The organism is Novosphingobium sp. (assembly GCF_027486195.1).
GTDB lineage: Bacteria > Pseudomonadota > Alphaproteobacteria > Sphingomonadales > Sphingomonadaceae > Novosphingobium.
Genome location: NZ_JAIXPP010000011.1, coordinates 57,672 through 111,914, shown reverse-complemented (window position 1 = coordinate 111,914; position 54,243 = coordinate 57,672). Strand labels below are relative to the sequence as shown.

Sequence of the window (54,243 nt, the reverse complement as noted above, 5' to 3'; positions counted from 1 at the left end):
GGCATGTCCACTTGCGCGATGGCGCGCTGCTGGCGGGCGTTGCCCCGCACACCGCGCGGCAGTTCGCCCGCGCCATCGTGATGCCCAACCTCTCGCCGCCCATGACCGATGTGGCGGGCGTTTCGGCTTATCGGGACCGGATCATGGCCGCGCTGCCGGCGGGCACGGATTTTACCCCGCTGATGACGCTCTATCTCACCGACCATACCGACCCGGACGAAGTCGAGCGCGGCCACAGCGCGGGCGTGTTCGTGGCCGCCAAGCTCTATCCGGCGCATGCGACCACGGGTTCGGCGCATGGCGTGACCGACGTGGCGAACATCATGCCCGTGCTGGCGCGGATGGAAAAGATCGGCATGCCGCTGCTGATCCACGGCGAGGTTACGGACCATCATGTCGATATCTTCGACCGCGAGGCGGTGTTCATCGAGCGGACGCTGATCCCGCTGGTGAAGGCGCTGCCCGGCCTTCGCGTGGTGTTCGAGCATGTGACGACGAGCGAGGCGGTGCAGTTCGTCGAGAGCGCGGGGGCAAACCTCGCTGCGACGATTACCCCGCAGCACCTCCACATAAACCGCAACGCCATGCTGGTGGGCGGCATTCGCCCGCACGCTTATTGCCTGCCGGTGGCGAAGCGCGAGCATCACCGGCTGGCGCTGCGCAAGGCGGCAACCTCCGGCAGCCCGCAGTTCTTCCTCGGCACCGACAGCGCGCCGCATGCCAAGCACCTCAAGGAAGCGGCCTGCGGCTGCGCGGGCATCTTCAACGCGCCCTACGCGCTCGAAAGCTACATCAAGGTGTTCGAGGAAGAAGGCGCGCTCGACAAGTTCGAGGGCTTTGCCAGCGAAAACGGACCGCACTTTTACCGCCTGCCGCTGAACGAAGGCACGGTGACGCTGGAGCGTGCGCCCGTGACCGTCCCGGACGAGATCGATGTGGGCGAGACGATGGTCGTGCCCTTTCACGCTGGAGAGACGCTAGGCTGGCGCTTTCGTGTGTGAATTGAGCCGCGCCTGATGGATCATGTCCCAGGTGAACAGGCCGAGCGCGATCCAGATCAGGATGAAGCACCCCGCGCGTGAGCTATCGAGCGGCTCGCCATAGAGGAAATGCCCCAGCAGGAAGCCGATGCTTGGCGTGATGAACTGCGCAAAGCCCATGGCCGAGAGCGTCAGCCGCCGCGCGGCATAGCCGAACAGCAGCAGCGGAATTGCCGTGAACAGGCCGCCGATCATGAGGAGGACGGCCATCTCCCAACTCGCGGTCATGCTCGACCCGCCGCCGGCCCCGCTGCCAGTCCAGGCGTACCAGCCGACGACAGCGAGCGCGGGGAGCAGGCTCACGCCGGTCTCGATCGTCACCGCTTCGACTGCGCCGGCAGGGACGATCTTGCGGACAAGGCCATAGAGCGCATAGCTCACCCCCAGCGCCAGGGAGACGGTGAGCATATCCAGTTCACCGAAGGCGAGGAGGCCGATGCCGGTGGCGGCGATCACCACTGCGGCCCATTGCACCCGGCTCAACCGCTCATGCAGGAAAACCGTGCCGATGAGCACGTTGATCAGCGGCATGATGTAGTAGCCGAGGCTGGTCGCAAGAACGTGGCCGGTGACGACCGCGATGAAGAAGATCAGCGAATTGGTCGCGGTGAGCGCCGCGCTGGTGGCGAGCCTGAGCACCACCGTCCGGTTGCGCAGCGAGGCGAGGAGCGAGGGACCTTGCCGTTGCAGCGCGATGATCGCGAGGCAGATGGGCATGCTGCACACGATCCGCCAAGCCAGCAGTTCTGGTGCGGGCACTTCGCCCAGCAGCTTGAAGTAGATCGGCATGACGCCCCAGAAGGTGTAGGTCGCAATCGCGGCGACAGCACCGTTGTTGCGGGAGGATGAGGTGGTCATGGCGCGCGCCATGGCAGGCCCGGCGCGCACGACCAAGCATCAAAATGGCATGACCTGAACAGGCACTGGTGACGCGGAGTTAACCATGGCCGGTGCATGAGACGCGTGGATGCGCCTTCGTCACACCTTGCCCGCGATCCTCATCGCCGCGCTGGCCGCCTGTTCGGCCGACGCACCGCGCACGCGCGGCGGCGAGGAAGGCCCCGCGCACGATCCGGTAATGACTGCAGCGATCGAGGGCCAGCTGATGGTCGATCCCGATCTTTCGCAGGCCAACAGCCGCAATCTGGCGATCATTCCGGCTGGCCCTGCCGATCCGGCCCTGCCGCTGCCCGATCCGAAAAGCTAGGTGTCTCTGAGCCCCACGCCAATCGTCGCGCGCGGCTGTTCCATTTCGGCGGACGAGACCGGATAGGCGCACGAATCGGCCATGTAGTAGCCGCCCGGTCGGTTGTTGCCGGAAAGGCCGGTGCCCCCGAAAGGTGCGGCGGCGTTTTCGCCGATGGTCGGGCGGTTCCAGTTGACCACGCCGGCGCGGATGTTGGCCCAGAAGCGGTTGTAATCCTGCGGCGATCCCCCGACCAGCGAGGCGACGAGGCCGAAGCGCGTGTTGTTCGCCTCGGCAATCGCTTCGTCGAAATCATCCACGCCGATGACCTGCAGCAGCGGGCCGAACAGCTCGACATCAGGCCGTTCGTCGATCTTGGTCACGTCGATGATCGCAGGGCTGACGAAAGGCATATCCTCGCGCAGGCGGGCCATGTGCTTGATCGCGCGGCCGCCGTTGGAAAGGAGATAGACAAAGCTTTCGGTGAGGCCATCGGCGGCGGCGTTATCGATCACCGGGCCCATGAAGGGCGTGGGCGTATCGAACGGTGCGCCGACGATCAGGCGTTCGGTGAGGCGGCGGACTTCGGTGACCACCGCGTCGTACATGGTCGATTTGACGATCAGCCGCCGCGCGGAGGAACAACGCTGACCCGCGCTGGTGAAGGCCGATTGCACCACGATCGCGGCGGCATCGACGATCTTGGGCGTGTCCCACACCACGATCGGATTGTTGCCGCCCAGTTCGAGCGCGACGACCTTGCCCGGATTGGACGCGAGCTTGCGATTGATCGAGACCCCGGCATGGGCGGAGCCGGTGAACAGCACGCCGTCCACCCCGTCGTGCATCGCCAGCGCCTGCCCTTGCTCTGGCCCGCCGAACAGCACCTGCACCACGGCGGCGGATATGCCGGCGCGGTGGAAGCAGCGGGTGAGCATATCACCGGTGGCGGGGGCCTTCTCCGACGGTTTGAACACCACGACATTGCCGGCAATCAGCGCGGGGATGATCTGCGCGGCGGGAAGCAGCGCGGGCATGTTGTAGGGGCTGATCACCGCGACCACGCCATGCGGCTTGTGCCGCACGGCGGACGTGCCATTCAGCGCGCCATCGAGTTTTCGCTGCGACGTGCGCTCGGCATAAGCGCGCACCGAGACTTCGACCTTGTCTACCACGCCATCAACTTCGCCGCGCGCTTCCCACAGCGGCTTGCCGGTTTCGCGGGCGATCAGATCGGCGAGCTTGTCCGATTCCTTGCGCACTTCGTTGGCGAAGCGGCGCAGCAGTTCGATGCGGGTGGAAAGCGGCTGCGCGGCCCAGAGCGGCCAGGCACGGCGCGCGCGTGCGATCACGTCATCGACGTCGCCGATCCGGCCACGCCACAGTTCCGAACCGGTCGCGGGTTCGAACGAGACGAGTTCGCCGGTGGACACGGGTGCGCGGGGCCTTCCTCTGCCTTGCCTCTGGAGCGGCTTGGAGCCGCTTGCGTGTGCGGCCTATGGCATGGGAGTGGTAACCAAACAAGAAACCCCGCCGCGGGAAATCAGGGATGCCCCTTGTGCCCGGCGGGAGCTGGCGGCGCGCCGTGCGCCTCGCCCATGCGGCGCAAGGCGGCGATCTTGGCTTCGAGCAAGGACCAGTCGTCGCTTTCGGCAATCGGTGCCCAGATTGCCTCGACCTCGTCGATCAGCATGGATTGCGGGGCGGGATCGTCCCAATAGGGATGGGTGTCGGCGCCGGGTTCGTAAGCGGCGAGGGCTTCGCCGAGCGCACCACCGGCCTCTCCCCGGCCGGCCCCACTCCGATTGGCCCGATGGCGGAAGAAGAATGCATCCGGCCCTTCGCCGCTTTCGCTCATCGCCTGTTCGCACAGGCTGATCAGCGCGGTATCCTCCTCGATCCCGCGCGGCACGAGGCCGAGCCGCCAGCACCAGCGGCGGGCCATGGCGGCGCGGTAGTGATCCTCGAAGGTATTGAGCGCGGCAATCAGCGGCGGGGCTTCCTCCAGCGTGCGCAGCGCGACCGCGAGCTGGCCGCAGTTCCAGTGGATCGCCTGCACCTGCCGCCCGAAGGCATAGAGCCCGCTGCTGTCGAAATAGGCGGCGGTAAAGGCGGGGTCCCAGCGGGGCAGCCAGCGCCACGGGCCGTAGTCGAAGCTCTCACCCGTCACGTTCATGTTGTCGGTGTTGAGCACGCCGTGAACAAAGCCGGCGACGATGTAGCTCGCGGCCATATCGGCCATGCGTTCGACAACCTGATGCAGCAGGCGTGCAGCCGGGCTCGCGCCTTCCGGCCCGCTCGGTCCGGGGAAATTGCCGAGGCAATAGCCGACGAGCGCGGCCATATTGTCCGCCTCGCCCAGCGCGGCCAGCCGCTGGAACGTGCCCATGCGGATGTGGCCGTGGCTGAGCCGCACCATCACCGCCGAGCGCGTGGGGGAGGGCTCGTCGCCCCGCCACAGCGCTTCGCCGGTTTCGATCACCGAGAAGGTGCGGCTGGTGTTCACGCCAAGCGCGCCGAGCATCTCGGTCGCGAGGATTTCGCGCATCGCGCCCTTCAGGGTGAGGCGGCCGTCGCCCTGCCGGCTCCACGGCGTCTGGCCCGAACCCTTGGTGCCGAGGTCCATCAGGCGGCCCTGCCCATCGAGCATCTGCGCATAGAGGAAGCCGCGCCCGTCGCCGAGATCGGGATTGTACACCTGGAACTGGTGGCCGTGATACCGCAGCGCGAGCGGGTGGGGGAGGTTGCCCTCCAGCGGGGTGAAGCGGCCCATGTGGCTGATCCATTCCGCGTCGGTCAGCCCGGCAAGGCCAACTTCGGCCGCCGCGCGCTGGTTGCGGAAGCGCAGCCTGGTTTCGGGAAAGTCTGCCGGGGCGACGGGATCGCCGATCCATGCGGCGAGATCCAGAATGCGGGGAGCCGATTGATAAGGGCTTGGGCGGTAGATCGCGTCTTGCGGGCTTTGCTGCATCGCGCGATAGTGGGGGTGAAGCGGGCGGCGTGCAAGCGCGCCCCTTTTGTTTATGTGCGGGGCTCAGGCAGTAGAGACAATGGCAGAGGCGCTGAAAGCCGGCGAAAAGCGCTGGGAAGATCGCAGCTGGTCAAGCAGCGACGGCCTCCGGCTGCATTTCCGCGATTATCCGGGCAACACGGATCGCCCCCCTGTGCTGTGCCTGCCGGGGCTGACCCGCAATGCCCGCGATTTCGAGGCGCTGGCCGAGCGTCTGGCCGGGGAATGGCGCGTGATCTGCCCGGACATGCGCGGGCGCGGCGACAGCGATTATGCGCGCGATCCGATGACCTACACTCCGGCGCATTATGTCGCCGATGTCGAGGCGCTGCTGGCGGCGGAAGGGATCGAGCGCTTCATTGCCATCGGCACGTCGCTGGGCGGGCTGATGACGATGCTGCTCTGCGCCGCCAATCCGGGGCGCATCGCGGCGGCGGTGATCAACGACGTTGGCCCGGAGATCGAACCCGCCGGCCTTGCACGCATCCGCGAATATGTCGGGCAGGGGCGCAGCTACGAGACCTGGGTTCATGCCGCGCGGGCGCTGCAGGAAGCCAATCGCGACATCTATCCCGCGTGGGAACTGCCCGACTGGCTGCGCCTCGCCAAGCGCTGCATGGTGATCGGCACCGGCGGTCGCATCGTGTTCGATTACGACATGAACATCTCCGAGGCGTTCGAAGCGGAGCAAGGGCCAGCCCCCGCGCCCGAGACGATGTGGGCGCTCTACGATGCGCTGGCGACGCGCCCGCTGCTGGTGCTGCGGGGCGCGCATTCGGATATTCTCTCCGCCGATGTTGCCGCGCGGATGGCTGCGCGGGCGCCTGCGGCCGAACTCGTCACTATCGCCGGCGTGGGCCATGCGCCGACGCTGGACGAGGACGAATCCATAGCTGCGATCGCGCGGCTGCTGGCGCGTGCAGGGTGATCGGCAGAGTGATCGGCAGGGCATGAGCAAACCGGCGCCCGGCAAGCGGCTCCACTTTCTCCACCTGCATTCGACCTTCGACGCGGGGGGCAAGGAGCGGCGCAGCACCAGCCTGATCAACTGGTTCGGCAAGGCGGTCGATCACAGCATCGTCTCCGCCCAGCCGGGGGCGCTGGGCGCGCGGGCGCAGCTCGATCCGGGGCTTCCGGTGCATTTCCCGTTTGGCTTTCCGCCGCTGCAAGGCCGCTTCGGTGTGCGCCGGTTGCAGACGCTGGCGCGCGCGATGCAGGGCTTCGACCTGATCCTCACCTACAACTGGGGCGCGATGGATGCGGCGATGGCACATGCGATGTTTGCGCCCACGCTGGGCCTCGCCCCGCTGATCCATCACGAAGACGGGTTCAACGCCGACGAGGCGCAGAAGCTCAAGCCCTCGCGCAACTGGTATCGCCGCGTCGCGCTGGCCCGGGCAAGCGCGCTGATCGTGCCTTCGCGCCAGCTTGAGCGCGTGGCGCTCGAGGTGTGGCACCAGCCCGCCGCGCGGGTACACCGCATCGGCAACGGCATACCGGTCAAGGACTACGACCCCGCCAAGGCAAAGCGCGTGCGCCCCGATGCCCTGCCCCGTGTGGTCAAGCGACCGGGGGAGAAATGGCTGGGGACGCTTGCCGGCCTGCGCCCGGTCAAGGCGCTGCCCCGGCTGGTGCGCGCCTTCCGTGCGCTGCCGGAGGAATGGCAGCTGGTGATCGTGGGCGAGGGGCCCGAGCGCGAGGCGATCATGGCCGAAGCGCTGCGGCTCGAGATCGGGCACCGCGTCCATCTGCCGGGCTTCGTGGTGAAACCGGCCGAGGCGACCGCACTGTTCGATCTTTTCGCGCTGTCTTCCGACAGCGAGCAGTTCCCGCTTTCGGTGGTCGAGGCAATGGCGGCTGGCCTTGCCGTGGCAAGCCCGGCGGTGGGCGATGTGGCGGATATCGTTTCGGCGCATAACGCACCCTTCATCACTGCGCCGGGCGACGAGGCCGCGCTGGCGGCGGCACTGGCGCAGCTGGCTCAGGACGAGACGCTGCGCCGCCGGGTGGGCGCCGCCAACCAGCTGCGCGCGCACGAGCAGTTCGACGAGGGCGTGATGGCACGCCGGCACGCGGCCCTCTATGCCGCCGCTCTGGGGCTGCCATCATTTCCGTAAAGCTGCCGGACAGTATCCCCATGGCAAACCGGCCATGTCAAAGCGGTTGAATTGGCAGGCCCCCCTGCTAAACAGCCGCATTCGTTAACCCAACGACCTGAAAGCGCAGTCTTGGCTCTCACTCCGAACACTCCATCTGCCCCCTCCCCCGCGAACAGCAAGGACGCTGCCGCACAGGAAACCTTCCTGCGTGAGGTCGATGATGCACTGCGCGAGGATCAGCTGTTCACTTTGCTGCGCACGCGCGGGCGGCCGATCATGGCGCTGGTCGTCGGCGGCCTCATCGGGCTCGGCGGCTGGTTGTGGTATACCGAGCATGCCGCAAGCGTGCGGGACAAGCAGAGCGAGGCTTTCGTGACCGCGCTCGACGCGCTGGAGGCCAGCCGCAACCAGACCGCAAAGCAGGGCATGGATCCGCTCGCCAAGACCGGCACCCCGGGTTACCGCGCGGCGGTGCAGATCACCGATGCCGGGATTGCCGAGCAGGCCGGCAAGGCCGATGACGCTGCCAAGATGTTTGCGGCAGTTTCTGCCGATGGCTCGCTGCCGGGCCCCTACCGCGATCTCGCCACGGTGCGCGAGGTGGCGACCAATTTCGACAAGCTGCCGCCGCAGACCGTGATCGACCGGCTGAAGCCGCTCGCGGTGCCGGGCAAGCCGTGGTTCGGCAGCGCCGGTGAACTTGTCGCGCTCGCCTACCTCAAGCAGAACAAGACCGAGGCGGCGGGCGCGCTGCTGGCCTCGATCGCCAAGGACAAGGCCGTGCCCGATACGCTGCGCCGGCGCACCCGGCAGCTTGCCGGGCAACTCGGCGTGGATGCCGTGGACAATCCGGCCGCCGCCGCGAATGGCGGTCAGGGACAATAATGGATTTTCGGGATGGGATTTGAGGACATGACCGCAGCACGTCGCAGCCGACCTTTGGCGATCCGACGCTATGCCGTTTCCGCGGCAGTGGTGCTCGCGCTGGCGCTCAGCGGCTGCGGGATCACCAAGGGCAAGACCAAGTCGACGCCGACCGTGGGCGTGCGCATCCCGATCCTTTCGAAGATCGAGGCCGGCACCAAGGTCGATGAGGGCATGTCGGTCCTCGATGTGGTGCTGCCGGTGGCCGAACCCAATCCCGATTGGGCGCAGGCAGGCGGCACGGCGTCCAAGTCCTACGGCCACCTCGCGCTGGCGCAGCAGCCGCGCAAGCTGTGGGTTACCCGCATCGCCGGATCGAGCCCCAAGCAGCGCCTCGCGGCAGCGCCGGTGATTGGCGGCGGCAAGCTCTATGTGATGGACACCGAAGGCATGGTCCGCGCCTTCGATGCGGCCAGCGGGCACGAGGAGTGGAAGACGGAATTCCGCCTGCCCTCAGCAAACGCCTCGGTGTTCGGCGGCGGCGCGGCCTACAACGATGGCAAGGTCTTCATCACCACCGGGCTCGGCGAAGTCGCGGCGATCGAGGCGGCGAGCGGCAAGGTGCTGTGGCGCGTGAAGCCCGCAGGTCCGCTGCGCGGCAGCCCGACGATCGCGTTCGGCGGCGTCTATGTGATGACGCAGGACAACCAGATCGTCGCGCTAAACGTGGCGGACGGCACGCAGCTGTGGAGCGAATCCGGCTCGGTCGCGCAGACCGGCGTGTTTGGCGTGGCAGCGGCAGCGGCCGGGCAGGGCACGATCGTCGCGGGCTACAGCTCGGGTGAACTCGTCGCCTACCGCTACGAAAACGGGCGCCAGCTGTGGTCCGACGCCCTTGCGCGCACCAGCATCGCGACTTCGGTTTCGACGCTGACCGACATCGACGCCGATCCGATCATCGAGAGCGGCCGCGTCTATGCGCTCGGCCAGGGCGGGCGCATGGCCGCCTACGAACTCGTGACCGGCCAGCGCGTGTGGGAACTCAACCTCGCCGGCATTTCAACCCCGGCGGTGGCGGGCGACTGGATCTTCACGCTGACCGACGAAGACAAGCTCCTGTGCATCGCCAAGGCGACCGGCAAGGTGCGCTGGATCGCGCAGATGAAGGCCTATCGCAGCGTCAAGAAGAAGAAGGGCCCGATCTTCTTCACCGGCCCTGTGCTTGCGGGCGACCGGCTGTGGATGGCCAACTCGGAAGGCGAATTGCTTGCCGCTTCGGTCACGGATGGGGCGGTCAAGCGCTACGCCAAGCTCGGCGCGCCGGTCACGCTGGCACCGGTTGTCGCGGGCGGGGTGCTCTACGTCCTTGATGACAGCGGGCACATCACCGCGTTCCGTTGATCGGAGGCATTCTCAGTTCTTGCCGGCGCATAAACGATTTTCTCATAGGTCCTCGTTAACACCGGGGCCATGAACGCTCCTGCATCCAGGCCTGCCAGCGATGTCTCGGCGGGAGTCGGCCTGTCCGGTCTGGTCGGCCTTGCGCTGTGGGTCCTGCTGTGTCGCAACTGGGCCGGCATTGCCGAGGCGCTGGCCCTGCCGGGGCCGCATGAACCGCTCGCCGGGCCCAGTGCGGCACTGGCGGCGATGATGTTCTCCGGCCTGCCGATGGTCGCATGGTCGCTCCTGGTGGATAAAGTGCACCTGCGCGCATCCACCGGCATCGACTGGGCCAATCCGCGCCCCTTGCGCGATGTGGTCGATATCTCGATCACCAAGGTGGCAGGCCTGTGGGCGACATGGTCGCTGCTGGGCTTCGTCTATTGCCTGTGCCGCTGGTACTGGCGCGGCCAGTATCTGTTCGCGATGGACGTGATCTCGGGCCTCGCCCCGCTGCTGTTCATCGGCACGATCCCCTATGTGCTCTGGCTCGACCGCGTGCTGGTCAATCCGCGCGATGCCTCATGGCATTTCGGCGCGATGCTGATCGGGCGCGAGACCTATGACCGCGCCGAAGTGGCGCATCATTGGCGCGCCTGGGCGGTGAAGGGCTTCTTCTGCGCCTTCATGTTCTCGATCATCCCCGGCGGCTTCGGCAACGTCGTGCAGATGAACTACGCTGCGGTGCTCGGCGATCCGCTTGCGCTGGGCAATGCGCTGATCGAGACGATGTTCCTGGTCGACGTGCAGATCGCCATGGTCGGCTATCTCCTCACGATGAAACCGCTCGATGCGCAGATCCGCAGCGCCAACCCCTACCTCGGCGGCTGGGTCGCGGCGCTGATCTGCTATCCGCCGTTCATCCTGATGGGCGGCGGCGGCGTGCTCGATTATCGCACCAACGGCGCGGAATGGACCTTCTGGCTGCAGGGCATGCCCGCGCTCGAATGGATCTGGGTGGTGGCCATGGTCGTGCTGACGGGCATCTACGCCTGGGCCACGGTCGCTTTCGGCCTGCGCTTTTCCAACCTTACTTATCGCGGCGTGCTGACGAACGGGCCCTATGCCTTCACCCGGCACCCGGCCTATCTGTCGAAGAACGCGTTCTGGTGGATTTCGACGCTGCCGTTCCTCACCACCACGCATTCGATGGTCGATGCGATCCGCAACACCGTGATCCTCGGTCTCGTCAGCGCGGTCTACTTCTGGCGCGCGAAGACCGAAGAAGCGCACCTGCTCGCCGAAGACGCCAAGTACCGCGAATACCATGCCTGGATGGCCGAACATGGGCTGGTCACAGGCAGGCTGAACCGCATCGGGCGGCTGCTGATGCGCGGCCGCCCTCGGGTGGAACCGCCGGTAATCGGGGCGGTGCATCCGGCCGAGTGAGCATGATGCTCTCTGCCCTCAAGGGGAGAGGGCTAATGCCTAGATCGCCACGCCCTCATCCGTCTCGTAAAGCCGGATCACGCGGTCGTGGAAGCCAAGCCCGGCGCGCGCCGCAACCCATTCGGCCATGTGCGCCGACTTGGCATGCGCCATCAGCGCATCGCGGTCAGTCCAGCGCTCGGCCACATGGAACAGCGCCGGATCATCGATATCCTGCGCATAGCCGTACTGGATGCAGCCCTGTTCCGCGCGCGTCGCCTCGGCCACCTTGCGCGCCAGCGGCAGCAGCGCCTCGAAATGCTCTTGCGCCACCCGGAACGTGCCCATCACGACGATCATCGCGTTACAGGCATCGCGTTACAGGTCCTCGCCTTCGTCGGTGTCGTAGAGCTTGATATGCCGCTCCTTCATCGTCAGGCCCGAGAGCACCGCGATCCATTCGGCCACATGCGGGGTCTTGAGATGCGCGCCCAGCGCCTCGCGGCTCGTCCAGCGCTCGGTGATGTGGAAGATCTCGGGATCGGTGATGTCACGCGAATAGTCGTACTGCAGGCAGCCCTCTTCCGCTTGCGTCGCGGCGACGACCTTGCGCGCTGCTGGCAGGGCAGCTTCGATGGCGTCCGCATCAATGCGCAGCTTGCCCATCACGATGATCATTGTCTCTCTCCCGCTGATGTTCTGGTCCTAGAAGCTCTTCGCCTCGTAGATCGGATCGACCTTGCCGCCCCAGGCCCCATGGTAGAGCTCCAGCAGACGCTCCGCCGGGGTCTTGCCCGTGCTCACGATCTCGTCGAGCGGGTGGAGATAGCCGGTCTCGTTGTCGCCCGCATCGTTGAGCTTGCCGCGTGCAGCCAGCCCGCCGCGCGCGATGGCGAGCACTTCTGCCGCAATATCGCGCAGCTTGCCGCCACCGGGAAGGGGCGCATCAAGACCCAACTTGGGCACGCTGGCGCGCAGCTTTTCGCGCCCGTCCATGTCCCAGTCCTTGACGAGATCCCAAGCCGCATCGAGCGCGGTCTGGTCATAGAGCAGGCCGACCCACAGCGCCGGAAGCGCGCAGATGCGGCTCCACGGCCCGCCATCGGCGCCGCGCATTTCGAGGAAGCTCTTGAGGCGCACTTCGGGAAATGCGGTGGAAAGGTGGTCGATCCAGTCCGAACGCGTCGGCTTCTCGTCGGGCAGCGCGGGCAGCTTGCCTTCAAGGAAATCACGGAACGACTGGCCGGCGGCATCGATATAGCGCCCGTTCCGGAACACGAAGTACATCGGCACATCAAGCATGTAGTCGACATAGCGCTCGTAACCGAAGCCCTCGTCGAACACGAACGAGAGCATGCCGGTGCGCGCCGGATCGGTGTCGGTCCAGATGTGGCTGCGATAGGAAAGGAACCCGTTGGGCTTGCCTTCGAGGAACGGCGAATTGGCGAACAGCGCGGTCGCCAGCGGCTGCAGCGCCAGCGAAACGCGGAACTTCTGCACCATGTCCGCCTCGCTCGAATAATCGAGGTTGGTCTGGATCGTACAGGTGCGCAGCATCATGTCGAGGCCCATGGTGCCCACGCGCGGCATGTGCCGCAGCATGATGTCATAGCGGCCCTTGGGCATGATCGGCAGCTCTTCGCGCGTCTTGTCGGGCCAGAGCCCCACGCCGAGGTAGGCAAGGCCGAGTTTGTCGCCGATGGTCTTGACCTGCGCGAGGTGGCGGCCGGTCTCGGCGCAAGTCTGGTGCAGGTTTTCGAGCGGCGCGCCGGAAAGCTCGAGCTGGCCCGCAGGCTCCAGGCTCACTGCGCCGTCCGGCCCGCCCATCGCGATCACGTTGGGGCCGGTGTCGCTGTCTTCCTCGATGGTCGTCCAGCCATAGTCCTGCAGCGCGAGCAGCAGATCGCGGATCCCGCCCGGCTCGCTGTAGGACGGCGCGGCGTGGTCCTTCGTGCGATAGACGAACTTCTCGTGCTCGGTGCCGATCCGCCAGGCATCACGCGGCTTTTCGCCCTTGGCCATCGGTTCGACGAGCTGGTCGCGGCTCTCGATGATGGGATCGTTGCGATTCGAAACTTGTCTCGTGCTCATCCGCGTTTCGTTAGTGCGCCGCGAGGGCGCGCGCCAGCCGAAAACATGGATCGGTCCATGCCGTGATACGCGTCAGCCCCAATCCCCGCGCGTTCCCATCCACAGCGCGGTTCCACCGATCGCCGCAGTCTCGGCGCGAAGGATCCGGGGGCCGAGCGTGATCGCCACGGCAGCGGGGTGGGCGCGGATCGCAGCACGCTCGGTATCGTCGAAGCCGCCTTCGGGGCCGACGAGGAGCGCGGCAGGTCCGTCATGCCCGGCGAAAGCGGCGGCAGCCGGCACGCCGCCTTCCTCATCGGCAAAGTAGAGCCGCCGCCCCTCCGGCCAATCCCGCAGCAGTGCCTCCAGCTTCACCGGCTCCGCCAGTGCGGGGAGCGCCGTGCGCGCGCATTGCTCGGCTGCTTCGGTAACGATGGTGCGCGCCCGCTCCGGATTGAGCTTGTCCGCCACGCAGCGCCGCGTCAGCACCGGACGGATCGCGCCCACGCCCAGCTCGGTCGCCTTCTCCAGCACGAGATCGAACCGATCCTTCTTGATCAGCGCCGCGCAAAGCCAGAAATCAGGCACGGCCTCGCGCTCGCGCAGCCGGCGCACCACGGTGAGCGTCACATCACGCTTGCCGGTGGCACTCACCTCGGCGAGCCACTCGCCGGTCTGATCGTCACACAGCACGACCGCATCGCCCGCGGCCACCCGCATCACTTTGGCAAGGTAGTGGGCCTGCCCGCCTTCGATGGGAACGGATGCGCCCTCGGCCAGCGGGCCGGGGACAAACAGGCGGGGCGCGGACTTCGGGGGCCATGCGGGGGTTGCAACCATGTCTCGGGCTCTAGCCGATTGCGGGCGCGGGGGCTATGCAGCGGACATGACCGCCGCACCGGAAATCGTCCCTGACACCCAGTATCGCGGCGTGCTCACCGTGCTCCCGCCCATCTTGCGCGATCTTGCGCTGCTCGCGCGGTTCGATCGGCCGATCGGCTGGTGGCTGCTGTTCTGGCCTTGTGCCTGGGGGCTGTTCCTCGCGGGCGGTACGGGCCGCTGGGGCATGATCTTCTGGCTCCTCCTCGGTTCCATCGCGATGCGCGGGGCGGGCTGCGTCTACAACGATATCGTCGATGCCGATCTCGATGCCCGCGTGGCGCGGACGGCGGCGCGGCCGATCGCGAGCGGGGCGATTTCAAAGAAGACGGCGTGGGCGTGGCTCTTTGCGCTCTGCGGCGTGGGGCTTGTCGTCCTGCTGCAATTGCGCTGGGAGGCGCAGCTTGTGGCGCTCGGAAGTCTGGGGCTGGTCGCCGCCTATCCCTTCATGAAGCGAATCACCGGCTGGCCGCAGGCGTGGCTCGGCCTTGTCTTCACCTGGGGCGCGCCGGTGGGGTGGATTGAGGTTACCGGTTTTGCCCCCTCTTCACCTTATGGCCTGGCGCCGCTCGGCGCGCTCTATGCCGGGTGCTGGGCCTGGTGCATGGCCTATGACACGATCTACGCGCTGCAGGACCGCGAGGACGATGCCATGGTCGGAATCGGCTCCTCGGCGCTTTCGTTCGGGCAATATGTCCGCGCCGGGGTGACCGGGCTCTATGCCATGGCGATTGCCTGCTGGGCCGGCGCGGTGTGGCTGGTGCGGCCCGATCCGGTGGCGCTGCTGGCGCTGCTGCCGGTGGCGCTCCATTTCGCGTGGCAGGCGCTGACGCTCGATACCGCCAATGGAGACAGCGCGCTCGCGAGGTTCCGTTCGAACCGATTCGCGGGCGCGCTGATGGCCTCGGCCTGTTTCGTGGTGGGCGCGGCCACTCAGCTATAGCTGACCAGTTCCCACTCGATACCGTCCCAATCGAAGACATAGAACCGGCGGCCCGGTTCGTAGTCCCCGTGGTTGAACGGTTCGAGTCCCTCGGCGATCACGACTTTTTCGGCTGCATCCAGATCATCAACCAGAAGGCCGATGTGATTGAGCGGCTGCCCTTTGGAAAATGGCCCAGGGAGCGGCGTATCTCCCTGATAAAGCGCGATATAGTCGATTTCTGCGCCGAGGTGGATCGTCCATCCGCCCAGTGCTGAAGGCCCGCGCCAACGCTCCTGCCAGCCGCACAGGCGGGTGAGGAAAGCGGCGGTGCGATCGGGATCGCTGACGCGGATATTGACGTGTTCGAGGCGCGCGGCGGGGGTGGTCATAGCAAAACTCCTTAATAGACCTTCTTCGCGCCAAGCTTTATGCAACCTCAAGCTGACTTGAGGTCAAGGGATTTTTCCGGGGATTCGCGATGCTTGCCAAACCGGCCAAGGGCCGCAACGATCTGGTGCCCATCGGGGTTCTCGCGCAGCGCACCGGGCTCGCCGTCTCCGCCATCCGCTATTACGAGGATCGCGGCCTCATCGCCTCCATCCGCACCAGCGGAAATCAGCGCCGATTCCTGCGCTCGGACATCCGCCGCCTGAGCTTCATCCTGATTGCGCAGCGGCTCGGCCTTGGCCTCGCCGAGATCGAGCGCGAGATGGCCTCGCTGCCGCACGGCCGCACGCCGACCGTGCTCGATTGGCAGCGCATCAGCCGCTCGCTGCGCAGCGAGATCGATGGGCGCATCCAGCTCCTCACCCGCACCCGCAACAAACTCGATGAATGCATCGGCTGCGGATGCCTCAGCCTCGATCGCTGCGCGCTCTACAACAAGGAAGACCGCGCAGGCGCCGCCGGACCGGGTCCACGGTTCGTGCTGGATTAAGGGGCAGGGGGAACCGCTGCTACAATCCGGCGGAACAAGTTGTCAGCCTCGACGAGAAAGCTCGGGGAATCTGGCTTTTCTGGAATGTCCTCTGATTTGCTCAGTTCAGCCAGAATGAGCGCTTCGATCCGTTTGGATCTCCGTGCCGGTGCCCGCTCACGGCTCTGCGCCTTGAGTGCGACCAAGTCGCTTATTTCGTCCGCAATCGCGGGCTGCAAATCCGTCAGGGCCATCAAGTCTTGAAGGCGCATTGGCGGACGGCGCTCAGGAAACATGCGCAATGCCCGGATACTCAAAGCTGGACGCAGCGCATAGAAGTAGCGCTTGACCGGAAGCGTCTCGGTGGATGCAGGCCATCGCGCGACGTTGTTGTTGCCAAGGCTCGCATAATGCCTCGCGTAGCCAGCTGGGTTGAAATGCTTGTCGGCCAGCGCGGCCAGTTCAGCAACGCAAGGATCGTCTGCAATATACCGGATCGGAGAATCAAGCCATTCCGCAACGACTGCATTGTGCTTCAAGAGAAGCCCGAGTGTCTTGCGAATATCCCAGCCGTTGACATCGTAGTCGTCGACTATTGGCCGCTCCACCACATCGCGTACCGGCCGAAGCGTTACATAGTCTTGCGGGGGCCGCAAATAGATGAAGCGGACATCATAATCGCTGTCAGGCGATGGAAACCCCCATGCGCGGGAGCCGGATTCCACAGCCATCAGACAGCGAATGCCTTCTTCCCGGATCAAGCTTGAAAGGCGGGCTTCGATTTCGCTTCGGGCGCTTGGTTCGATCATGTCCACATATTCGATGTCGTCCATGAAGAGGCCGATAGCAACTCCGGCTCGCTGCTACTGGGCGCTTGCCAGCAAACTCTCCGCCCCGCCCAGATCGACACTCACCAGCCGCGAAATGCCGCGTTCCACCATCGTCACGCCGAACAGGCGGTGCATCCGGCTCATCGTCACTGCGTTGTGCGTCACGATGAGGTAGCGGGTGGTCGTTTCGGCGGCCATGGCATCGAGCAGGTCGCAGAAGCGCTCGATGTTGGCATCGTCGAGCGGGGCGTCGACTTCGTCGAGCACGCAGATCGGCGCGGGGTTGGTCAGGAACAGGCCGAAGATCAGCGCGACGGCGGTGAGCGCCTGTTCGCCGCCTGACAGCAGGGTGAGCGATTGCAGGCGCTTGCCCGGCGGCTGGGCGAAGATCTCGAGCCCCGCTTCAAGCGGATCGTCGCTGTCGACAAGCGCGAGATGCGCCTCGCCGCCCCCGAACAGGCGCGCGAAGAGGCGGCGGAAATGGGCGTCGACGGCTTCGAACGCAGCGCGCAGGCGCTCGCGGCCCTCGCGGTTGAGCGCGCCGATCGAGCCGCGCAGGCGGTTGACTGCCTCGGTCAGTTCGGCCTGCTCGGTGATCACCGCGAAGTGCTGCGCTTCGGCTTCGGTCAGTTCGGTCGCGGCGACGAGGTTGACCGGCCCGAGCCGCTCGCGGTCCGCGAGCAGGCGATCATGGGCGGCCGATTCCTCAGGCGCCGCCGAGACATCGCTGCCGGGAAATCCGATGCGTTCGGGCAGTAGCGGGGGCGGGCACTGGAAGCGTTCTCCCGCGATCGCCGCCATTTCCTGCCGCCGCTGGTCCTCGTTCTCGGCCTTGGCAGCGAGCGCGGCGCGGGCTTCCCGCGCGGTGGCGAGCGTCTCATTCACGGCGGCGAGTGCGGTCTCTGCAGCGCGCGCCTCTGTCTCGCTGCGCGCGAGCGTGGTCTCGGCCTCGGTCAGCGCGGCAGCATAGCGCACGCGCAAGGCCTCTGCTTCCTCCAGATCGCGCGCAAGGGCGGGCGGCTTGGCGGCGACGATGTTGCGCTCCTCTGCAAGGTCCTCCGCCTGCCCCGCCATGGCGGCGAGCCGCCGGGCCGCATCGCCTGCGCGGGCCTGCCAACCGCGGATATCGCCGCGCAGGGCGGTAAGCCGTTCCTTGCCGACTGCGAGTGCCTGCCCATGCGCCGCGACGGCAGCCATCGCCGATTGGTAGGCGGCGCGGGCATTGCCATTGCGCTGGCGCTCGGCTTCCACGGCGGCGCGGCCAGTGGCGGGATCGGGCAGGGCTGCGCGGCGGGCTTCGGCGTCGCTGAGATCAGCCTCGGCAGACTGGCGCTGCGCTGCGAGGTCGGCGGCGGCGCGGTCGATCTCCGCGCGGCGGGCGGCGATGCGGGCGCGGGCGGCCTCGGCCTGATCGAGCGCTCGCAAGGCGCTGCGTTCGGCGTCCGCTGCGGCGGCGAGCGCACGTTCGCTGGCGGTGAGTTCGGCCTGCACGCCAGCGAGTTCGGCCTGCGAGCGCGCCAGTTCGGCCTGTGCTGCGCTGCTGGCGGCTTCGGCGGCTTCGGCGGCCGCGCGGTGTTCGGGGAGCGCGGTTTCCAGTTCGGCAAGGCGGTTCTCGGCGGCGAGGATGGCCGCTTCTGCGCCGCCCTCGCCGCGCGCGATGAAGCCGTCCCAGCGGCGCAGGTGGCCTTCGCGGGTCACCAGCCACTCGCCGGGGGCAAGCGCTTCACCGCCATCCGCATCGGCGACGCGCACGAGCGCGAGGCGGGCGGCGAGTTCGGGCGGGCACTTCGTCACGTGATGGATCAGCGCATCGGCGCGCGGGGCGGGAGCATCGGCGCCGGTCCAGAAGCGGCCATCGCCAGCAGGTGCCGCGCCCAGCGGGGCAGCGGCATCGCGGCCCAGCACGGCGGCCAGCGCGCGCTCATAGCCCGGGGCGGCACGCGCGGCGCCAAGCGCACTGGGGCCTTTGCCGGTGCGCGCCGCAGCAGCCTCGCGCGCGGCCTTGTCGCGGGCGAGCGCGGCGGATTCGCGGTCGAGCCCGACAAGATCGGCGCGTGCTGCGGCAAGCGCGGATGATGCGGCTTCGCGCGCGGCGGCGAGGCTTTCGCGGGCCGCATTCAGGCGCTCGCGTTCGCCGGTCAAGCGTTCGCGGGCCGCGCCGACTTCGGCAAGGGCAGCAGCAGCTTCAGCGCGCCGGGCTTCGGCGGCGGCCATGGCCTCCGCCGGATCAGGCTCGGCCTCCAGCGCGCGCCGGGTTGCAGCGAGCCTTGCATCCTCGCCATCGAGCCGCGCGAGGCGCTGGCGGGCAGCGGCAAGTGCTGCCTCTGCAACGCGCCATTCGGCCTCGATCCCGGCCTGCTCGGCGACCATGGCGGCGAGTGCCAGTTCGGCAGCGCGCCCGGCTTGTTCAGCGGCGGCTTCAGCAGATTTGAGCGCGGGACCTTCGGCGCTTTGCGCGGCGAGCGTGGCTTCGGCAGCGGTGAGATCGGCTTCGAGCCGCGTGAGCGCTTCGGCAGCGTCGCGGGTCAGGCGGTCGGCCTCGCCGCGCTCGTCCTCGATGCGGCGGATCTGGCGGTCGATATCGGCAAGGCGCTGGGCGGCGGCTTCGGCCTGCGCAGTGAGCGCGGCGATGCGCTGGCCTTGCGCGGCGGCGTCCTGCCGGCGGTCGAACAGGGCATCGCGCGCGGCGCTCTGGGCGGCGGCGGCGGCGTGCTGGGTCTCCTGCGCGGTGCGGGCGTTGCCTTGCGCAGTGGTGACCGCTTCCTCGGCGCGGGCCGCAGCGGCGCGGGCGGCTTCGGCGGCGGCGGCGGCATCACGCCAGCGCGCGAAGATCAGCCGCGCTTCGGCGACCCGGATGCGTTCGGAAAGCTGCTTGTAGCGCTCCGCCGCGCGCGCCTGCCGCCGCAGTGCTCCGACTTGCGCTTCGAGCGTGACGATCAGATCGTCGAGACGGGCAAGGTTGGTCTCGGTTGCGCGCAGCTTGGTTTCGGCGTCCTTGCGGCGAACGTGAAGCCCGGCGATCCCTGCGGCTTCTTCCAGCATCGCGCGGCGTTCTGCCGGGCGCGCGGCGATGACAGCGGCGATGCGCCCCTGGCTGACGAGCGCGGGGCTGTGCGCGCCAGTCGCGGCATCGGCGAAGACCAGCGCGACATCCTTGGCGCGCACATCGCGCCCGTTGACGCGGTAGGCGCTGCCCGCGCCGCGCTCGATCCGGCGCACGACCTCAAGCTCGCCCCCGAACGGTCCGGACGGGTCCGTCTCGGCGGAAAGCATGACTTCGGCAAAATCGCGCGCGGGGCGGCTGGCGGTGCCGGCGAAGATCACGTCTTCCATGCCGCCGCCGCGCATGCTGCGGGCCGAGCCTTCGCCCATGACCCAGCGGATCGCTTCGAGCAGATTGGATTTGCCGCAGCCGTTGGGGCCGACAACGCCGGTCAGGCCAGGTTCGATGCGCAGTTCGGCGGGTTCGACAAAGCTTTTGAAGCCCGACAGTTTCAGGCGCGTGAACTGCATGGGAACGCGGCTGGCCGCGCTTCCACTCTCAGCCATGCGATCCGCCCCCGTACCGCATGGCCCGGATCAGACCCTGCCGATCAACGCGCGCCGGCCTGCTTGAGGATCGGTTCGAGCGCATCCCAGGTCGCCACTTCCACGTTGCGGCCATTGACGATGAAGGTCGGCGTGCCGGTCACGTTGAACGTGTCGGTGGCCTTCTGCGTGTCGTTCGCCAGCTTGGTCGCAGAGTCCGCCTTGGCAAGGCACTGTGCCGCCTGATCCTTGGCAATGCCGCGCGCGGCAAAGAAATCGATCAGCCCGCCGCGCTCGCCGATGGCCTTGAAGATCTGGTCGGCCGGCAGATTGGCCGCCTGCAACTGCGCGCCAATCGGCTGGAGCTGGTCGAAGATGGCCTTCTGGTTTGTGTAGACCTGCTCGGTCAGCGCGAAGAAGCTGTCCGGCGTGCCGCAGCGGGTCAGCATCGCCATCGTGGTATCGTAGGGATCGCGCACGAAGTTGCGGAACTCGAGGCTGACCGTACCCTTGGCGACGTACTCGTCGCGCAGGTGCGGGAAGCCCTTTTCCTCAAACTCGGCGCAGTGGGGGCAGGTGAGCGAGGCAAACTCGATCACCTTGATCGGTGCATTGGGATTGCCCATTACATAGCCGCCTTCGGGCGTCACCGCGACCACCTCGGTCCAGGCCTTGCCCGCTGGCGGCGACACGGCATTGAGCGGCGCCCCCACCGGCGCGGCACCTGCTGCATCATCCTTCTTCCCGCAGGCAGCGAGGCCGAGCGCGAGCGGCAGCGCGATCAGCGCGAGGAGAAGGCGGCCGGGAGTGAACAGCTTGGTCTGCATGGGATGGGGGTTCGCTTCGCTCGTGAAAGACAACAAACGGCATCGTGCTAGCCGATTGACCGGCTGGATTGAAGGGCCGCGGGGCAGCGGCCCGGGGATTATCGCGGTATCAGCGCAGCCGCGCTTCGATCTGCGGCTTGAGTGCGGCCCACGAATAGGTCCCGCTCAGCGGCACGCCATCAAGCAGGAAGCTGGGCGTGCCGTTCACGAAGTCCTTCTCACCGGCTTCCTTGGTGCGCTGGGCGAGGCGTTCGGCCAGCGCCTTGTCGGCAAGGCAGCGATCGATTTCGGGGCGGCCATAGCCGCGGGCCTCCATCAGCGAGTAGAACCCGAGGTCGCTGGCAATGGCGCGGGTGCGCGCGGCGAAATCGTTGTTCGACCAGCGCGCTTTCTGCCCGTCGGTCAGGCTCGCCAGCGGGGCCATCCATGTCATCTGGTGACGCAGGAACGTGCTGTGGTTCGCGAAGAACTTGGAAGGGGGGCCGCAGTGGGTGAGCAGCGCGACCGTGAGGTCCACCGGATCGCGCACGAAGCTGCGCACCTCGATCGAGCCCTTGCCGCTGGAGATGAAGCCGATGCGCAGCTGGGCATCGGATTCCTGCTCGAAATGGGCGCAGTGCGGGCAAGTGTAGCTGATGTATTCGACCAGCTTCACCGCTGCGGCGGGATTGCCGAGCAGATGGCTGTCGAGCGGGGTGCGGGCGACGACGGTGTTCCAGTTGACCTTGGCCGCAGGCGGCGCAGGTTTGCTCGCGGCAGTCAGCAGCGCCGCGCCGCAGAGCGCGGCAAGGAAGAGGCCCAAAGTCCTGAACAGCCGTGTCTTAATCATCTTGCGCATCGTCAGTCTTGCTTCCCGCCTAATCCGTTCCATTCCCCTCGCCCAGGCTGCGCGCCAGCGATTCCAGCACCGTGCGCAGTTCCGGGTCGCCGATATCGCGCAGGCTGTCGCCGAGTTCCACAGGAATCGGCTTGAGCGACGGCGGCGCGGCGCGGAGCGGACGCTGTCCGTCAGTGGAGGCGGGCGGCTGAACGGCACCTTGCCGCAGCTTGATCCGCGCGACGGCGCGATAGCCGAAGAACTGGTTCACCCGGTCGATGATCTCGGGGATCACGTGCTGGACGAGCGGAGCGTGTGCCGGCGTCACCACCAACTGGAGGATGCCGTCTGCCTTTTCGCCGGGCGGAAAGCGGATCGATTCGGGCGCGCAGTGGCGGGCGTGCGCGGGGCCGACGATCTCGCCCCAGCGCGAGACGACCGAGCTCTGCACAAAGCCGAAGCGGCGGAAGGCAGTGCGCCCGATCGTGGGCATGAGGTCTGCGATCGCGCGCGCCTCGCCGCCGCGTGGGCGCTCGTAAGTGCGCGGCGCTGCCGGTGATGCCGCCGCCTTCTTGGCGCTTTTGGGAGGAGTGGGTTGATCGCGTTCCATTGTCGCTGCTGCCATGCCATAGCCGCGCCATGCAGACCAGTGGCGAGAGCGTCGGGAACGGTGATGGGGACGCTGTCGCGGCGTCCCTGCTCGCATGGTACGATGTGAATGCGCGGCGCCTACCGTGGCGGGTGCTGCCGAACGAGCCTGCACCGGATCCCTACCGGGTGTGGCTTTCGGAAGTCATGCTGCAGCAGACGACCGTCGCGGCGGTGCGGGCCTACTACGCGAAGTTTCTTGAACTCTGGCCCACGGTCGAGGCGCTGGCGGCGGCCGAAGATGCCGATGTCATGGCTGCGTGGGCAGGGCTGGGCTACTATGCCCGCGCGCGCAATCTGCTGGCCTGCGCGCGCGAAGTGGCGCAGCGGGGCGGTTTTCCCCGCACGGAGGCGGGGCTGAGGGCACTTCCCGGGCTCGGTGCCTATACCGCCGCCGCCGTAGCCGCGATTGCCTTTGGGGAGCGCGCCGTGGTGGTCGATGCCAACGTCGAGCGGGTGGTTTCACGCCTCTTCGCGATTGCCGAGCCGCTGCCCGGCGGGCGCACCGCGATCCGCGCCGCGACTGATACGATCACGCCGGACATGCGCGCGGGCGATTTTGCGCAGGCGATGATGGACCTCGGCTCCTCGATCTGCACGGTGCGCGCGCCCCGCTGCCTGCTCTGTCCGGTTTCCGGGCCTTGCGCCGCGCGCGCGGCTGGCACGGCGGAGGCCTATCCGGTCAAGGCGGCGAAGAAAGCCAAGCCGACGCGGACGGGCACCGCCTTCTGGATCGAGCGGGATGGCGCGGTGCTGCTGGTGCAGCGCGAGGGAAAGGGCATGTTGGGGGGAATGCGGGCCTTGCCGGACGACGGCTGGTCGGCCCGCACCGACGGCCATGGCACGCCGCCGATCGCCGGGGACTGGCGCACTGCGGGCATGATCCGCCATGGTTTCACGCATTTCGATCTCGAATTGCAATTGATGCTTTGCGGCAGCGCCGATTGCGCTAGTCTGCCGCCGGGAGAGTTCTGGCCGGTCGACGCTGTCGAAGCCGCAGGGCTGCCCACGGTTTTTGCCAAGGCCGCCCGCCTGGCGCTCGCAAACAGGTAGTTCATGCAAGATCAGACGCTTCTGCTTTCCCGCCGCTCCCTGCTGCGGTCTGCGGGCTGGCTCGGTGCGGGTCTCGCCGGATCGGCGCTCGTGCCGTCACGGCTCCTCGCCCAGCCTTCGCCGGAAGAGATGTATCCGGCGGTCACCAACCTCGTGTACGATTACGTGGCTTCGGGCCGCCTGCCCGGCGCGGTCGCGGCACTGGGCTGGGGCAACGGCGCGCCGATGCAGATCGCACGCGGCACGCTGGCCTTCGATTCGGCTGTGCCGGTCGATCTCGATAGCCTTTACCGCATCTATTCGATGACCAAGCCGGTCACCGGCATGGCGGCGATGATCCTGGTGGACGAAGGCAAGATCGATCTCGACCAACCGATCAGCGATTTCCTCCCGAAGTTCGCCAAGATGCAGGTGCAGGTGACGCCGGACGGCTCGATCACCGATCTGAAGCCGGCGCAGACGGCGATCACGCTGCGCCACTTGCTGACGCACACCGCCGGCCTTGGCTACTCGATCATCCAGAAGGGGCCGCTCAAGGAAGCCTATGAAGCCGCCGGGCTGGTGCCGGGACAAGCCTCGCGGCTCGCCATTCCGCCCTTCAGCGGGGTGAAGACGGTGCCCAGTCTGGCCCAGTTCGCCGACAAGCTGGCCGATATGCCGCTGGTTTACGAACCGGGGACGCGGTGGAGCTATTCGGTCGGGCTCGATCTGGTCGGGCGGATCATCGAGGTGGTTTCGGGGCAGGATTTCGACGCATTCCTTGCCGAGCGCATCTTCGGCCCCTGCGGCATGGCGAGCACCGGCTTCCGGGTCAGCGCCGCCATGGCCCCGCGCCTCACCAGCAACTACTTCGTCCACGACGGCAAGGCCGATCCGATCGATCCGGGCGCGACTTCGGTCTATCTCGATCCGCCCGCCTTTCCGTTCGGCGGCGCAGGCCTTGTCAGCAGCCCGCGCGATTATGACCGCTTCCTGATGATGCTGGCGGGTGGCGGCCAGATCGGCAGCGCGCGGGTCATGAGCGAGGCGGCAGTGCGCCTCGGCACCAGCAATCTGCTGCCCGCAAGCGTCGATCTTTCGGGGACGTGGGTTGCAGGCGCTGGCTTTGGCGCAGGTGGCCGGGTCGGCCTCGGCGCGGACGCGGGAACCTACGGCTGGTCGGGCGCGGCGGGCACGGTGGGCTTCGTCAACACCCGCGTCGGCCTGCGCGCGGGCCTGTTCGTGCAGTTCATGCCCTCCTCGGCGCTGCCGATTCCTGAGGAATTCCCCAAGTCGGTGCTCACCGATATTTCGGCCATGAAGAAGGCAGCGTGACAGGCATGCTCTATCGTCCCAATCCCCCGATTTCCTTCACCGGTGCGGTGCTCGACCGCGCCGACCATATCCGGGCCGATGCCGACAAGCTCGCCGAACTGATGAACTGGCGCGCGCGCCTGCTGCGGCTCGATGGGCTCGATCCGGTGATCGGCGATGATGGCACGCTGGTCTGGGGCACGCTGGCCGACGCGGGCGAGCAGGACGAACTCGTCTTCCTCGGCCTCGACGAGAGCGGCCGCGCCTGCTTCGCGCCGGTTGCGCCCGCCAACAAGGGCAATCCCGGCCCGGCCAACCCGCGCCTCTGGGGCGCCATGGCCTCGCTCCCCGCAGGCGATCTCGCGACCTATGGCGGCGCCCGCGCGCTGGTCGATTGGCACGCCCGCCACCGCTTCTGCGCGCGCTGCGGCTATGCGACCAAGCTCGGCAAGGGCGGCTGGCAGCGCAAGTGCGTCAACATGGAGTGCAAGGCCGAACATTTCCCCCGCGTCGATCCCGTCACGATCATGTCGGTCGAATGGGAAGGCCAGCTCCTCCTCGGCCGCCAGCCCCGCTTCCCGCCCCGGCGCTATTCCGCGCTGGCGGGCTTTGTCGAGCCCGGCGAATCGATCGAGGAAGCCGTCGCCCGCGAAGTTTTCGAGGAAGCGGGCGTGCGCGTGCGCGATGTGCAGTATGTGGCGTGCCAGCCTTGGCCGTTCCCGTCCTCGCTGATGATCGGCTGCCATGCCCATGCCGATGATCCCGCCATCACCATCGACAAGACCGAACTCGACGACGCGCGCTGGTTCACGCGCGACGAGGTGGTCTATGCGATGGAAGCTCTCAAGACCGGCGCCGAAGACGGCGCCTTCATCGCCCCGCCGCCTTTCGCGGTGGCCCATCACCTCCTCAAATGGTGGATCGAGCAATGAGCAAACCGGCAAGCGTCACCGTCGATATCTGGTCCGATGTCATGTGCCCGTGGTGCGTGATCGGCCACAACCAGCTCGAAACCGCGCTGAAGGGCATGGAAGGCGAAGTGGAGGCCACCATCCGCTTCCACCCCTTCGAGCTCAATCCTGACATGCCCGAACAGGGCGAGGAAAGCGCCGCCCACATACAGCGCAAATACGGCCGCACCCCCGATCAGGCCGCCGAAGCACGCGGCCGCATGTCACAAGCCGCCGAAGCCGCCGGCTATTCCTTCACCTACACCGGAGAAGGCGATCCGCCCCCCGCGATGATGTGGAACACCCGCCTTGCGCACCGCCTGCTTGTCTATGTGCTGCGCGAACACGGCGCCGAAATGCAGGTAAAGCTCAAGCGCGCGCTCTTCGACGCCCACTTCCAGCAGCGCCGCCGCATGAACGACCCCGCCGTGCTGACAGACATTGCCGCCTCCGTGGGCCTCAGCCGCACCAAAGCCGCCGCCGCCCTCACCGACCCCGAAATCGACGCCATCGTCGAAGCAGGCGAACAGCAAGCCTGGGACTGGAACATCAGCGGCGTCCCCGCGATGATCATCAACGGCAAATACATGGTGCCGGGAGCGCAAGACCCGGCGACTTACGCCAATATGTTGCGGCGCGTGGTGGCGAAGGAAGCGGCGCTGGCGGCGGCGGAGTAGGGGGGAAGAAGGGCCCCCGGCGGGCAAGGGCCGCAGCCCTTGCATCCCGGTGCTTTCTCCGTTGCGGCAATCGACACGGAGGGATGATTAAGTGCACTGTTACCGAAATTCACTTAGAACCCAAAGTCGCTCTAGCGGTAATTTTCCGAAAACTCGAGGCGGCTCGAGATTTATGAAAGTTTCAAGTTGACGCAATTATCACTCTTGGAGCTAATGGAAAAACCTCGGTTGGACGCACTGTTCAAGCCGGACCAAATCTATGAGAGTGATGACGGAGAGTTCATCGCGAGGCTGACCGAGGATACCCGATTTGACCGAAAATCGGGCCGGGTGGATGGCAGTGGTCTTGCGATTTGCCTCTCGGCGTTTGGAAATGGCCCGGCAGTTGAAGGCGGTGTAATTGCAGTAGGTATTGAGAAAGATGGTCGGGTAACCGGTTGCAAGCACTTAAGTGAGAGCAAGATCCAAGAAATTGAAACCGCCGGGCGCGACAGGTGTCCTGACGGAAGGTTTACTACGCGTCGAATCGATGTGAAAAACCTCAATGACGAGGATGACTTCCTGATCTTGATCCGGATTTATTATGTTGAAGGTCGGCTAGTGTCTCTCACTAATGATGAGGCTTATTGTCGACAAGGTGATCGTTCTCGACGTCTAATAGATTCCGAAAAACAGGAAATTCGCATTTCTAAAGGTGAGCGCTCTTTCGAGCTTGAAACCTCAACGCTACAGTACCCCGATGATTTTCGAAGCCAAGATATCGCCAACTTTGTAAGCCGTATCAGGAAGGCACGAGAGGGGTCGGATGACATTCCTGCAGAAAGGATACTTCAATCACTTCGTCTCGGAAAGATAGTTAACCGGGAGTTTGTTCCCAATCATGTTTGCGATCTTATGTTTGCAAATGATGCGCAGCAGGTATTTCCAGGCGCTTATGTCCACTTTTTACGATACAACGGTACGGTTGCGAAATCAGGTTCTGAGTATAACGTTATCAAGGATAGGATAGTTGAGGGAACGGTTCTTGAGGTCATTCGAGAAACTGCCTCCGTTCTCGATGCCAATCTTCGAGAATTCACAACGTTTCGGGACGGAAAATTCTACGCGGTACCAGAGTATCCCCGAGACGCTTGGTACGAGGCCATCGTAAATGCAGTTTGTCATAGGTCCTACCATGCGCGTACAAGCCCGGTGTTCGTACGAATGTTTGATGATAGACTGGTGATTGAAAACCCGGGTTCCTTTATGCCGTCGGTTAGTCCCGAAAACTTATTCCATAAACCTCGAAACCCATTCCTTATGTTTGTTCTTCGCGAGTACGGAGAAGTTCGCTGCATAAGTGAAGGTACTGCACGAATATTTCGTGAGATGCAGGACGCCAAGCTGCCTAGGCCAGAGTTTCTGGGGAGCGAAAACTCTGTGACAGTGACCTTTAAAAATGAAATTGCTAATCGTACAAATAGCCTAGATTCGGAAGCTTATAAAGTTCTTGGTGAGGCTCTTTCCTTTTCTCTAGATGACGATGAGAAAAAGATTGTCAATTATGTCATTGAGCATCAGCGCATGAATGTCAGTGATGCGCTCAGAATCTTATCAACTACATATTGGCATACAGCGAAAGCTAAGTTGTCAAGGTTGGTTGATAGAAATATACTCGATTTTCATAGCACAAAGCAGCGCGATCCAAACGCTTTTTACACTTTGCGGCGACCTAATAGCTCAGGTTTGCAGTAATATTAGGGTTACGGTGGCAGGTGGGATTACGGAGATTACGGTGACACTTCACTAAATTCCCAAATCCTTAGAGCTCTCGTCGGCCCGTGCTTGACACGGGCCTTGGCTTTTCTTGGCGGCAAAAGCCCAGCCCCGTGTCAAGCACGGGGCGACGGAGAGGGTGGTTCAGGTGCGAGCGTGCCAGCAAAGCATCCCGACTACGCGGTCGCCGCCCTATCCCAAATCATCTCTCCTCGCCCCGAAAGCACAGTCTCGGTCGGCCCGAACAAGTCCAGCACCACCACCTCGTTCGCACCCACCTTCAGCCACGGCGCCGGGACAAACACCCCCCGCTGCGGCCCGGCGCTCCAATACCGGCCCAGATTGCGCCCGTTCACCCAGACATAGCCTTTGCCCCACCCCCGCAGGTCGAGGAAGGTGAAGCCCGCCTCGGTCACGGTGAACGATCCGCGATAGAACGCAGGCCCCGTCTCCCCGCCGCGCTGGGCCGCAAACTGCAGCTTGCTCACATCCTCCAGCAGCACCGGGCGATGTTCCCAGCCCTTCAGCGGTGCGCCGTCCACGGTGATCGGGCCGATCAGCCCCTTCTGGTCCTTGCCGAGCCCCATGCCGTAGTTGGCATGGCCCATCGCCTCCACTAGCACTTCGATCATCGCCCCCGCCGGTGCGTCGATCATGAAACTCTTGTCCCCCCGGCGGCGGTCGAGCGTCGCGGCGGGTTTGCCGTCCACCGTCACCAGCGCCAGATCGCGCACTTCGGTCAGGCTCAGCTGGCCTTTCGCGGCCTGCGCCAGCCGGTGCCGATAGAGCAGCATCCCCGCCGCCCGCCCGCAGCCTTCCAGCGTCTGCGGATCATCGGCCACTTGCGCCGCGCCCAGCAATTGGCCCAGCGGCGCCACTTCGCCCAGCGCAAAAGGCGCGACTGTCAGCGCCTTTTCGGGCGCAGGTAGTTCGCGGAAGCTGTCTGCGGGCAGGTAGTCCGCCAGCAACTTGCGCACCGCCGCGTATTTCGCCGTCGGCCGCCCCGCCTCGTCGAGCAGCGCGTCGTAGTCGTAGCTCGAGATATCGGGCTCGAAAAAGTTCTTCTCCACATCGAGATTGGCGCCCGCCCAGGTCCCGAACGAGGTGCCGCCGTGGAACATGTAGAAGCTCACCGACATCTTGCGGTCGAGCATCCACTTGAGGTTGGCGACCACGTTTTCGGTGCTCGTCGTGGCATGCGTCTCATGCCAGTGATCGAACCAGCCAGCCCAGAATTCGGAGCAGAACGCCGGGCCGGTAAAGCCCTTGTCTGCCCGCTCCTTGAACGCCTTCTCGGCCTCACCTGGCGTAAACGTGCCGAAATTGATCCCTGAAGGAATGCCCGGAATCGATCCCTTCTCCATCACCGACGCGCCGTCGACGGTATAGAGCTGGCCGCCAAACCCGGCGGCGCGCGTCGCGTCCACCAGCGCCCGCAGATAGCGCTGGTCGCTGCCAAACGCGCCGTATTCGTTCTCGATCTGCGTCATGATGATCGGCCCGCCCCGGTCGATTTGCAGCGGCGCCAGCTCCTCGCCCAGCCGCTTCAGCCAGCGCGCGGTGGGCTTCATGAAGCGCGGATCGAACGCGCGCGCAGGGGTGCTGCCATCGGGAAACAGCCAGGCCGGCAGCCCGCCGCCATCCCACTCCGCGCAGACATAGGGGCCGGGCCGCAGCAGCACATGGAGCCCTTCCTCCTGCGCCATGCGCACCCACGCCGCGACATCTAGATTGTCCGAGAAATCGAACACGCCCGGCGTCTGTTCGTGGATGTTCCAGAACATATAGGCGCTCAGCGTATTGAGCCCCAGCGCGCGCATCTTGCGCAGCCGGTCCCGCCACAGCGCGCGAGGGATGCGCGGATAGTGCATTTCGCCCGCAAGGATCTGCAGCGGCTTGCCGTCGAGCAGGAAGGCGTTGCCCTTCACCACGAATCGCGAACCGGCGGGCGCGGCAAGACCGGGCACCGCCAGCGAGGCAAGGCCCGCAGCACTGATGCTCATGGCAGTACGGCGATCGACGGTCATCAGGCTGGTCCTTTGTGGATGATGCGCGGGGGCATTGAGGCTAAAACCTGATTTATCAGACTTATTGCCGGTCATCAAACCGCGAAGCCCGGTTACCCTCGTCATCACCGCGCAGGTGGGGAGCCAGAGCGCCCACAGCGCTCCGCTCGCTATCATTACCCGCCAGCCCGATCCCGCCCATAATAAATAACAGACGCATCTGTTATTTATTAGCCACTGTCCTACAGCGACTGCCCTGTAGTATGTTCTTTAAATGTTCCATCCACTCCGCGCAAATCTGCCGTTTTTGATCCTGCTGTCGGCTGCGCTGAAGGGGCTGACGGTTTTCGCTCTGGACTGTGTCAACCGTGTCAACTTGTCCCGAAATCGCCGAACCCGACTCGGCGGCACGCAGACGTCAGGCCAACCCCAGCTTCGCCAGTTCGCCCGCAAGGCTCGGCGGCAGAATCTCGGCGCTTTCGCCGTCCGCAAGATCGGCGGGTGCTTCTGCCTCTTCCAGATAGCGCCAGCCCTGATGCGCGCGCTTTGGCTTGGGGTGCACGTCTATCAGCTTGGTCGAGATCACGATTTCGGTGCGGCCATCAGCCGATTCCTCGAAGCCAAGGATTTCGCTGCGCGCGACAAGCTGGTGCTTGAGGATCCAGTAGACCGAACCACCGATCATTTCCTCATGGCGTTTGGGCAGATAGCGCGTGGTGAGGCGTGCCTGATCGCGGCGGGTCTTGAACCAGCCATGCAGGTCCTCGAACGAGGAGGCCCCGAAGGCGACTTTGGTCATGCTGAGCGGCATGGGGGTCAGCTCGCCAGCCCGCTGAGGACGGCAAGGCCGAGGAACGAGAAGAAGCCCATCACATCGGTCGCCATCGTCACGAACACGGCGGAGGATACGGCGGGATCGACCTTGAGCCGGTCCAGCGTGACGGGGACCATGATCCCGGCAAGGCCCGCGACAAGATTGTTGATCACCATGGCCGCGCCGATCACGCTGCCGAGCAATGGGTTCTGGAACAACAGCGCGGTGCCGACGCCGATCAGCGCACCCAGCGAGAGCCCGTTGGCGAGCGCGATGCGCAATTCGCGCAGGATCATGCGCACTGTGTTGGAACTGGTGAGCTGGTTGGTGGCAATCGCGCGCACCACCACCGCCAGCGTCTGCGTTCCCGCATTGCCGCCCATGCCCGAGACGATCGGCATCAGCACCGCGAGCAGCGCCAGCTTGGCAATCGCGCCCTGGAACATGCCGACCACCGAAGAGGCGATGATTGCCGTGCCGAGGTTGACCACCAGCCACGAAAGCCGCGTGCGCACGGTGAGGTGGATCGGCTCGTTGATGTCGCCGTCGCCCGCACCGGAGAGGCGCAGGATATCCTCGCTCGCCTCTTCCTGGATGATGTGGACCACGTCGTCGACGGTGATCTGGCCGACGAGCCGCCCGCTTTCATCGACCACAGCGGCGGAAATCAGCGCATATTTCTGGAAGCGCAGCGCGACCTCTTCCTGATCCATCGTCACCGGGATCAGCGTCTGGTCGCGTTTCATCACGTCGGTCAGCGCGATCGAGCGCGGGGTGCGCAGGATCCAGGAAAGCGCGCAGGTGCCGATCGGATGATGCTTGTGATCGACGATGAACACTTCCCAGAACTCGGTCGCGAGGTCCTGATCTTCGCGCATGTAGTCGATGAGATCGCCGACCGTCATGTGTTCGGGCACCGCGATCACGTCGCGGCTCATCATGCGGCCGGCGGAGTCTTCGGGGTAGGATAGCGCCGTCTCGATCGCGGCGCGGTCTTCCGGCTCCATCTCGGCGAGGACGGCCTGCTGGTCTTCCTCGTCGAGATCCTGGATCAGCGCGACCGCGTCGTCGGTCTCCATGTCGCCGGCGAGTTCGGCGACTTCATCGGGATCGAGCTCTTCGACGAGATCGTCGCGGACATAGTCGTTGAGCTCGGAAATCACCTCGCTGCCGAGCAGATCGTTGATCGCGCGGGCGAGATCGACGCGGTAGTCCGGCCCGATCAGCTCGAACAGGTCGGCCACGTCGGCTGGGTGGAGCGGCTCGACGAGGTTGTAGACGGTCTCCTGATCGTCCGCATCGAGCGCTTCGGTCACGCGGCGGATGAACGAGGGGCGGAGGGTGTTGTCCTCGTCGTCGAGGCTTTCCGAATTGCGCGCAGGCTCAGTGACCGCCGCCGTCTCCGTCATCACGGAGCCGCCATCCGCGAGAGCGGAGTCGTGCAGGTCTTCGTCGCGCGCCATGCTGGCAGGCGATACGCAAGGGGGAGGCAAAAGCAACCTCGATGGTATACTTTGGCGAACAAGGGATTATATGCCGGGACCAGACAGAAGGGATTTGGTGACCATGGCAGACGAAAAACTGGTTCTTACGCTCGATGGCGGCGATGTTGTGATCAATTTGCGCCCGGATCTGGCGCCCGGCCACGTCGAACGTATCAAGGAACTGGTGGGCGAAGGCTTCTACGACGGCGTGAAGTTCCACCGCGTGATTCCGGGTTTCATGGCGCAGGGCGGCTGCCCGCAGGGCACCGGCATGGGCGGATCGAGCAAGCCCGATCTCAAGGCTGAATTCAGCGATGCACCACACGTGCGGGGCGTCTGCTCGATGGCCCGCACCAGCTATCCGCACTCGGCCAACAGCCAGTTCTTCATCTGCTTCGACGATGCCCGCTTCCTCGACAAGCAGTACACCGTTTGGGGCGAAGTCGAGAGCGGCATGGAGCATGTCGATGCGCTGCCCAAGGGCGAGCCGCCGGCAAAGCCCGGCGCGATCCAGAAGGCGGCCATCGTCACGGCCTGAGGGCTCGCGATGAACCTGGAGCTCAGGCATCCCGCGCCGGCCGACCGCGCCGCGTGGGACCGCCTGTGGCAGGGCTACCAGCGCTTCTACAAGGTGGAGATCGCCAACGCAGTCAGCGACCTCACCTGGGCGCGCCTGCACGATCCGGCCGAGCCGATGCACGCAGGGATTGCCTGGCAAGGCGCGCGTGCCATCGGCTTGGTCCACTGGATATTCCACCGCTCGACGTGGACTGCAGGGCCCTATTGCTACCTGCAGGACCTCTATGTCGAGCCCGACGTGCGCGGCGGCGGAGTGGGCCGCCTGCTGATCGCCCATGTCCGTAGCGAGGCGGAAGCGGCAGGTGCTTCGAGGCTCTACTGGCTGACGCACGAGACCAATACAGACGCGATGGTGCTCTACGACAAGGTCGCCGAACGTTCGGGTTTCGTGCAGTACCGGGTGGTGCTGTAGGCAGAGGCGACAGGGATCAGCATGACCGAATACACCCGCCTGCGCGCACTTGCCGATCCAGACCATCTTCCAGCGCTGAACCGGGACTATGTCCATGAACGGCCGGCGCTGGGGCTTGGCGATCTGACCCACCCGCCGCGCATCCTGCTGCTCTATGGCAGCCTGCGCGAACGCTCGTTCTCGCGCCACGCGGTGGAGGAAGCCGCGCGCCTGCTGCGGTTCTTTGGTTGCGAGACGCGGATCTTCGACCCGTCCGACCTGCCGCTGCCCGATCAGGTGCCGGGCGATGATCATCCGGCGGTGCATGAACTGCGCGAGCATGCGCTGTGGTCCGAAGGGCAGGTCTGGTGCAGCCCGGAGCGGCACGGCCAGATCACCGGGATCATGAAGACGCAGATCGATCACCTGCCGCTCGCCTATCAGGGCCTCAGGCCGACGCAGGGGCGCACGCTTGCCGTCATGCAGGTCAGCGCCGGATCGCAATCGTTCAACAGCGTCAACAGCTTGCGCATTCTTGGCCGGTGGATGCGGATGTTCGTCATCCCCAACCAGTCGAGCGTGGCGAAGGCCTATATGGAATTCGACGCGGAGGGGCGGATGAAGCCTTCCGCTTACTACGAGCGCATCGTCGATGTGATGGAGGAGCTTGTCCGCTTCACCGTGCTGCTGCGCCCGCATGCCGAGCGGCTGGTGGACCGCTATTCGGAGCGTGTCGAAGCGGGGCGGCCTACAACCCTGCCTTGATCATCCAGTCGTGGAACAGCCGCACGGGGCGTGATTGCAACGCGCGAGGGCGGCAGACGAACCAGTAGGAATAGGGGCTGTCGACCTCGATGTCATAGAGCCGGGCCACGCGCGGATCATGGCTGCGCTTGTAGTGGTCATCGTGCATGATCGCGATGCCAAGGCCCTGCGCGGCAGCTTCGAGGATCAGCTGGCCGGAATCGAAATGATCGATCGCGGCAGGTTGCAGCGCTTCCAGATGAAGCGTGCGCTTCCATGCCTCAAAGCTCATCGGCAGGTCGTTGTGGACGAGGAAGGTCTGCTTGCCCAGCTTTGCAAGATCGGGCCGCGTGCCCAGTTCAGCCACGATCTCGGGCGTGGCAATGGCATAGACGCGGTTGTGATCGAGCCGCACCGAATGGAGCGAGCCGTCCGGCCCTTCGGACAGGATGATCGCAGCGTCGATGGTGTCGCCCAGCTTGGTTTCGGCAGCCGCCGAACTGTCGATATCGATGTGGAGCTGCGGGTGGAGCTTGCGCAGTTCGCCCAGTCGCGGAAACAGGCGCTGGCTGCCGAACAGCGGCAATACGCCGAGGCGGAGGCGCAGCACCTGCCCAGTATCGATCAGACGATCGATCCGGTCCGCCATTTCGTCGATCAGCGGCGCGACCGCATCATAGAGCTGCTGGCCTTCCTCGGTCAGCTTCAGAAGCTGGTGCTTGCGTTCGAACACCGGCTTGCCGATGAACTCCTCAAGCGCGCCGAGCCGGCGCGAGAGCGCGGAGGGGCTGAGCGCGAGCTCCGCCGCAGCCGTCTTGGCCGAGCCCGCACGCACGACGCGGATGAACGCTTCGAGTGAGCGCAACGGAGGCAGGCGGCGGATCATCGAAAAGCTCAGTCGTCCTCAGGTGTTACCGGCAGGGGCGCATGGAGCCGCAGCCGGGTGAGCCTGCGCTCGTCCCCTGCCGTCACCTCGATCCGCCACCCGCTGTCATGTTCCAGCACACGGCCGACCGGGGGGACTTCCCCCGCCAGCACGACCGCGAGCCCGCCCAGAGTATCCACGTCCTCGTCCACCAGCGCAAGCCGGGGATCGATCCGCTCGCCCACATCGTCAAGCTCGGCACGCGCGTCCGCGTCCCAGGTCAGTTCGTCGATCTGGCAGAGCAGTTCCTTCGGCGCATCGTCGTGCTCGTCCTCGATCTCGCCGACGATCTCCTCGACAAGGTCCTCGATGGTGATGATCCCGTCGGTGCCCGAATATTCGTCGATCACGATGGCAAGGTGGGTGCGGCTGGAGCGCATGTCGGCCAGCACGTCGAGCGCGCCGCGTGCCTGGGGCACGAACAGCGGCTGGCGCATGAGCCCGGTCCAGTCCTTGGGCGCGGCCTTGCCCGAGAGCGCCATGCCCGCCACGATCGGAAACAGGTCCTTCACGTGAAGCATGCCGACCACTTCATCGAGCGATGTGCCATAGACCGGCAGGCGGCTGTGGCCGTGCTCGGCAAAGGCGCTCACGACCTCCTCGAAGGTCGCGGCGGCGGGGATCGCCACGATCTCGCCGCGCGGGATGGCAACATCGTCGGCGTCGTTCTCACTGAAATGGAGCAGGTTCTTGAGCATCTGGCGCTCGAGCGGCAGGAGATCGCCGTCTGCACCGTTGCTGCCACCGGAATCGCCTTCGTGCTCCTCGATCGCTTCCTCGATCTGCGCACGCAGCGATTGGTCGTGATCCGGTCCCCGGAAGAATGCCTTGAGCGCGCGCCACAACGCGCCGCTACTGTCTCCTTCGCCCGATCGGCTTTCGCCGCCGGACCCATTGCCCTCAGGCACGGCCCATCACTCCTTTGTCGCTAATGCGCCGCATATGGGTCGGCGAGGCCCATCAGCGCAAGCGCCTTTGTCTCCAGAGCCTCCATTTCCGCAGCGTCATCCTCGCCGGTCTCATGATCGTAGCCCGCCAGATGGAGCAGGCCGTGGACAATGAGGTGGGCTGCATGGGCCTCCACCGTGACGCCCTTGTCCGCCGCCTCACGCATGCAGACCCCGTGCGCCAGGATCAGATCGCCCAGCATCCCTGGCGCACCCGGCGCCGCGGCTGCCGCCAGCACCTCCTCGCGCGACAGCATGGGGAACGACAGCACGTTGGTCGGCTTGTCCTTGGCCCGCCACTGCTTGTTGAGCGCGTGGACTTCCTCGTCATCGGCCATGACGAGGCTGACGAGAAGATGCTCGTGCGCGAGTTCCGGAGCAACAGCACCGGCGGCTTCCGCCGCGCGCGCGGCAAGGTCTTCCCAGTCGGTGGAACTTGGCCAGACGGGGTCGATATCGAGTTCGAGGGTGGGGGCAGCCATCGCAGTCAAGGGATGAGGGTCATCACGAGGCCGGACAGATCTTGCTCTCGAAGGGACGTCCCGCGCGCTGGGCCTTCTTCGCGTCGGACGCCTCGACCTCGCGGAACACGAACTCGAACAACGCAACCGTGTTTTCGGCCGGGAGCGGGTCGAGGATCGTGAGGACCCTGTCCACCTTGCCGCAAACTTCAGGGGTCAGATCCTTGCCCATCGCCTTGAACAGGCCGACCTTGAGGAACACGCGAAGCTCTGCGGCCGACATGCCGGAGAGCTCCCCCTTGGTATCGAACCTTTCCACGATCGCGGGCACTGCGCTTTCGTCCCCCGGCAAGGCCTCATAGCGCTTCAGGAGGTCGGGACCCTTGGTGGCAAGGTAGGAACTGTTGCCAAGAACGGGCACGCACTTGGTCGAGACGCCGTTGATCAGGATTGGCATGGCGAACCGCGCCGCGACGCGCATTTCCGCACCGGTGATGCATTTCACCGGCGCCGCGAGCACGGGCTGGATTGTCATGGCCGCCAAGGCCAAGGTTGCTGCAAGCTTCTTCATCATGCCGGTTTTCCCCCTCGCCAGGCAGCGCTCAATCGCGGCCTTCGTAAGCCTCGACGATCCGGCCGACAATGGGATGGCGGACCACATCGGCAATATTGAAGCGCACCATGCCGATGCCGTCTACGCCGTCGAGCCGGCCCACCGCATCGTTCAGCCCGCTCGCCGCCGAGCCGCCGGGCAGGTCGGTCTGCTTGGGATCGCCGCAGATCACCATGCGGCTGTTCTGGCCGAAGCGGGTGAGGAACATCTTCATCTGCATGGGCGTGGTGTTCTGCGCTTCGTCGAGAATGACGAAGGCGTCGGCCAGCGTGCGCCCGCGCATGAAGGCGATCGGCGCGATCTCGATCTCGCCCGAAGCGAGGCGCCGCTCGACCTGTTCGGGCGGCATGCAATCGTAGAGCGCATCGTAAAGCGGGCGGAGATAGGGATCGGCCTTCTCCGTCGTGTCGCCGGGCAGGAAGCCGAGCCGCTCGCCTGCCTCTACCGCTGGGCGCGAGAGGATCAGGCGCTGCACGCTGCCGCTGATGAGCTGCGCGACCGCTTGTGCCACGGCGAGGTAGGTCTTGCCGGTGCCCGCCGGCCCGAGCGCGAAGATCACGTCATCGCGCACCAGCGCGCGCATGTATTCGATCTGGGTGGCCGAGCGCGGAACGATGGTCTTCTTGCGCGTGCGGATCATGATCGGCGGCGCGCCATCGGGGGCGCCGGAGATGATCCCTTCGAGCGTCGGTTCGTTCGACATCATGATCAGCGAATCGACCGCGCCCGCATCCACCTCATGCCCCGAAAGCAGGCGCTGATGCATGCCTTTGAGGACATCGCGGGCGCGCGCGACCGCATCGTCTGGCCCCTCGATCACTGCCTTGTTGCCCCGTGCGGAGATATAGACCCCCATGCGGTTCTCGATCTGCACGAGATTCTGGTCGAACTGGCCGAACAGCGCACCGAGCACTGTCTGCTCCTCGAACGCGATCTCGATCCTGGCGCGTCGCTGGCTTTCGCTTCGTGCGGCTTCACCGCGCTGTGGATCATTGCGTAAGGCACCCTGCCAGTCGCTGCGGGCAGCCTCTTCATGCGAACGGGAGAACTTGCGGGCCATGCGCTCCTTTCAGGTTTGCTGATGCGAGATTAGGCACCGATGCGACAGGCGCAAGACACGCCGGGCCGAAATCGCATCATTTGCACCGCCTTGTGGCGGGCGGGTCCCTTCTTGCGACAAACTGCGACCAAAATGTCGCTCCCCTTAAGCCGCTGTTCCCGGCTGGTTCAGCCCGAGAAAGGCATTCTTCAGCTGTGGTCGCAGACAAGCGATCCCGTCTGAAGGAGAATCCGATGCGCAAGTTTCTGCTGGCAGCCGCGTTCCTCGCGCTGACCCCCGCTGTGGCTCCTGCCATGGCCCAGGCCCATGCCGGTCCCGTGGCTGCTGATGCCCGCGCCCACGCCATCCACCGCGAAGTCGTTCGCGATCGCCATGAAGTGCGTGAAGAACGCCGCGAGCTGCGCCACGACCGCCATGAACTGCGCCGCGATCAGCGCCAGCTCCACCGCGCGCGTGTCGCCCGCGCCCGGGCCTGGCATCGCCACCACCACTACCACGGCTAAGCGGTGACGCGTGCGCTGCCGTTTACGCGGCGGCGCGCTCCACCAGCTGGCCGGCCAGCGAATTGGGCCCGGCCTCGACGAGATCGACGTCCACGAGATCGCCCAGCGCTGCATCCCCGGTGAAGTGCACCGATTGCAGCCAGGGCGATTTGCCCAGCCACTGCCCGGTGTGGCGGCCCTTGCGTTCGACCAGCACCGAGCAGCGCTTGCCGACGCTCGCCGTGTTGAACGCAAGGCTGTCACGCTGGAGCGCGGCTTGCAGGCGCTGAAGGCGCTCGTCCATCACTTCGGGCGCGATCTGGCCGTCCATCGTGGCGGCGGGGGTGCCGGGGCGGGCGGAGAACTTGAAACTGAACGCCTGCGCATAGCGGGCGTCGGCGATGATCTGCAGCGTTTCGGCAAATTCCGCTTCGGTCTCGCCCGGGAAGCCGACGATGAAATCGCCCGAAAGCGCGATGTCCGGCCGCGCGGCACGCACGCGCTCCAGAATGCGCAAATAGCTCTCCGCAGTGTGGCTGCGGTTCATCGCCTTCAGCACGCGGTCGCTGCCTGATTGCACGGGCAGGTGGAGGAACGGCATCAGCTTTGGATTGCTGCCATGCGCCTCGATCAGCGCATCGTCCATGTCCGCCGGGTGGCTGGTGGTGTAGCGGATGCGGCCAAGGTCCTCGATCCGCCCCAGTTCCTCGGCAAGCCCCGCAAGACCGACACGGCGGCCCCTGTCGTCCTCGCCCGTCCAGGCATTCACGTTCTGTCCCAGCAGCGTGATCTCACGTGCGCCGCCTTCAACCAGTGCGCGGGCCTCGCTGACGAGATCGGCATAGGGGCGCGAGAGCTCCGCACCGCGCGTATAGGGCACCACGCAGTATGTGCAGAACTTGTCGCAGCCTTCCTGCACGGTGAGGAAGGCGCTGGCGCCGACCTTGCGGCGCTTGGGCAGTGCGGCGAACTTGGCCTCGGCGGGCATGTCGGTCTCGGTCGCGCGGCCACCGGCGGCAGCTTCGGCGACCATTGCGGGCAGGCGGTGATAGGCCTGCGGGCCGACGACGACACGCACCGACGGCGCGCGCGTCATGATTTCCTCGCCCTCCGCCTGCGCGACGCAGCCCGCGACCGCGATCAGCGGCACCGCGCCAGCCTCGCGGCCATCCTTCACGATCCGGCCGATATCGGAATAGACCTTCTCGGTCGCCTTCTCGCGGATGTGGCAGGTGTTGAGCACGACGAGATCCGCAGCCTCGCGCTCGTCTGCCGCCGTCATGCCTTCGGCGGTGAGCAACTCAGCCATGCGCTCGCCGTCGTAGACGTTCATCTGGCAGCCGAAGCTTTTCACATGGAAGGTGCGGGGGGGCTGATTGGCAGACATCTGGCGGCGCTTACGCGATTCTGCCGCTTGGTAGAAGGGGGCGCGCAGGGTCAGGCGCCCGGATCGACGAGCACCGCGCGCACTAGCCGCTCGATCCTTCTGACCATGACTTTGGGATCGCTCGCACGGTTCGCAATGCCGTTCGCGGCAGAAAACAGCAGCTGCGCAGTCTCGGCCGCCCATTCGCGTCCATGCCCGGCGCGCACGAGCGCTTCGGTCAGCCCGGTCAGGATCGCCGTGTCGAGCGCAGCAAAGCGCTGCGCGACATGGGCCGCCTTGGCCTGAAACAGCTCGCCGGCAAAGGTCGAGCGCTGCACACGTGCCTGCACGATGGCATGCTTTGCGACGAGGGCGGTGGCGAGCGGGGAGGGGAAGGGCGTATCTGCGGCCAGCGCAGCTTCGACCGCGCTTTCCATCGTGTCTGCGATCCGCTCGGCCACAGCCGCGAAGACCGCCTCCTTGTCACGGAAATAGCCGTAAAGCGTAACTTTCGACATGCCGGCCGCTTCAGCGATTGCTTCGATCGACGTGGCGCGAAAACCCTGGGCCACGAACAGCGTTTCCGCTGCATCAAGCAGACGCTCGCGACGCGCGGCGCGAATGGGGCTGAGCTCGGCTTGTATATCTGAACGATAATACATAAAAGCGTTCATATCGTAAGATTCGTACTCCTGCAAACAGGATTGTTGCCCGATGGTCCGGATACTCCTGCGCGTCGCTGCCGTGATCGGCCTGGTCCTCGCGGTCTTCGTGCTGTGGTTCTATGCGACCTACGGCGGCACCGGGCAGCCATTCCCGCGCATCGGCGATCCCAAACCGCGCCTTCAGGCCGAACTGATCGCCACTCTGCCCGAACCGCCGGGCAACCTTGCCGTCTCCGCTAGCGGCCGCGTGTTCTTCACTTATCACGCCGAGGGGCACCCCGCGATCAAGGTGCTTGAACTGGTGAACGGCAAGCCTGTTCCCTATCCAAACCTTGAAATGCAGCGCGGCGACCGGGACCGACCGTCCTACGGCGCGGTGTTCAATATCCGCATCGACAATCGTGACCGGCTGTGGAGCATCGACCACGGCGAGCATGGCGTGTTCGGCGCGCGGCTGGTCGCAGTTGATCTCAAAACCAACACGCCGATCAAGCAGATCTGGTTGCCGCGTTCGGTGGCGGGTATCGGGTCTTATGTGCAGGACATGCAGATCGATGCCGCGGGCCGGATGATCTACCTCGCCGATATCGGCGTGTTCAGCGGCCATCCGGGGCTGATCGTGGTCGATAGCGAGACGGGCAAGGCACGGCGCCTGCTCGACAACCATCCGGCGATCATGCCCGGGCCTTATGCGGTGCGTGCGCAGGGGCGGCTGATGCAGCCGCTGGGCAACAGCCTGTTCTGGTTCCACCCGGCGTTCGATCCCATCGCGCTCGATCGGCAGGGGACCTGGCTCTATATCGGACCGATGGCGGGCAAGATGCTCTCGCGCGTGCGGGTGGCGGACCTCAACAACGCAAGCCTGTCGCCGGCCGAACTGGCCGCCCGTGTCGAGCCATATGCCGAGCGTCCGCAGGCCGATGGCCTGACGATCGACAACGAGGGGAACATCTACCTGACAGGTATCGAGGACGGGATCGTGTGGAAACTGGGTCCCGACCGCAAGCTGACCGCGCTGGCTGGCCATCCCAAGATGCGCTGGCCCGATGGCCTCAGCTTCGGGCCGAACAACATGATCTACGTGGCAGACAGCGACATCCCCGATGTGATGATGCAATCGAAGGCCCATATGCGCGAAAAGGCACCCTACTACCTCTTCCGCTTCCCGGCGGACGGTACAGCACTTGCCGGGCAATAAGCAGTGCAAGATACCAAGACAAAAGCACTTTTATCATGTTGTGCGCAACTGCAGCAACCGGAGCGGATGCGAATTGCAGCCTTGATGCAAGATCGCTCTTGTAATCCAAATTAAATCAGTAGAGATTTAACGGACCCCTCAAGGAGGTCCGCCATGCGCTCTTGCGTTGTTGTTAGCAGGGTTTCCACTTTCATCATGGGGGGCAGCCTGCTTGCCCTCGCCGCCTGCAGTGAAAAGGCGCCGGAGGCGTCCGGTACAAGCTACAGCAAGCCCAAAGAAGCCGCCGCTGCCGTCGATATCGCAGAGGAAGCGCCGCCTCCTGCCATGGCCCGCGCGGTCACCAGGAAGTCCGAATGGACCATTGGCGGGCTTGTCAGCGGCAAGACCGAGACGACCATGCTCGATCCCGTGGCGCCGCCGCCGGTGGTCATCGAACCGCCCGCGATGCCGACCAATCCGGTCCAGCCGCAATCGGGTCTGCTGACGTCGGGCGATGTCGATGATCTGCTCAATCCCGGACAATATGCCGCCTATGCCGGGCGCTTCCTCCAGGCGAGCGGCCAGTCGCTGCCGTTCTACGATACGCGCAGCCGAGTGGTGATCCGCGTGGTCGATGCACGCGGGCGGCCGGTGCCGTTTGCACAGACCGATGTCGGCCGCTCCGGCGCGCCGCTCCACCTCGTGACCGCCGCCGACGGGACCGCCTCGTTCTATCCGCGGGCCGACCGTATCCCCCAGAAGACCACCGTGGCCGTGACCGGGGCGGCCGGCTCTGCGCGCAAGTCCGTCGCGCTTTCCGCAGGCCGGCTGGTCGAGATTGCGCTTCCCGGCCTGGCCGCTGCGCCGCGCGCCATGGACCTTGCGCTAGTGATCGACACCACCGGCAGCATGGGCGACGAGATGGAGTACATCCAGGCCGAGCTCGATACGATCGTCGCGCGGCTCAAGCGCAATGCCGGCCAGATCGACTTGCGCATCGGCGTGGTGCTCTACCGCGATGAGGGTGATGACTATGTCGTCCAGTCGACACCGCTGACCGGGAACATAGGTTCGATCCGCACGCTGCTGGCCCGTCAGGATGCCGATGGCGGCGGCGATACGCCTGAGGCGATGGACCGGGCGGTGGCGGAGGCTGGCCGCCTGCAATGGCGCCCGGATGCGGCCAAGGCCGTGCTGCTCGTGACCGATGCGCCGCCGCATGCGGATGCGATCGGCGCCACGCTCGACGCGACGCAGCAGCTGCGCAGCCGCGGCGTGCAGATCGTTCCCGTTGCGGCGAGCGGGGTGGAAGACAGTGCCCAATATGTCCTGCGCTCGATGGCCGCGTTGACGCAGGGGCGGTACATCTTCCTGACCGATGACAGCGGCGTTGGTGATAGCCATGCCGAGCCGGATGTCGCGTGCTATCTGGTTACCCGGCTCGATACGATGGTGGCGCGCGTGCTGGCCGGCATTGCCACGGGGAAGCGCGTCGAGCCGCGTCAGGGCGATGTCATCCGCGCGGTCGGTGGTTATGATCGCGGACGCTGCAGCATCGCGCAGCAACGCGGGCAGGATCAGCGGCGGCAGCAGGGCTGACCGCCGATCTGCACGGGATCAGTTGCGGGTAATGCAGTAAACCGATGCCGGTGGCACGTTTCGCCACACGCGCGCGGTGCGGTGCGCGGAGAGGCCCAGCCGGGCCATGATCTCTTCGCGCACCGGGCACTTCGGGCCATAGGTGAACTGGTAAAGCGCGGCATCCGGCGTGCAGAAGCCGAACGCGGTGGCGACGATGCTCTCCACCTCGCGGCTGGGAAAGTTGAGCAGCGGCAGGCCGCTCACCACGGCGGCCGGGCTGCGGCCCTGAAGCATGTCTTCGGTTACGCTGGCCGCCTTGTGGGCCAGCACGAGCGCCTGCGGAAAGGCCGTGCGCAGCCGTGCGGCGAGCAGATGGTCAGCCTCGACCAGGATCAGATTGCTCTCGGGAACACCGCGCGCGATGAGGGCGCGCGTGAACACGCCGGTGCCGGGGCCGAGTTCGAGCACGGGACCGGCCGCCGGATCGATTTCGGCAGTGATGGCCGCTGCCAGCGCAGGACCACTGACGAAGCCGCCGAACCGCCGCGGATTGGCAACAAGGCGGCGCAGGCCAAGCAAAGCCTCGGGCGGGCCATTGGCCTCTCTGGCCGGGGTGCTGCGATGGCGGGCTTTCTGGAGATTGATCTTGCGGCGCACCGCGCTGGCCAGCTTGTGCACCACCTGGCGCGGACGGCGCGCCATGCCGGGCTTGAGCTTCAGCTTCACGCCGCGCTCTTGGCCGCTTCGTAGCGTACGGGCGCGACATCGAAAGCGAAGGGCCGCAGCGGTTCACCCAATGCGGCTTCCAGCGCGGGTTCGATGCGGCGGCGCGCTTCGGCGGCGATCGCCTTGCGTCCGGCCAGCCCCTGCGGATCGAATGGTTCGAGGAAGTGAACCTCGAGCCGGAACGAACCACGACGTGAGAGAATGCGCTTGCCGTTGGAAACACCGTCTTCCGTGCCGATCCAACCGATCCATTCGGCGACGCGGCCATAATCGAGCACCACCGGCTGCACCATCACGCCCGGCGGCGGCGGCTCCAGCACGCGCAGCATCGAGGTCTTGAAGGGGAGCAGCGATTTGCCATCGGTGCAGGTGCCTTCAGGGAACACGGTGATCGACCAGTTGTCGGCCAGCGCTTCCTTGAGGCGGTTGATCTGGTCTGCCACGCCCATCCGGTCCTCACGGCTCACGAACACGGTGCGGTTGATCCGCGCGAGCCAGCCGACGATCGGCGCTTGCGACAATTCGGCCTTGGCAACGAAGGCCGTGCCGCTGGCCCCGCCAAGCGCAAGGATATCCACCCACGAAAGATGGTTCGAGATATAAAACACATCGCGCTTCAGCGGCACGCCGTGGACCCGCACACGCGCGCCGATGATGCGCGCCGCCAGAAACAGGAACAGCTTGGGAAACGGCGAGCCATAATGCACGACGCGGTAGAGGTAGTGCAGCGGCACGCAGAGCAGCATGGCCAGCACCAGCGCCACACCGCGCAGCACGATCCGCATCCAGCCCATCCAGGTGATGGCTGCGCCGCGTTCCGGGCCGACCTGGCGGCGGGCCTTACGCCTCGCGATCAGACTTGACACCATATAGCTCCATGCGGTGGTCGACGAGGCGGTAGCCAAGCCGTTCGGCAATCTGGCGCTGCAGCGCCTCAAGCTCCGGATCGACGAATTCGATGACCTTTCCGGTCTCGACATCGATCAGATGGTCGTGGTGCGCCTCGGGCGTCGCCTCATATCGGGCGCGGCCATCGCCGAAATCGTGGCGATCAAGGATCCCCGCCTCCTCGAAGAGGCGGACGGTGCGGTAGACCGTGGCGATGGAAATGCGCGGATCGCGCGCCGATGCGCGCTCATGCAGCTTCTCGACATCGGGATGGTCGTCGCTCTCCGACAGCACCTGCGCGATCACGCGGCGTTGTTCGGTGATCCTGAGACCCCGTTCCGCGCAAAGCGCTTCGATGTCGATTGCCTGGTGCAAGCTTGCGGCCCATCCGGTTAGATTGCGTGCAGCATAGTTTGCTGCGCCAATTCTTCAACCGGCGCGCTGTCGATTTGCGGGCAGTATCAGGCCCGGATCGGGGAAAAGTGAACACGGCGAGGCCACGCGCAAAAGAATGGAGGCCTCGCCGGTTCCGGGCCGGCCTTGGCCGGCTTCAGGCAGCTTAGCCGGCAGCCTTGGCGCTGCGGCCACGCTTGGGCGCAGGCTTGCGGCCGAGGCCGATCTTCTTGGCCAGTTCGCGGCGCTTTTCAGCATAGGCCGGAGCGACCATCGGGTAGTCTGCCGGCAGGTTCCAGCGGGCGCGATATTGATCCGGGGTCATGTTGTAGCGCGTCATCAGATGGCGCTTGAGCATCTTGAGCTTCTTGCCGTCTTCAAGGCAGACAATGTGATCGTTCTTCACCGAAGCGCGGATCGAAACCGCGGGTTCAGGAGCCGGTTCTGCTGCCGGTTGCGTGGGATTGAGGCCAGCCAGCGCGGCATAGACATTGCTGATCAGCATCGGCAGGTCGTTAACAGCGACGCTGTTGTTGCTGACGTGGGCTGAGACGATGTCTGATGTGAGCGTGATCAGCGTTTCCCGCATATCGTTTTCGATTTCACTCATTGTACCCGTACCTTTTGCGGTTGTTATCTTCTTTTTGCCCAGTCAAGGCTCAGTGAGTCCAGAGTAGACTGGACCGCATATACGCCTGCGCAACAGAGTTACAACCATTGCGGGCCAATCAGGTCATTTTTCCGCCAGAATTCTCCCAAGCACAGGTCGATACAGGTAAATATGCCTAATTGTCCGCAATATACAGTTCCTGACTGAGTGCATCCAGTCGCTCGCCGCTGGCTGTGCGGTAGTATCCGGCTCTTATGCCGACAGTCCGGAAGCCAAAGCCCGTGTATAGCTTGCCGGCGGGATTGTTCCGCCGCATTTCGAGAAATAGCCGCCGGATGCCCCGCAAACGCGCCCGTGCGATGACTTGGGTCAGCAGTGAAGCCCCCAGACCTTTGCCGCGATACTGGGGAAGTACGGCGAAGAGCAGCAGTTCTTCCTCGTCGAAGATCGACCGGGTAAGGGCAAACCCTGCCACGGGTTCTGCGAGGTTCGGATCGAATGATCCCTCTGCGCCAATCAGGCAGTAACCGGTTCCGGTAAGCAGGAGCGAGTCCGAAACCTGACGGCGGTTCCATGCTTCTCCGTACTCGGGCGCGAAGGCGCCGGTCATGACTTCCATGATCCGGTCGATATCATCGACGCTGCCGGGCGCGTTGTAGTTCATGGCAAAGCTGCCTTCACGCGGTCGCCATCACGCAACCGGAAGCCGCGCATCGGGTGCGCGGCCATAGCGGGGCGTGGGATCGGGGCGCAGGGCATCGCGGCCGAGCAGCGCAAATGCGCGCGCATCGGGCCAGAGCGGATAGGCGGCAGGCGTGCCGCCGCGCCGCGCGGCCAGCGCCTCGGCCTGGCTGCCGACCACGACCAGCGCCTGCGAGCGCTCCGTCGCCGCATCCGGTAGCAATGATGCCGGTTCGGCCAGCGCGGTGCCGTCTGCCGCGAAGGGCTGGAAGAACCACTCGCCGTGTCCGCCGCTCATCACCACGTCGATGGCGTTCCCGCCATGTGCGGCGCGGGCCATCGCACCGACGAGCGCGAGGCAGGCATAGCCTTCGAGCGGTACGCCCCACGCCAGCGCCAGCGCGCGCGCGGCGGCAAGGCCCACGCGAATGCCGGTGAAACTGCCAGGGCCGGCGTTGACGGCGATGCGGTCGGCTCGGCCCTTGCCGGGCAAAGCGGCGATCATCGGCACAAGCTGTTCGGCATGGCCACGCCCGAGCATGGCATGGGTGCCCGCCACCAGTTCTCCATCGTCGAACAAGGCCACCGAACAGGCTTCGGTGGCGCTGTCGATCACCAGCCGGCGCAAGTGCGTGCCGCCTCAGGCCAGCGTGTTGAAGGTGGCGAAATCAGGCCGGGGGCTGCGCGCGAAGATCGTGGCCGGATCGCCGTAGCCCAGCGTTGAAATGAAGTTGGACTTCACGCGCGTGCCGGCAAAGAACGCCGCATCCACCGCCGCATTGTTGAAGCCCGACATCGGCCCTGTATCAAGACCCACCATGCGTGCGGCGATGATGAAGTAGGCGCCCTGCAGCGTCGAGTTGCGCATGGCGGAAACCTCGCGCAGCGCTTCGTTGCCCTCGAACCAGCTCTTTGCATCGGCATGGGGGAACAGCCAGGGCAGCTGCTCGTGGAAATCGATGTCCATGCCGATGATCACGCTGACGGGTGCCTTGCGGATCTTGTCAGGGTTCGTGCCCCCGGCGCAGGCGGCGAGCTTTTCCTTCGCCTCATCGCTCACGCACCAGACGAGCCGCGCGGGCATCTGGTTGGCCGAGGTCGGCCCCATCTTCATCAGGTCCCAGATCGCGTGAAGCTGCTCCTCGCTCACCGGCTTGTCGAGATAGCCGTTGTAGGTGCGGGCGGTGCGGAACACCTGATCAAGCGCGGTGTCATCAAGCGGCAGGGACATCGGGGCAAACCTTCGGGGGATCGGGCCTTCGGGGGATCGGGATCAGGCGGCGCGCACTTCGCTGACTTCGGGCACGTAGTGCTTGAGCAGCGATTCAATTCCGTGCTTGAGCGTGGCGGTGGACGAGGGGCAGCCCGAGCAGGCGCCCTGCATCTTGAGGTAGACCACGCCTTCGCGGAAGCCGCGATAGATGATGTCGCCGCCATCGTTCGCCACGGCCGGGCGCACGCGGGTTTCGATCAGGTCCTTGATCTGCTCGACGATCTCGGCATCGGCCGGATCATCGCCGTAGTGCGTGTCATCCTCCGCCTCGCCGGGAACCACGAAGTCCGCGCCGGCCGAGGTGAACAGCGGCGCCTGCGCCACGAAATGATCGAGCAGCAGGGCGAGCACCTGCGGCTTGAGCGGTGCCCATTCGGAGCCCGGCGCGATCGTCACCGCGATGAAATCGCGCCCGTAAAGTACGCCCGTCACATCGCCCATCGAGAAGAGCGCTTCCGCCAGCGGAGATGCCGCTGCCGCCTCGGGCGAGGTGAACTCGCGCGTGCCGGTGGCCATGACGATCTCGCCCGGAAGAAACTTCAGCGTGGCGGGGTTCGGGGTGGTTTCGGTTTCAATGAACATGTCTCAGCATGTAGGCCGCCATCGATGGGGGTCAAGGGGCGAATGCGCCCGAAAATCAGGCCCCGAACATCAGGCCTTGGCCTCACCCATCAGTGTGCGGGGCGGTGTTCTGCGCTGGCAGGTGCAGGCAGGCTGGTTTAAGGGGCCGCGCATGAGCACCACGCACTGCGGCCTTCGCCGAATCGCCCTTACCCTTTCACTTATCGCCTGCGCCGCGATGCCGGCCTCGGCTCTGGCGCAGGCCGCCAAGCCCGCACCCGCGCCGGCTGCCGTGGCCGAGATCCTGCCGGTGCCGCTGAACCCGGTCGTCCCCGCAGCGCAGCGCGTGTGCAGCGCGAAGACCGCCTCGGGCCTCGGCACCCGCATGCTGCGCGATGCGGCTGGCGCAAAGCCCGGTGCGTCCGACTATGTGCTCGTCAACTACATCGGTTACCTTGCCGCCGATGGCACCGTGTTCGATCAGAACGTCAGCCAGGCCTTCCCCGCCGGCGGCGTGATCAAGGGCTTTTCCGAAGGCCTCCAGCTGATGAACAAGGGCAGCGTCTGGCGCTTCTGCATCCCGGCGGCGCTGGGTTATGGCGAAAAGGCTGCCGGGCCGATCCCGGCGAATGCCGATCTCGTCTTCCAGGTGGAGCTGGTCGATTTCAAGACCGAAGCCGAAATCGCGGCGATGCGTGCCGAAGCGCAGAAGCAGGCGGCCCAGCCGTCGCAGGGCGCGGATGCGGATGCACCGGCCCCGGCACCGGCTCCGGCAAAGCCGAAGAAGTGATCTGAACGCGGCAGGGGGTGAGGGACCAATTCACTGGTCCTTCATTTCTTGCCGCCCTATACAGCGGATATGGCTTTTCTGTCCCGGTTCGCCCCGCGTACGCCCCGCGCTCTCGCTCCCGTACTTTCCGCCGTTCTTGTCGGCCTGCTTGGAGCACCCTCACCGGTCCTTGCCAAAGCACCGGCCAAGCCGGCGGTAGTGGCCCCCAAGACGGCAAGCGGTTCGGGCCCCTGGCTCTATCGCGGCAGCGATGTGCCGCAGGACAAGGCGTGGATCTTCGGTGTCCTGCCCAATGGCCTGCGCTATGCCGTGCGCCGCAACGGCGTGCCGCCAGGCCAGGTTTCGGTGCGCATGCTGATCGATGCGGGCTCGCTTTATGAAACCGATCCGCAGCGCGGCTATGCGCACCTGATCGAGCACCTGACCTTCCGCGATTCGAAATACCTCAAGGCGGGTGAGGCGATCCCCGCCTGGCAGCGGCTCGGCGCTACTTTCGGCAGCGATACCAATGCCGAGACGAGCCCGACGCAGACCGTCTACAAGCTCGACATTCCCGACGTTTCACCCGCCAAGCTCGACGAGACCTTCCGCCTGCTTTCCGGCATGATCACCGCGCCGATCTTCACCGATGTGGGCGTGAAGACCGAAGTGCCGATCGTGCTTGCCGAAATGCGCGAGCGCTCGGGCCCGCAGACGCGCATCCTCGATGGTACGCGCGCCATTTTCTTCGCAGGCCAGCCGCTCGGCAGCCGTTCGCCCATCGGGACCGAGGAAACGCTGAACGCGGCAACCCCGGCCAAGGTCAAGGCGTTCCACGATGCATGGTACCGTCCTGACAATGCGGTCATCGTTGTCGCCGGCGATGCCGATCCGGAGGCGCTGATCGCCCGCATCAAGCAGTGGTTCGGCACCTGGAAGGGCGCGAGCTTTGCCAAGGGCAAGCGCCCGCCGCTCCCTGATTTCGGTGCGCCAAAGCCGCCCGTCGGCGGTGATCCCGCAAATCCGGTGGGCGATGCCAAAGTCATGGTTGAGCCCGATCTGCCGCGCGTTTTCAATTATGCCGTGCTGCGGCCGTGGCACAAAGTGCAGGATACGATCGTCTACAATCAGGGCCTGATGATCGACCGGCTGGGCATCGCGATCATCAATCGCCGGCTCGAAGGCCGGGCGCGCGCTGGGGGCAGCTTCCTCGCCGCCTCGGTCGAGCAGCAGCGCATCAGCCGCTCCGCCGACGCCACGCTGGTGACGGTGACCCCGCTGACCGACGACTGGAAGGCTGCGGTCAAAGATGTCCGCGCAGTTATCGCCGATGCGCTGGCAACGCCGCCGACCGAAGAGGAAATCGCCCGCGAGGTGGCCGAGTTCGACGTGGCCTTCAAGGTGCCGGTCGAAACGCAGGAGACGCTCGCCGGATCGAAGCTGGCGGACGACATCACCGATGCGGTCGACATTCGCGAGACGGTGGCCAATCCCGATACGGTCTACAGCATCTTCCGCTCGTCGATCCCGCTGTTTACCCCGGCAGCAGTGCTCGATCACACCCGCGCGCTGTTCAAGGGAACCGTGATCCGCCCCGTGCTGATCACTCCCAAGGCGACCGATGGCACCGAAGCGGACTTGCGCGCCGCGCTGCAGGCGCCGGTAGCGCCGTCTTCGGGCAGCCGCCTTGCCGCCAGTTCCTTGAGCTTCAAGGACCTGCCGCCGATCGGCCAGCCCGGCAAGCTCGCGAACGCCGAAGGCACCGGCCTGCTCGGGATCGAGCGGATCGAGCTTTCGAACGGCGTGAAGGCGCTGCTCTGGTCGAACGAGGCCGAACCGGGCCGGGTGATCGTGCGTGTCCACTTCGGCGGCGGTTATGCGGTGATCGATCCCAAGGATGCGGTCTACGCCTCGCTGGGCGAAACAGCGCTGATGGACAGCGGCTTCGGCACTGTCGGGCGCGAAGATCTCGACCGGCTGGCGACGGGCCGCAAGCTCAGCCTCGATTTCGATATCGACGATACGACTTTCAAGTTCTCGGCCGATACGCGGCCAGCAGACCTGGCCGACCAGCTTTACCTCTTCGCGGCCAAGCTGGCGATGCCGCGCTGGGATGCCAATCCGGTGATCCGCGCGCAGGCCGCCGCGCGGCTGGCTTATGAATCGACCAATGCCTCAGCCTCCTCGGTGCTGGGGCGTGATGTGGGCTGGCTGCTCAAGGATGGCGATCCTCGCTATGCCGTGCCCAATCCGGCGGAAATTGCGCGGGCGAACCCAGAAGGTTTCCGCCGTGTCTGGTCGGCGCTCCTCAAGCAGGGGCCGATCGAGGTAGATATCTTCGGCGATTTCAACCGCGACGAGACCGTCGCCGCGCTCGAGCGCACGTTCGGTGCGCTGCCCGCGCGCGATCCGCTGCCCGCGACCGGTTTTGCCCCCAAGGTGCCCGAACCGGTCGGCGATCCGCTGACGCTCAACCACCATGGCGATGCCAACACGGCGGCGGCGCTCGTCGCCTGGCCCACCGGCGGCGGCAACGCTGGCGTCCACGAATCGCGCCAGCTCGAACTCCTCGCGCAGGTCTTCAACAACCGCCTGTTCGATGCGATGCGCGAGAAGATCGGCGCCAGCTATGCGCCGCAGGTATCCTCCAACTGGCCGCTGGATCTGCCCTCGGGCGGCTACCTCGCCGCGATGAGCCAGTTGCGCCCTGGCGATCTCCCGGCTTTCTTCGGTGCGACCGACAAGATCGCCGCCGATCTGGCCGCTGCACCCGCAACGCCGGATGAGATCGCACGCGTGACCGAGCCGATGAAGCAGCTCATCACCCGCGCGAGCACCGGCAACGGGTTCTACATGTACCAGCTCGAAGGCGGTGCGCTCGATCCGGACAAGTTCACGCAGATCCGCTCGATCCTCTCGGACTACAGCGCCATCACGCCGGAGCGACTGCAGACGCTGGCCAAGCGCTATCTGGTGCCGGGCAAGGCGTGGCGGCTCAGGGTCGTGCCGGGGAAATGACCCGGCGGATCGCCACGTGCCGGTGCGGCGGGCTGACCGCAACCTGCACGGGCGAACCGGTGCGCGTCTCGGTCTGCCACTGCCTCGAATGCCAGAAGCGCAGCGGCAGTGCGTTTGCAGTGCAGGCGCGCTGGCCGCTGGATCAGGTCGAGCTCAGCGGCCCGTTCCATGAATGGGTGCGCGTGGGGGAAAGCGGCAAGCCCGCAACCTTCCGCTTCTGCCCCACCTGCGGCGCGACTGTGGCGTTCGTTTCGGCCTCGATGCCCGATCTCACCGCCGTGCCCGTCGGCGCCTTTGCCGACCCGACATTCCCGCCGCCGCGCTTCTCGGTGTTCGAGACGCGGATGCACCCTTGGGTCACCGTCTCTGCCGAGGACATGGAGCATTGGGACTAGCGGACTTTGCCCCACTGCCGCCTTGAACCGCATGCGGGGCGCCGATAGGCTCAACGCCATGATCTACAGGGAGTATCTTCATGCGGCGTCTCGCCCTTCTTGCGGCCTTGGCCTTGTCGGCCAGCGCACATCCGGCGCTGGCGCAAGCCGTGGCTGAGCCGAGCGATCCCTATATCTGGCTCGAGGAGGTCAGTTCCCCGCGCGCCATGGCTTGGGTCGAGGCCGAGAACGCGCGCTCACTCGCCGTACTCAAGGCCGATCCGCACTTTGCCGGATTCTACGCCGATGCGCTCAAGATTGCCGAGGCGACCGACCGGATCGCGATGCCGCGCCTGATCGGCGGGCAGATCGCCAATCTCTGGCAGGATGCCGCCCACGTCCACGGCTTGTGGCGCATGACCACGCCGACTGAGTATGAGAAGCCGGAGCCCACCTGGCGGACGCTGCTCGATCTCGATGCGCTTTCCGCAGCGGAGAAGGCCAACTGGGTCTGGGCGGGCGCGGACTGCGAACCGACTTCCGAAAAGCGCTGCCTAGTTGCGCTTTCTGATGGCGGCGAGGATGCCAATACCCTGCGCGAGTTCGATCTCGCCACCCGCAGCTTCGTATCCGGCGGGTTCATGCTGCCCAAATCCAAGCAATGGGTCAGTTGGGAAACGCCGGACAGCCTGATCGCCGCGCGCGATTGGGGCGCTGGCACGATGACTGCCAGCGGCTATCCGTTCGTGGTCAAGCGCGTGGCTCGCGGTTCGGCGCTTGAGTCCGCCACCGAACTGTTTCGCGGCAAGCCGGACGATGTGTTCGTCATTCCGGCGAGCTTCACCGATGGCGCTGGCCATACCGAAGTGGTCATCACGCGCGGGATCACGTTCTTTGAGGCGGAATTTGTCCGCGTCACGGCGCAGGGCACCACGCCCATTGCGGTGCCGCGCAAGAGCACTGTCAAGGGCCTGCTGCAGGGCCGCCTGATCTTTCAGGTCAACGAGGATTGGACGCCGAAAGGCGGCCAGCCGATCACCGCCGGCGCGCTCGTCGCGGTCGATCCCGAAGGCAAGGCCGCGCCGGAACTGATCTTCGCGCCGGGCCCGCGCCAGTCAGTCGATGCCGACGAAGTTACGGTAACCCGCGACCACGTGCTGGCGGCAGTCTATGACAACGTGCGCGGGCGGGCGATGCGCTTCACCCGCAGCGCGGGCGGCTGGCAACAGAGCGTGCTGCCTTTGCCCGACAACGCGGCGGTGAGCATGGTTTCCAGCGACCACGCCTCCAACACCGCCTATGTCTCGGTGCAGAGCTACCTCCTGCCCACGGCGCTCTGGAAGGTCGATGTTGCCAGCGGCACCGCGGTCCAGATCAAGCAGACCCCGGCGCGTTTCGCAGCCGATGGGCTGGTGACCGAACAGTTCGAGGCGACTTCGAAGGACGGGACGAAGGTCCCCTATTTCATCACCCACCGCGC

55 protein-coding genes (2 of these 55 running past the window's edge) are annotated in these 54,243 nt (G+C 65.6%); 24 read left to right on the top strand and 31 right to left on the bottom strand.

Features of this window, described 5'->3' with window-relative positions:
- A protein-coding gene (gene pyrC / locus Q0071_RS02480; protein WP_298164935.1) for a dihydroorotase crosses the window boundary here: on the top strand, window positions 1–1,001 show its 3' portion. Its footprint begins 43 nt before the window's first position; the window shows 1,001 of its 1,044 coding nt (coding positions 44–1,044); its start codon lies off the left edge, out of view; it ends in the stop codon at window positions 999–1,001.
- Here the strand turns inward: pyrC and rarD are convergent.
- A complete protein-coding gene (gene rarD / locus Q0071_RS02475) occupies window positions 978–1,898 on the bottom strand; it encodes an EamA family transporter RarD (RefSeq protein ID WP_298164933.1) in 921 nt (306 codons plus the stop codon). The two genes, pyrC and rarD, sit on opposite strands and share 24 nt — an antisense overlap.
- Before the next feature lie 109 nt (window positions 1,899–2,007).
- On the opposite strand from rarD, the gene Q0071_RS02470 reads away from it, so the two are divergent.
- Window positions 2,008–2,247, top strand: a complete 240-nt coding sequence (locus tag Q0071_RS02470; RefSeq protein ID WP_298164931.1) for a hypothetical protein — start codon at window positions 2,008–2,010, stop codon at window positions 2,245–2,247.
- On the opposite strand, the gene Q0071_RS02465 is transcribed toward Q0071_RS02470, so the two are convergent.
- Together Q0071_RS02465 and Q0071_RS02460 are read right to left on the bottom strand one after the other, a co-directional pair.
- Window positions 2,244–3,659, bottom strand: coding sequence for a succinylglutamate-semialdehyde dehydrogenase (locus tag Q0071_RS02465; protein ID WP_298164929.1), 1,416 nt, complete (start codon window positions 3,657–3,659; stop codon window positions 2,244–2,246). The genes Q0071_RS02470 and Q0071_RS02465 overlap by 4 nt on opposite strands.
- A 110-nt stretch (window positions 3,660–3,769) precedes the next feature.
- Window positions 3,770–5,197, bottom strand: a complete 1,428-nt coding sequence (locus Q0071_RS02460) for a protein adenylyltransferase SelO family protein (protein ID WP_298164927.1) — start codon at window positions 5,195–5,197, stop codon at window positions 3,770–3,772.
- A 79-nt stretch (window positions 5,198–5,276) separates the two neighbouring features.
- Here Q0071_RS02460 and Q0071_RS02455 point away from each other — a divergent pair, with 79 nt between their 5' ends.
- From Q0071_RS02455 to Q0071_RS02435, 5 genes are all read left to right on the top strand, one after another.
- The gene (locus Q0071_RS02455) at window positions 5,277–6,164 is read left to right on the top strand and encodes an alpha/beta hydrolase (RefSeq protein WP_298164925.1); all 888 of its coding nucleotides are present in this window, start codon (window positions 5,277–5,279) and stop codon (window positions 6,162–6,164) included.
- Between the two features lie 22 nt (window positions 6,165–6,186).
- Window positions 6,187–7,353: a glycosyltransferase family 4 protein gene (locus tag Q0071_RS02450; protein ID WP_298164923.1), complete on the top strand. Its 1,167-nt coding sequence runs from the start codon at window positions 6,187–6,189 to the stop codon at window positions 7,351–7,353.
- 111 nt (window positions 7,354–7,464) lie between these two features.
- On the top strand, window positions 7,465–8,220 hold the full coding sequence (locus Q0071_RS02445; protein ID WP_298164921.1) for a tetratricopeptide repeat protein: 756 nt from the start codon (window positions 7,465–7,467) through the stop codon (window positions 8,218–8,220).
- A gap of 27 nt (window positions 8,221–8,247) precedes the next feature.
- Window positions 8,248–9,600 carry a PQQ-binding-like beta-propeller repeat protein gene (locus tag Q0071_RS02440; RefSeq protein WP_298164919.1) on the top strand — a complete coding sequence of 451 codons (1,353 nt, stop codon included), beginning with the start codon at window positions 8,248–8,250 and terminating at the stop codon, window positions 9,598–9,600.
- A 69-nt stretch (window positions 9,601–9,669) separates the two neighbouring features.
- Window positions 9,670–11,028, top strand: a complete 1,359-nt coding sequence (locus Q0071_RS02435) for an isoprenylcysteine carboxylmethyltransferase family protein (protein WP_298164916.1) — start codon at window positions 9,670–9,672, stop codon at window positions 11,026–11,028.
- 39 nt (window positions 11,029–11,067) lie between these two features.
- Here Q0071_RS02435 and Q0071_RS02430 read toward each other — a convergent pair whose 3' ends face one another.
- The 4 genes from Q0071_RS02430 to Q0071_RS02415 all read right to left on the bottom strand — a co-directional run bounded on the left by Q0071_RS02430 (window position 11,068) and on the right by Q0071_RS02415 (window position 13,917).
- Window positions 11,068–11,367, bottom strand: coding sequence for a putative quinol monooxygenase (locus Q0071_RS02430; RefSeq protein WP_298164914.1), 300 nt, complete (start codon window positions 11,365–11,367; stop codon window positions 11,068–11,070).
- 18 nt (window positions 11,368–11,385) lie between these two features.
- On the bottom strand, window positions 11,386–11,685 hold the full coding sequence (locus Q0071_RS02425; protein ID WP_298164911.1) for a putative quinol monooxygenase: 300 nt from the start codon (window positions 11,683–11,685) through the stop codon (window positions 11,386–11,388).
- 27 nt (window positions 11,686–11,712) lie between these two features.
- A complete protein-coding gene (locus Q0071_RS02420) occupies window positions 11,713–13,098 on the bottom strand; it encodes a glutamate--cysteine ligase (RefSeq protein ID WP_298164910.1) in 1,386 nt (461 codons plus the stop codon).
- Window positions 13,099–13,170: 72 nt separating this feature from the next.
- A complete protein-coding gene (locus Q0071_RS02415) occupies window positions 13,171–13,917 on the bottom strand; it encodes a 16S rRNA (uracil(1498)-N(3))-methyltransferase (protein WP_298164909.1) in 747 nt (248 codons plus the stop codon).
- Between the two features lie 46 nt (window positions 13,918–13,963).
- On the opposite strand from Q0071_RS02415, the gene ubiA reads away from it, so the two are divergent.
- Complete coding sequence (ubiA, locus tag Q0071_RS02410; RefSeq protein WP_298164978.1) at window positions 13,964–14,899, top strand: 4-hydroxybenzoate octaprenyltransferase; 936 nt, start codon at window positions 13,964–13,966, stop codon at window positions 14,897–14,899.
- Here ubiA and Q0071_RS02405 read toward each other — a convergent pair.
- On the bottom strand, window positions 14,890–15,270 hold the full coding sequence (locus Q0071_RS02405; RefSeq protein ID WP_298164907.1) for a VOC family protein: 381 nt from the start codon (window positions 15,268–15,270) through the stop codon (window positions 14,890–14,892). The genes ubiA and Q0071_RS02405 overlap by 10 nt on opposite strands.
- 89 nt (window positions 15,271–15,359) lie before the next feature.
- On the opposite strand from Q0071_RS02405, the gene soxR reads away from it, so the two are divergent.
- Window positions 15,360–15,818 (top strand): redox-sensitive transcriptional activator SoxR, encoded by a 459-nt coding sequence (soxR, locus tag Q0071_RS02400; protein ID WP_298164905.1) that lies wholly within the window; start codon window positions 15,360–15,362, stop codon window positions 15,816–15,818.
- Here soxR and Q0071_RS02395 read toward each other — a convergent pair.
- The 5 genes from Q0071_RS02395 to Q0071_RS02375 all read right to left on the bottom strand — a co-directional run bounded on the left by Q0071_RS02395 (window position 15,815) and on the right by Q0071_RS02375 (window position 22,409).
- Entirely contained in the window at window positions 15,815–16,630 is an 816-nt protein-coding gene (locus tag Q0071_RS02395; RefSeq protein ID WP_298164902.1) for a nucleotidyltransferase domain-containing protein, read from the bottom strand. The two genes, soxR and Q0071_RS02395, sit on opposite strands and share 4 nt — an antisense overlap.
- Before the next feature lie 30 nt (window positions 16,631–16,660).
- A complete protein-coding gene (locus Q0071_RS02390) occupies window positions 16,661–20,140 on the bottom strand; it encodes an AAA family ATPase (RefSeq protein WP_298164900.1) in 3,480 nt (1,159 codons plus the stop codon).
- Between the two features lie 80 nt (window positions 20,141–20,220).
- The gene (locus Q0071_RS02385) at window positions 20,221–20,982 is read right to left on the bottom strand and encodes a thioredoxin domain-containing protein (protein WP_298164898.1); all 762 of its coding nucleotides are present in this window, start codon (window positions 20,980–20,982) and stop codon (window positions 20,221–20,223) included.
- Between the two features lie 109 nt (window positions 20,983–21,091).
- Window positions 21,092–21,820, bottom strand: a complete 729-nt coding sequence (locus tag Q0071_RS02380) for a thioredoxin domain-containing protein (RefSeq protein WP_298164896.1) — start codon at window positions 21,818–21,820, stop codon at window positions 21,092–21,094.
- A 19-nt stretch (window positions 21,821–21,839) separates the two neighbouring features.
- A complete protein-coding gene (locus Q0071_RS02375) occupies window positions 21,840–22,409 on the bottom strand; it encodes a DUF721 domain-containing protein (protein WP_298164976.1) in 570 nt (189 codons plus the stop codon).
- Window positions 22,410–22,438: 29 nt separating this feature from the next.
- Here Q0071_RS02375 and Q0071_RS02370 point away from each other — a divergent pair, with 29 nt between their 5' ends.
- From Q0071_RS02370 to Q0071_RS02350, 5 genes are all read left to right on the top strand, one after another.
- The gene (locus Q0071_RS02370) at window positions 22,439–23,500 is read left to right on the top strand and encodes an A/G-specific adenine glycosylase (protein WP_298164892.1); all 1,062 of its coding nucleotides are present in this window, start codon (window positions 22,439–22,441) and stop codon (window positions 23,498–23,500) included.
- Window positions 23,501–23,503: 3 nt separating this feature from the next.
- Entirely contained in the window at window positions 23,504–24,814 is a 1,311-nt protein-coding gene (locus tag Q0071_RS02365) for a serine hydrolase domain-containing protein (RefSeq protein ID WP_298164890.1), read from the top strand.
- Between the two features lie 5 nt (window positions 24,815–24,819).
- Window positions 24,820–25,725 carry an NAD(+) diphosphatase gene (gene nudC, locus Q0071_RS02360; protein ID WP_298164889.1) on the top strand — a complete coding sequence of 302 codons (906 nt, stop codon included), beginning with the start codon at window positions 24,820–24,822 and terminating at the stop codon, window positions 25,723–25,725.
- Window positions 25,722–26,420, top strand: a complete 699-nt coding sequence (locus Q0071_RS02355) for a DsbA family oxidoreductase (RefSeq protein ID WP_298164887.1) — start codon at window positions 25,722–25,724, stop codon at window positions 26,418–26,420. Before nudC ends, Q0071_RS02355 begins: the two co-directional genes overlap by 4 nt.
- Before the next feature lie 228 nt (window positions 26,421–26,648).
- Window positions 26,649–28,154, top strand: coding sequence for an ATP-binding protein (locus tag Q0071_RS02350; protein WP_298164885.1), 1,506 nt, complete (start codon window positions 26,649–26,651; stop codon window positions 28,152–28,154).
- Window positions 28,155–28,351: 197 nt separating this feature from the next.
- On the opposite strand, the gene Q0071_RS02345 is transcribed toward Q0071_RS02350, so the two are convergent.
- The 3 genes from Q0071_RS02345 to mgtE form a co-directional block, all read right to left on the bottom strand.
- Entirely contained in the window at window positions 28,352–30,202 is a 1,851-nt protein-coding gene (locus tag Q0071_RS02345; protein ID WP_298164883.1) for a beta-galactosidase family protein, read from the bottom strand.
- 397 nt (window positions 30,203–30,599) lie between these two features.
- Entirely contained in the window at window positions 30,600–30,992 is a 393-nt protein-coding gene (locus Q0071_RS02340; protein ID WP_298164881.1) for a DUF1489 domain-containing protein, read from the bottom strand.
- 5 nt (window positions 30,993–30,997) lie between these two features.
- A complete protein-coding gene (gene mgtE / locus Q0071_RS02335) occupies window positions 30,998–32,404 on the bottom strand; it encodes a magnesium transporter (RefSeq protein ID WP_298164973.1) in 1,407 nt (468 codons plus the stop codon).
- 157 nt (window positions 32,405–32,561) lie between these two features.
- On the opposite strand from mgtE, the gene Q0071_RS02330 reads away from it, so the two are divergent.
- The 3 genes from Q0071_RS02330 to arsH are packed head-to-tail and all read left to right on the top strand — an operon-like array spanning window position 32,562 to window position 34,214.
- On the top strand, window positions 32,562–33,017 hold the full coding sequence (locus Q0071_RS02330) for a peptidylprolyl isomerase (RefSeq protein ID WP_298164879.1): 456 nt from the start codon (window positions 32,562–32,564) through the stop codon (window positions 33,015–33,017).
- 9 nt (window positions 33,018–33,026) lie between these two features.
- Window positions 33,027–33,470: a GNAT family N-acetyltransferase gene (locus Q0071_RS02325; protein WP_298164877.1), complete on the top strand. Its 444-nt coding sequence runs from the start codon at window positions 33,027–33,029 to the stop codon at window positions 33,468–33,470.
- Window positions 33,471–33,491: 21 nt separating this feature from the next.
- On the top strand, window positions 33,492–34,214 hold the full coding sequence (gene arsH, locus Q0071_RS02320; RefSeq protein ID WP_298164876.1) for an arsenical resistance protein ArsH: 723 nt from the start codon (window positions 33,492–33,494) through the stop codon (window positions 34,212–34,214).
- On the opposite strand, the gene Q0071_RS02315 is transcribed toward arsH, so the two are convergent.
- The 5 genes from Q0071_RS02315 to Q0071_RS02295 are packed head-to-tail and all read right to left on the bottom strand — an operon-like array spanning window position 34,198 to window position 38,199.
- Window positions 34,198–35,079, bottom strand: coding sequence for a LysR substrate-binding domain-containing protein (locus Q0071_RS02315; protein ID WP_298164874.1), 882 nt, complete (start codon window positions 35,077–35,079; stop codon window positions 34,198–34,200). The two genes, arsH and Q0071_RS02315, sit on opposite strands and share 17 nt — an antisense overlap.
- 8 nt (window positions 35,080–35,087) lie before the next feature.
- Window positions 35,088–36,026: a hemolysin family protein gene (locus Q0071_RS02310; protein WP_298164872.1), complete on the bottom strand. Its 939-nt coding sequence runs from the start codon at window positions 36,024–36,026 to the stop codon at window positions 35,088–35,090.
- A 20-nt stretch (window positions 36,027–36,046) separates the two neighbouring features.
- Complete coding sequence (gene ybeY, locus Q0071_RS02305; protein ID WP_298164870.1) at window positions 36,047–36,547, bottom strand: rRNA maturation RNase YbeY; 501 nt, start codon at window positions 36,545–36,547, stop codon at window positions 36,047–36,049.
- 22 nt (window positions 36,548–36,569) lie between these two features.
- On the bottom strand, window positions 36,570–37,187 hold the full coding sequence (locus Q0071_RS02300; protein WP_298164868.1) for a hypothetical protein: 618 nt from the start codon (window positions 37,185–37,187) through the stop codon (window positions 36,570–36,572).
- Entirely contained in the window at window positions 37,129–38,199 is a 1,071-nt protein-coding gene (locus Q0071_RS02295) for a PhoH family protein (protein ID WP_298164866.1), read from the bottom strand. The genes Q0071_RS02300 and Q0071_RS02295 overlap by 59 nt, the downstream gene beginning before the upstream one ends.
- Before the next feature lie 233 nt (window positions 38,200–38,432).
- On the opposite strand from Q0071_RS02295, the gene Q0071_RS02290 reads away from it, so the two are divergent.
- Entirely contained in the window at window positions 38,433–38,702 is a 270-nt protein-coding gene (locus Q0071_RS02290; RefSeq protein ID WP_298164864.1) for a hypothetical protein, read from the top strand.
- Window positions 38,703–38,724: 22 nt separating this feature from the next.
- Here the strand turns inward: Q0071_RS02290 and miaB are convergent, their stop codons facing one another.
- The gene (gene miaB, locus Q0071_RS02285) at window positions 38,725–40,068 is read right to left on the bottom strand and encodes a tRNA (N6-isopentenyl adenosine(37)-C2)-methylthiotransferase MiaB (RefSeq protein ID WP_298164862.1); all 1,344 of its coding nucleotides are present in this window, start codon (window positions 40,066–40,068) and stop codon (window positions 38,725–38,727) included.
- Window positions 40,069–40,118: 50 nt separating this feature from the next.
- Entirely contained in the window at window positions 40,119–40,709 is a 591-nt protein-coding gene (locus Q0071_RS02280; protein WP_298164860.1) for a TetR/AcrR family transcriptional regulator, read from the bottom strand.
- 52 nt (window positions 40,710–40,761) lie between these two features.
- On the opposite strand from Q0071_RS02280, the gene Q0071_RS02275 reads away from it, so the two are divergent.
- Window positions 40,762–41,910, top strand: a complete 1,149-nt coding sequence (locus tag Q0071_RS02275; protein WP_298164858.1) for an L-dopachrome tautomerase-related protein — start codon at window positions 40,762–40,764, stop codon at window positions 41,908–41,910.
- A gap of 195 nt (window positions 41,911–42,105) precedes the next feature.
- Window positions 42,106–43,488, top strand: a complete 1,383-nt coding sequence (locus Q0071_RS02270) for a vWA domain-containing protein (protein ID WP_298164856.1) — start codon at window positions 42,106–42,108, stop codon at window positions 43,486–43,488.
- 18 nt (window positions 43,489–43,506) lie between these two features.
- Here the strand turns inward: Q0071_RS02270 and Q0071_RS02265 are convergent, their stop codons facing one another.
- The 8 genes from Q0071_RS02265 to Q0071_RS02230 all read right to left on the bottom strand — a co-directional run bounded on the left by Q0071_RS02265 (window position 43,507) and on the right by Q0071_RS02230 (window position 48,623).
- Complete coding sequence (locus Q0071_RS02265) at window positions 43,507–44,196, bottom strand: rRNA adenine N-6-methyltransferase family protein (RefSeq protein WP_298164854.1); 690 nt, start codon at window positions 44,194–44,196, stop codon at window positions 43,507–43,509.
- On the bottom strand, window positions 44,193–44,990 hold the full coding sequence (locus Q0071_RS02260; protein WP_298164970.1) for a lysophospholipid acyltransferase family protein: 798 nt from the start codon (window positions 44,988–44,990) through the stop codon (window positions 44,193–44,195). The genes Q0071_RS02265 and Q0071_RS02260 overlap by 4 nt, the downstream gene beginning before the upstream one ends.
- Window positions 44,991–45,036: 46 nt before the next feature.
- A complete protein-coding gene (locus Q0071_RS02255; RefSeq protein ID WP_054122249.1) occupies window positions 45,037–45,459 on the bottom strand; it encodes a Fur family transcriptional regulator in 423 nt (140 codons plus the stop codon).
- A gap of 184 nt (window positions 45,460–45,643) precedes the next feature.
- Entirely contained in the window at window positions 45,644–46,087 is a 444-nt protein-coding gene (locus Q0071_RS02250) for a MucR family transcriptional regulator (protein WP_298164849.1), read from the bottom strand.
- Between the two features lie 175 nt (window positions 46,088–46,262).
- Window positions 46,263–46,751 (bottom strand): GNAT family N-acetyltransferase, encoded by a 489-nt coding sequence (locus Q0071_RS02245; protein ID WP_298164847.1) that lies wholly within the window; start codon window positions 46,749–46,751, stop codon window positions 46,263–46,265.
- Between the two features lie 27 nt (window positions 46,752–46,778).
- Window positions 46,779–47,396 (bottom strand): tRNA (adenosine(37)-N6)-threonylcarbamoyltransferase complex dimerization subunit type 1 TsaB, encoded by a 618-nt coding sequence (tsaB, locus tag Q0071_RS02240; protein WP_298164845.1) that lies wholly within the window; start codon window positions 47,394–47,396, stop codon window positions 46,779–46,781.
- Between the two features lie 12 nt (window positions 47,397–47,408).
- Complete coding sequence (locus tag Q0071_RS02235) at window positions 47,409–47,999, bottom strand: malonic semialdehyde reductase (protein WP_298164843.1); 591 nt, start codon at window positions 47,997–47,999, stop codon at window positions 47,409–47,411.
- Window positions 48,000–48,041: 42 nt separating this feature from the next.
- On the bottom strand, window positions 48,042–48,623 hold the full coding sequence (locus tag Q0071_RS02230) for a NifU family protein (RefSeq protein ID WP_298164841.1): 582 nt from the start codon (window positions 48,621–48,623) through the stop codon (window positions 48,042–48,044).
- A 151-nt stretch (window positions 48,624–48,774) separates the two neighbouring features.
- Between Q0071_RS02230 and Q0071_RS02225 the strand changes: the two genes are divergently transcribed.
- The 4 genes from Q0071_RS02225 to Q0071_RS02210 form a co-directional block, all read left to right on the top strand.
- Window positions 48,775–49,392 carry an FKBP-type peptidyl-prolyl cis-trans isomerase gene (locus Q0071_RS02225; RefSeq protein WP_298164839.1) on the top strand — a complete coding sequence of 206 codons (618 nt, stop codon included), beginning with the start codon at window positions 48,775–48,777 and terminating at the stop codon, window positions 49,390–49,392.
- 69 nt (window positions 49,393–49,461) lie between these two features.
- Complete coding sequence (locus Q0071_RS02220) at window positions 49,462–52,389, top strand: M16 family metallopeptidase (protein WP_298164837.1); 2,928 nt, start codon at window positions 49,462–49,464, stop codon at window positions 52,387–52,389.
- Window positions 52,386–52,784 carry a GFA family protein gene (locus Q0071_RS02215; RefSeq protein WP_298164835.1) on the top strand — a complete coding sequence of 133 codons (399 nt, stop codon included), beginning with the start codon at window positions 52,386–52,388 and terminating at the stop codon, window positions 52,782–52,784. Before Q0071_RS02220 ends, Q0071_RS02215 begins: the two co-directional genes overlap by 4 nt.
- Before the next feature lie 80 nt (window positions 52,785–52,864).
- Window positions 52,865–54,243, top strand: partial view of a prolyl oligopeptidase family serine peptidase gene (locus tag Q0071_RS02210; RefSeq protein WP_298164833.1) — the 5' portion only. Its footprint extends 721 nt past the window's final position; 1,379 of the gene's 2,100 nt are visible here — the first part of the coding sequence; it begins with the start codon at window positions 52,865–52,867; its stop codon lies off the right edge, out of view.

What these genes read in the sequence shown, in the direction of transcription:
- rarD (WP_298164933.1), bottom strand. Translation starts at nt 1,898, where the DNA reads ATGACCACCTCATCCTCCCGCAACAACGGTGCTGTCGCCGCGATTGCG.
- Q0071_RS02470 (WP_298164931.1), top strand. Translation starts at nt 2,008, where the DNA reads ATGCGCCTTCGTCACACCTTGCCCGCGATCCTCATCGCCGCGCTGGCC.
- Q0071_RS02460 (WP_298164927.1), bottom strand. Translation starts at nt 5,197, where the DNA reads ATGCAGCAAAGCCCGCAAGACGCGATCTACCGCCCAAGCCCTTATCAA.
- Q0071_RS02455 (WP_298164925.1), top strand. Translation starts at nt 5,277, where the DNA reads ATGGCAGAGGCGCTGAAAGCCGGCGAAAAGCGCTGGGAAGATCGCAGC.
- Q0071_RS02450 (WP_298164923.1), top strand. Translation starts at nt 6,187, where the DNA reads ATGAGCAAACCGGCGCCCGGCAAGCGGCTCCACTTTCTCCACCTGCAT.
- Q0071_RS02440 (WP_298164919.1), top strand. Translation starts at nt 8,248, where the DNA reads ATGACCGCAGCACGTCGCAGCCGACCTTTGGCGATCCGACGCTATGCC.
- Q0071_RS02435 (WP_298164916.1), top strand. Translation starts at nt 9,670, where the DNA reads ATGAACGCTCCTGCATCCAGGCCTGCCAGCGATGTCTCGGCGGGAGTC.
- Q0071_RS02430 (WP_298164914.1), bottom strand. Translation starts at nt 11,367, where the DNA reads ATGATCGTCGTGATGGGCACGTTCCGGGTGGCGCAAGAGCATTTCGAG.
- Q0071_RS02425 (WP_298164911.1), bottom strand. Translation starts at nt 11,685, where the DNA reads ATGATCATCGTGATGGGCAAGCTGCGCATTGATGCGGACGCCATCGAA.
- Q0071_RS02420 (WP_298164910.1), bottom strand. Translation starts at nt 13,098, where the DNA reads ATGAGCACGAGACAAGTTTCGAATCGCAACGATCCCATCATCGAGAGC.
- Q0071_RS02415 (WP_298164909.1), bottom strand. Translation starts at nt 13,917, where the DNA reads ATGGTTGCAACCCCCGCATGGCCCCCGAAGTCCGCGCCCCGCCTGTTT.
- ubiA (WP_298164978.1), top strand. Translation starts at nt 13,964, where the DNA reads ATGACCGCCGCACCGGAAATCGTCCCTGACACCCAGTATCGCGGCGTG.
- Q0071_RS02405 (WP_298164907.1), bottom strand. Translation starts at nt 15,270, where the DNA reads ATGACCACCCCCGCCGCGCGCCTCGAACACGTCAATATCCGCGTCAGC.
- soxR (WP_298164905.1), top strand. Translation starts at nt 15,360, where the DNA reads ATGCTTGCCAAACCGGCCAAGGGCCGCAACGATCTGGTGCCCATCGGG.
- Q0071_RS02395 (WP_298164902.1), bottom strand. Translation starts at nt 16,630, where the DNA reads ATGGACGACATCGAATATGTGGACATGATCGAACCAAGCGCCCGAAGC.
- Q0071_RS02390 (WP_298164900.1), bottom strand. Translation starts at nt 20,140, where the DNA reads ATGCAGTTCACGCGCCTGAAACTGTCGGGCTTCAAAAGCTTTGTCGAA.
- Q0071_RS02385 (WP_298164898.1), bottom strand. Translation starts at nt 20,982, where the DNA reads ATGCAGACCAAGCTGTTCACTCCCGGCCGCCTTCTCCTCGCGCTGATC.
- Q0071_RS02380 (WP_298164896.1), bottom strand. Translation starts at nt 21,820, where the DNA reads ATGCGCAAGATGATTAAGACACGGCTGTTCAGGACTTTGGGCCTCTTC.
- Q0071_RS02375 (WP_298164976.1), bottom strand. Translation starts at nt 22,409, where the DNA reads ATGGAACGCGATCAACCCACTCCTCCCAAAAGCGCCAAGAAGGCGGCG.
- Q0071_RS02370 (WP_298164892.1), top strand. Translation starts at nt 22,439, where the DNA reads ATGCAGACCAGTGGCGAGAGCGTCGGGAACGGTGATGGGGACGCTGTC.
- Q0071_RS02365 (WP_298164890.1), top strand. Translation starts at nt 23,504, where the DNA reads ATGCAAGATCAGACGCTTCTGCTTTCCCGCCGCTCCCTGCTGCGGTCT.
- nudC (WP_298164889.1), top strand. Translation starts at nt 24,820, where the DNA reads ATGCTCTATCGTCCCAATCCCCCGATTTCCTTCACCGGTGCGGTGCTC.
- Q0071_RS02355 (WP_298164887.1), top strand. Translation starts at nt 25,722, where the DNA reads ATGAGCAAACCGGCAAGCGTCACCGTCGATATCTGGTCCGATGTCATG.
- Q0071_RS02345 (WP_298164883.1), bottom strand. Translation starts at nt 30,202, where the DNA reads ATGACCGTCGATCGCCGTACTGCCATGAGCATCAGTGCTGCGGGCCTT.
- Q0071_RS02340 (WP_298164881.1), bottom strand. Translation starts at nt 30,992, where the DNA reads ATGCCGCTCAGCATGACCAAAGTCGCCTTCGGGGCCTCCTCGTTCGAG.
- mgtE (WP_298164973.1), bottom strand. Translation starts at nt 32,404, where the DNA reads ATGACGGAGACGGCGGCGGTCACTGAGCCTGCGCGCAATTCGGAAAGC.
- Q0071_RS02330 (WP_298164879.1), top strand. Translation starts at nt 32,562, where the DNA reads ATGGCAGACGAAAAACTGGTTCTTACGCTCGATGGCGGCGATGTTGTG.
- Q0071_RS02325 (WP_298164877.1), top strand. Translation starts at nt 33,027, where the DNA reads ATGAACCTGGAGCTCAGGCATCCCGCGCCGGCCGACCGCGCCGCGTGG.
- arsH (WP_298164876.1), top strand. Translation starts at nt 33,492, where the DNA reads ATGACCGAATACACCCGCCTGCGCGCACTTGCCGATCCAGACCATCTT.
- Q0071_RS02315 (WP_298164874.1), bottom strand. Translation starts at nt 35,079, where the DNA reads ATGATCCGCCGCCTGCCTCCGTTGCGCTCACTCGAAGCGTTCATCCGC.
- ybeY (WP_298164870.1), bottom strand. Translation starts at nt 36,547, where the DNA reads ATGGCTGCCCCCACCCTCGAACTCGATATCGACCCCGTCTGGCCAAGT.
- Q0071_RS02300 (WP_298164868.1), bottom strand. Translation starts at nt 37,187, where the DNA reads ATGTGGTCCGCCATCCCATTGTCGGCCGGATCGTCGAGGCTTACGAAG.
- Q0071_RS02295 (WP_298164866.1), bottom strand. Translation starts at nt 38,199, where the DNA reads ATGGCCCGCAAGTTCTCCCGTTCGCATGAAGAGGCTGCCCGCAGCGAC.
- Q0071_RS02290 (WP_298164864.1), top strand. Translation starts at nt 38,433, where the DNA reads ATGCGCAAGTTTCTGCTGGCAGCCGCGTTCCTCGCGCTGACCCCCGCT.
- miaB (WP_298164862.1), bottom strand. Translation starts at nt 40,068, where the DNA reads ATGTCTGCCAATCAGCCCCCCCGCACCTTCCATGTGAAAAGCTTCGGC.
- Q0071_RS02280 (WP_298164860.1), bottom strand. Translation starts at nt 40,709, where the DNA reads ATGTATTATCGTTCAGATATACAAGCCGAGCTCAGCCCCATTCGCGCC.
- Q0071_RS02275 (WP_298164858.1), top strand. Translation starts at nt 40,762, where the DNA reads ATGGTCCGGATACTCCTGCGCGTCGCTGCCGTGATCGGCCTGGTCCTC.
- Q0071_RS02270 (WP_298164856.1), top strand. Translation starts at nt 42,106, where the DNA reads ATGGGGGGCAGCCTGCTTGCCCTCGCCGCCTGCAGTGAAAAGGCGCCG.
- Q0071_RS02260 (WP_298164970.1), bottom strand. Translation starts at nt 44,990, where the DNA reads ATGGGCTGGATGCGGATCGTGCTGCGCGGTGTGGCGCTGGTGCTGGCC.
- Q0071_RS02250 (WP_298164849.1), bottom strand. Translation starts at nt 46,087, where the DNA reads ATGAGTGAAATCGAAAACGATATGCGGGAAACGCTGATCACGCTCACA.
- Q0071_RS02245 (WP_298164847.1), bottom strand. Translation starts at nt 46,751, where the DNA reads ATGAACTACAACGCGCCCGGCAGCGTCGATGATATCGACCGGATCATG.
- Q0071_RS02235 (WP_298164843.1), bottom strand. Translation starts at nt 47,999, where the DNA reads ATGTCCCTGCCGCTTGATGACACCGCGCTTGATCAGGTGTTCCGCACC.
- Q0071_RS02230 (WP_298164841.1), bottom strand. Translation starts at nt 48,623, where the DNA reads ATGTTCATTGAAACCGAAACCACCCCGAACCCCGCCACGCTGAAGTTT.
- Q0071_RS02225 (WP_298164839.1), top strand. Translation starts at nt 48,775, where the DNA reads ATGAGCACCACGCACTGCGGCCTTCGCCGAATCGCCCTTACCCTTTCA.
- Q0071_RS02220 (WP_298164837.1), top strand. Translation starts at nt 49,462, where the DNA reads ATGGCTTTTCTGTCCCGGTTCGCCCCGCGTACGCCCCGCGCTCTCGCT.
- Q0071_RS02215 (WP_298164835.1), top strand. Translation starts at nt 52,386, where the DNA reads ATGACCCGGCGGATCGCCACGTGCCGGTGCGGCGGGCTGACCGCAACC.